Annotated in this window: 50 protein-coding genes and 1 tRNA gene (1 of these 51 cut by a window edge); 30 read left to right on the top strand and 21 right to left on the bottom strand. The window is 60.5% G+C overall.

What is annotated here, in order from left to right; translation table 11 throughout:
• Positions 1–294, bottom strand: the beginning of a protein-coding gene (locus ACPYOJ_RS09795) for a hypothetical protein (RefSeq protein ID WP_481416068.1). The gene continues 414 nt to the left of window position 1, outside the view; the window shows 294 of its 708 coding nt (coding positions 1–294); it begins with the start codon at positions 292–294; the stop codon falls past the left edge of the window.
• 157 nt (positions 295–451) lie between these two features.
• Between ACPYOJ_RS09795 and ACPYOJ_RS09790 the strand changes: the two genes are divergently transcribed.
• Together ACPYOJ_RS09790 and ACPYOJ_RS09785 are read left to right on the top strand one after the other, a co-directional pair.
• On the top strand, positions 452–1,516 hold the full coding sequence (locus ACPYOJ_RS09790) for a helix-turn-helix domain-containing protein (protein ID WP_481416067.1): 1,065 nt from the start codon (positions 452–454) through the stop codon (positions 1,514–1,516).
• A 70-nt stretch (positions 1,517–1,586) separates the two neighbouring features.
• On the top strand, positions 1,587–2,561 hold the full coding sequence (locus ACPYOJ_RS09785) for a threonine ammonia-lyase (protein ID WP_481416066.1): 975 nt from the start codon (positions 1,587–1,589) through the stop codon (positions 2,559–2,561).
• A gap of 9 nt (positions 2,562–2,570) precedes the next feature.
• On the opposite strand, the gene ACPYOJ_RS09780 is transcribed toward ACPYOJ_RS09785, so the two are convergent.
• Positions 2,571–3,488, bottom strand: coding sequence for a LysR substrate-binding domain-containing protein (locus tag ACPYOJ_RS09780; protein WP_481416093.1), 918 nt, complete (start codon positions 3,486–3,488; stop codon positions 2,571–2,573).
• A 108-nt stretch (positions 3,489–3,596) separates the two neighbouring features.
• Here ACPYOJ_RS09780 and ACPYOJ_RS09775 point away from each other — a divergent pair, with 108 nt between their 5' ends.
• Complete coding sequence (locus ACPYOJ_RS09775; RefSeq protein ID WP_481416065.1) at positions 3,597–4,025, top strand: tautomerase family protein; 429 nt, start codon at positions 3,597–3,599, stop codon at positions 4,023–4,025.
• On the top strand, positions 4,022–4,573 hold the full coding sequence (locus tag ACPYOJ_RS09770; RefSeq protein WP_481416064.1) for a DUF4865 family protein: 552 nt from the start codon (positions 4,022–4,024) through the stop codon (positions 4,571–4,573). The genes ACPYOJ_RS09775 and ACPYOJ_RS09770 overlap by 4 nt, the downstream gene beginning before the upstream one ends.
• Positions 4,574–4,624: 51 nt before the next feature.
• Here ACPYOJ_RS09770 and ACPYOJ_RS09765 read toward each other — a convergent pair whose 3' ends face one another.
• Entirely contained in the window at positions 4,625–5,422 is a 798-nt protein-coding gene (locus ACPYOJ_RS09765; protein ID WP_481416063.1) for an SDR family NAD(P)-dependent oxidoreductase, read from the bottom strand.
• A 120-nt stretch (positions 5,423–5,542) separates the two neighbouring features.
• Between ACPYOJ_RS09765 and ACPYOJ_RS09760 the strand changes: the two genes are divergently transcribed.
• The gene (locus ACPYOJ_RS09760; protein WP_481416062.1) at positions 5,543–6,487 is read left to right on the top strand and encodes a GlxA family transcriptional regulator; all 945 of its coding nucleotides are present in this window, start codon (positions 5,543–5,545) and stop codon (positions 6,485–6,487) included.
• A gap of 44 nt (positions 6,488–6,531) precedes the next feature.
• On the opposite strand, the gene ACPYOJ_RS09755 is transcribed toward ACPYOJ_RS09760, so the two are convergent.
• The 3 genes from ACPYOJ_RS09755 to ACPYOJ_RS09745 form a co-directional block, all read right to left on the bottom strand.
• Positions 6,532–7,167, bottom strand: coding sequence for a LysE family translocator (locus ACPYOJ_RS09755; RefSeq protein ID WP_481416061.1), 636 nt, complete (start codon positions 7,165–7,167; stop codon positions 6,532–6,534).
• 119 nt (positions 7,168–7,286) lie between these two features.
• A complete protein-coding gene (gene pyk, locus ACPYOJ_RS09750; protein ID WP_481416060.1) occupies positions 7,287–8,726 on the bottom strand; it encodes a pyruvate kinase in 1,440 nt (479 codons plus the stop codon).
• A complete protein-coding gene (locus tag ACPYOJ_RS09745; protein WP_481416059.1) occupies positions 8,726–9,196 on the bottom strand; it encodes a DUF1036 domain-containing protein in 471 nt (156 codons plus the stop codon). The genes pyk and ACPYOJ_RS09745 overlap by 1 nt, the downstream gene beginning before the upstream one ends.
• 214 nt (positions 9,197–9,410) lie before the next feature.
• On the opposite strand from ACPYOJ_RS09745, the gene ACPYOJ_RS09740 reads away from it, so the two are divergent.
• From ACPYOJ_RS09740 to ACPYOJ_RS09730, 3 genes are all read left to right on the top strand, one after another.
• On the top strand, positions 9,411–10,202 hold the full coding sequence (locus ACPYOJ_RS09740; RefSeq protein ID WP_481416058.1) for an N-formylglutamate amidohydrolase: 792 nt from the start codon (positions 9,411–9,413) through the stop codon (positions 10,200–10,202).
• An 11-nt stretch (positions 10,203–10,213) separates the two neighbouring features.
• Positions 10,214–10,519: a DUF1244 domain-containing protein gene (locus ACPYOJ_RS09735; protein ID WP_168831498.1), complete on the top strand. Its 306-nt coding sequence runs from the start codon at positions 10,214–10,216 to the stop codon at positions 10,517–10,519.
• 90 nt (positions 10,520–10,609) lie between these two features.
• Positions 10,610–10,873, top strand: a complete 264-nt coding sequence (locus tag ACPYOJ_RS09730; RefSeq protein WP_168831497.1) for a DUF2312 domain-containing protein — start codon at positions 10,610–10,612, stop codon at positions 10,871–10,873.
• 99 nt (positions 10,874–10,972) lie between these two features.
• Here ACPYOJ_RS09730 and ACPYOJ_RS09725 read toward each other — a convergent pair whose 3' ends face one another.
• Positions 10,973–11,404: a MarR family winged helix-turn-helix transcriptional regulator gene (locus ACPYOJ_RS09725; protein ID WP_481416057.1), complete on the bottom strand. Its 432-nt coding sequence runs from the start codon at positions 11,402–11,404 to the stop codon at positions 10,973–10,975.
• 220 nt (positions 11,405–11,624) lie between these two features.
• Here ACPYOJ_RS09725 and ACPYOJ_RS09720 point away from each other — a divergent pair, with 220 nt between their 5' ends.
• Positions 11,625–13,442 (top strand): chloride channel protein, encoded by a 1,818-nt coding sequence (locus tag ACPYOJ_RS09720; RefSeq protein WP_481416056.1) that lies wholly within the window; start codon positions 11,625–11,627, stop codon positions 13,440–13,442.
• Between the two features lie 96 nt (positions 13,443–13,538).
• Here ACPYOJ_RS09720 and ACPYOJ_RS09715 read toward each other — a convergent pair whose 3' ends face one another.
• Positions 13,539–15,326 (bottom strand): peptidoglycan L,D-endopeptidase MepK, encoded by a 1,788-nt coding sequence (locus ACPYOJ_RS09715; RefSeq protein ID WP_481416055.1) that lies wholly within the window; start codon positions 15,324–15,326, stop codon positions 13,539–13,541.
• A 180-nt stretch (positions 15,327–15,506) separates the two neighbouring features.
• On the bottom strand, positions 15,507–17,060 hold the full coding sequence (locus ACPYOJ_RS09710; RefSeq protein ID WP_481416054.1) for a sigma-54-dependent transcriptional regulator: 1,554 nt from the start codon (positions 17,058–17,060) through the stop codon (positions 15,507–15,509).
• Between the two features lie 209 nt (positions 17,061–17,269).
• Between ACPYOJ_RS09710 and ACPYOJ_RS09705 the strand changes: the two genes are divergently transcribed.
• From ACPYOJ_RS09705 to ACPYOJ_RS09695, 3 genes are read left to right on the top strand one after another with little or no spacing between them, the layout of a single operon-like run.
• Positions 17,270–19,123: a M3 family oligoendopeptidase gene (locus ACPYOJ_RS09705; RefSeq protein ID WP_481416053.1), complete on the top strand. Its 1,854-nt coding sequence runs from the start codon at positions 17,270–17,272 to the stop codon at positions 19,121–19,123.
• Positions 19,124–19,144: 21 nt separating this feature from the next.
• Complete coding sequence (locus tag ACPYOJ_RS09700; protein WP_481416052.1) at positions 19,145–20,305, top strand: aminodeoxychorismate synthase component I; 1,161 nt, start codon at positions 19,145–19,147, stop codon at positions 20,303–20,305.
• Entirely contained in the window at positions 20,302–20,928 is a 627-nt protein-coding gene (locus tag ACPYOJ_RS09695) for an aminotransferase class IV family protein (RefSeq protein ID WP_481416051.1), read from the top strand. The genes ACPYOJ_RS09700 and ACPYOJ_RS09695 overlap by 4 nt, the downstream gene beginning before the upstream one ends.
• Here the strand turns inward: ACPYOJ_RS09695 and ACPYOJ_RS09690 are convergent.
• The gene (locus tag ACPYOJ_RS09690; RefSeq protein ID WP_481416050.1) at positions 20,925–21,830 is read right to left on the bottom strand and encodes a GGDEF domain-containing protein; all 906 of its coding nucleotides are present in this window, start codon (positions 21,828–21,830) and stop codon (positions 20,925–20,927) included. The genes ACPYOJ_RS09695 and ACPYOJ_RS09690 overlap by 4 nt on opposite strands.
• 128 nt (positions 21,831–21,958) lie before the next feature.
• On the opposite strand from ACPYOJ_RS09690, the gene ACPYOJ_RS09685 reads away from it, so the two are divergent.
• From ACPYOJ_RS09685 to ACPYOJ_RS09650, 8 genes are all read left to right on the top strand, one after another.
• A complete protein-coding gene (locus ACPYOJ_RS09685; protein WP_481416049.1) occupies positions 21,959–22,261 on the top strand; it encodes a YciI family protein in 303 nt (100 codons plus the stop codon).
• 17 nt (positions 22,262–22,278) lie between these two features.
• A complete protein-coding gene (locus ACPYOJ_RS09680; RefSeq protein WP_481416048.1) occupies positions 22,279–23,184 on the top strand; it encodes a heme-dependent oxidative N-demethylase family protein in 906 nt (301 codons plus the stop codon).
• Positions 23,185–23,314: 130 nt separating this feature from the next.
• A complete protein-coding gene (locus ACPYOJ_RS09675; protein WP_168831486.1) occupies positions 23,315–24,769 on the top strand; it encodes a homospermidine synthase in 1,455 nt (484 codons plus the stop codon).
• A 167-nt stretch (positions 24,770–24,936) separates the two neighbouring features.
• Positions 24,937–25,302 carry an outer membrane lipoprotein Omp10 gene (omp10, locus tag ACPYOJ_RS09670; RefSeq protein WP_481416047.1) on the top strand — a complete coding sequence of 122 codons (366 nt, stop codon included), beginning with the start codon at positions 24,937–24,939 and terminating at the stop codon, positions 25,300–25,302.
• A 204-nt stretch (positions 25,303–25,506) separates the two neighbouring features.
• Positions 25,507–27,399: a 5'-nucleotidase C-terminal domain-containing protein gene (locus ACPYOJ_RS09665; RefSeq protein WP_481416046.1), complete on the top strand. Its 1,893-nt coding sequence runs from the start codon at positions 25,507–25,509 to the stop codon at positions 27,397–27,399.
• 129 nt (positions 27,400–27,528) lie between these two features.
• On the top strand, positions 27,529–28,563 hold the full coding sequence (gene hemH / locus ACPYOJ_RS09660; RefSeq protein ID WP_481416045.1) for a ferrochelatase: 1,035 nt from the start codon (positions 27,529–27,531) through the stop codon (positions 28,561–28,563).
• Positions 28,564–28,647: 84 nt separating this feature from the next.
• Positions 28,648–29,655 (top strand): SPFH domain-containing protein, encoded by a 1,008-nt coding sequence (locus tag ACPYOJ_RS09655; RefSeq protein WP_481416044.1) that lies wholly within the window; start codon positions 28,648–28,650, stop codon positions 29,653–29,655.
• A gap of 3 nt (positions 29,656–29,658) precedes the next feature.
• Positions 29,659–30,114 (top strand): NfeD family protein, encoded by a 456-nt coding sequence (locus ACPYOJ_RS09650; RefSeq protein ID WP_481416043.1) that lies wholly within the window; start codon positions 29,659–29,661, stop codon positions 30,112–30,114.
• On the opposite strand, the gene ACPYOJ_RS09645 is transcribed toward ACPYOJ_RS09650, so the two are convergent.
• Positions 30,115–31,110: a KpsF/GutQ family sugar-phosphate isomerase gene (locus tag ACPYOJ_RS09645; protein ID WP_481416042.1), complete on the bottom strand. Its 996-nt coding sequence runs from the start codon at positions 31,108–31,110 to the stop codon at positions 30,115–30,117.
• A 140-nt stretch (positions 31,111–31,250) separates the two neighbouring features.
• Between ACPYOJ_RS09645 and ACPYOJ_RS09640 the strand changes: the two genes are divergently transcribed.
• On the top strand, positions 31,251–32,822 hold the full coding sequence (locus ACPYOJ_RS09640; RefSeq protein ID WP_481416041.1) for an outer membrane beta-barrel protein: 1,572 nt from the start codon (positions 31,251–31,253) through the stop codon (positions 32,820–32,822).
• 2 nt (positions 32,823–32,824) lie between these two features.
• Here ACPYOJ_RS09640 and galU read toward each other — a convergent pair whose 3' ends face one another.
• On the bottom strand, positions 32,825–33,712 hold the full coding sequence (gene galU, locus ACPYOJ_RS09635; protein WP_481416040.1) for a UTP--glucose-1-phosphate uridylyltransferase GalU: 888 nt from the start codon (positions 33,710–33,712) through the stop codon (positions 32,825–32,827).
• 201 nt (positions 33,713–33,913) lie between these two features.
• Between galU and ACPYOJ_RS09630 the strand changes: the two genes are divergently transcribed.
• Together ACPYOJ_RS09630 and ACPYOJ_RS09625 are read left to right on the top strand one after the other, a co-directional pair.
• Positions 33,914–35,137 (top strand): lytic murein transglycosylase, encoded by a 1,224-nt coding sequence (locus ACPYOJ_RS09630; RefSeq protein WP_481416039.1) that lies wholly within the window; start codon positions 33,914–33,916, stop codon positions 35,135–35,137.
• Between the two features lie 80 nt (positions 35,138–35,217).
• The gene (locus ACPYOJ_RS09625) at positions 35,218–36,429 is read left to right on the top strand and encodes an SGNH/GDSL hydrolase family protein (protein ID WP_481416038.1); all 1,212 of its coding nucleotides are present in this window, start codon (positions 35,218–35,220) and stop codon (positions 36,427–36,429) included.
• Between the two features lie 3 nt (positions 36,430–36,432).
• Here the strand turns inward: ACPYOJ_RS09625 and ACPYOJ_RS09620 are convergent, their stop codons facing one another.
• From ACPYOJ_RS09620 to gltB, 3 genes are all read right to left on the bottom strand, one after another.
• A complete protein-coding gene (locus tag ACPYOJ_RS09620; protein ID WP_481416037.1) occupies positions 36,433–36,960 on the bottom strand; it encodes an N-acetyltransferase family protein in 528 nt (175 codons plus the stop codon).
• Positions 36,961–37,024: 64 nt separating this feature from the next.
• Positions 37,025–38,479, bottom strand: coding sequence for a glutamate synthase subunit beta (locus ACPYOJ_RS09615; protein WP_481416092.1), 1,455 nt, complete (start codon positions 38,477–38,479; stop codon positions 37,025–37,027).
• A gap of 223 nt (positions 38,480–38,702) precedes the next feature.
• On the bottom strand, positions 38,703–43,424 hold the full coding sequence (gene gltB, locus ACPYOJ_RS09610; RefSeq protein ID WP_481416036.1) for a glutamate synthase large subunit: 4,722 nt from the start codon (positions 43,422–43,424) through the stop codon (positions 38,703–38,705).
• Between the two features lie 518 nt (positions 43,425–43,942).
• Here gltB and ACPYOJ_RS09605 point away from each other — a divergent pair.
• Complete coding sequence (locus tag ACPYOJ_RS09605) at positions 43,943–44,995, top strand: threonine aldolase family protein (protein WP_481416035.1); 1,053 nt, start codon at positions 43,943–43,945, stop codon at positions 44,993–44,995.
• Positions 44,996–45,270: 275 nt separating this feature from the next.
• Here ACPYOJ_RS09605 and ACPYOJ_RS09600 read toward each other — a convergent pair whose 3' ends face one another.
• A complete protein-coding gene (locus ACPYOJ_RS09600) occupies positions 45,271–47,754 on the bottom strand; it encodes an arylsulfatase (protein ID WP_481416091.1) in 2,484 nt (827 codons plus the stop codon).
• A gap of 422 nt (positions 47,755–48,176) precedes the next feature.
• Between ACPYOJ_RS09600 and ACPYOJ_RS09595 the strand changes: the two genes are divergently transcribed.
• Positions 48,177–48,683 carry a BA14K family protein gene (locus tag ACPYOJ_RS09595; protein ID WP_481416034.1) on the top strand — a complete coding sequence of 169 codons (507 nt, stop codon included), beginning with the start codon at positions 48,177–48,179 and terminating at the stop codon, positions 48,681–48,683.
• A 33-nt stretch (positions 48,684–48,716) separates the two neighbouring features.
• Here ACPYOJ_RS09595 and ACPYOJ_RS09590 read toward each other — a convergent pair whose 3' ends face one another.
• Positions 48,717–49,580 carry a LysR family transcriptional regulator gene (locus tag ACPYOJ_RS09590; protein WP_168831471.1) on the bottom strand — a complete coding sequence of 288 codons (864 nt, stop codon included), beginning with the start codon at positions 49,578–49,580 and terminating at the stop codon, positions 48,717–48,719.
• Positions 49,581–49,672: 92 nt separating this feature from the next.
• On the opposite strand from ACPYOJ_RS09590, the gene ACPYOJ_RS09585 reads away from it, so the two are divergent.
• Positions 49,673–50,677, top strand: a complete 1,005-nt coding sequence (locus tag ACPYOJ_RS09585; protein WP_481416033.1) for a bile acid:sodium symporter family protein — start codon at positions 49,673–49,675, stop codon at positions 50,675–50,677.
• Positions 50,678–50,708: 31 nt separating this feature from the next.
• Here the strand turns inward: ACPYOJ_RS09585 and ACPYOJ_RS09580 are convergent, their stop codons facing one another.
• On the bottom strand, positions 50,709–51,920 hold the full coding sequence (locus ACPYOJ_RS09580; RefSeq protein WP_481416032.1) for an MFS transporter: 1,212 nt from the start codon (positions 51,918–51,920) through the stop codon (positions 50,709–50,711).
• Between the two features lie 106 nt (positions 51,921–52,026).
• Here ACPYOJ_RS09580 and ACPYOJ_RS09575 point away from each other — a divergent pair, with 106 nt between their 5' ends.
• Entirely contained in the window at positions 52,027–52,398 is a 372-nt protein-coding gene (locus ACPYOJ_RS09575; RefSeq protein WP_481416031.1) for an ArsR/SmtB family transcription factor, read from the top strand.
• Between the two features lie 121 nt (positions 52,399–52,519).
• On the opposite strand, the gene ACPYOJ_RS09570 is transcribed toward ACPYOJ_RS09575, so the two are convergent.
• On the bottom strand, positions 52,520–52,987 hold the full coding sequence (locus ACPYOJ_RS09570; protein ID WP_168831468.1) for an Hsp20 family protein: 468 nt from the start codon (positions 52,985–52,987) through the stop codon (positions 52,520–52,522).
• Between the two features lie 398 nt (positions 52,988–53,385).
• Between ACPYOJ_RS09570 and ACPYOJ_RS09565 the strand changes: the two genes are divergently transcribed.
• The gene (locus tag ACPYOJ_RS09565) at positions 53,386–54,360 is read left to right on the top strand and encodes an alpha/beta fold hydrolase (RefSeq protein WP_481416030.1); all 975 of its coding nucleotides are present in this window, start codon (positions 53,386–53,388) and stop codon (positions 54,358–54,360) included.
• A gap of 12 nt (positions 54,361–54,372) precedes the next feature.
• Here ACPYOJ_RS09565 and hisN read toward each other — a convergent pair whose 3' ends face one another.
• Complete coding sequence (gene hisN / locus ACPYOJ_RS09560; RefSeq protein ID WP_481416029.1) at positions 54,373–55,143, bottom strand: histidinol-phosphatase; 771 nt, start codon at positions 55,141–55,143, stop codon at positions 54,373–54,375.
• A gap of 246 nt (positions 55,144–55,389) precedes the next feature.
• Positions 55,390–56,271, bottom strand: coding sequence for an N-formylglutamate amidohydrolase (locus ACPYOJ_RS09555; RefSeq protein ID WP_481416028.1), 882 nt, complete (start codon positions 56,269–56,271; stop codon positions 55,390–55,392).
• A 187-nt stretch (positions 56,272–56,458) separates the two neighbouring features.
• On the opposite strand from ACPYOJ_RS09555, the gene cpdR1 reads away from it, so the two are divergent.
• Together cpdR1 and ACPYOJ_RS09545 are read left to right on the top strand one after the other, a co-directional pair.
• Positions 56,459–56,821 carry a response regulator CpdR1 gene (cpdR1, locus tag ACPYOJ_RS09550; protein ID WP_007527565.1) on the top strand — a complete coding sequence of 121 codons (363 nt, stop codon included), beginning with the start codon at positions 56,459–56,461 and terminating at the stop codon, positions 56,819–56,821.
• 84 nt (positions 56,822–56,905) lie between these two features.
• A tRNA-Val gene (locus ACPYOJ_RS09545) sits at positions 56,906–56,980 on the top strand.
• The last annotated feature ends 165 nt before the right edge of the window (positions 56,981–57,145 follow it).

The following is a 57,145-nucleotide window of genomic DNA, read 5'->3' as shown; positions in this document are numbered from 1 at the left end:
CATCGCCATATCGATCGTCAGCGTCGCTCCGTCGATCTGCACGCTGCTCTCGTCCTTGCAGACGTTGAAGAACCAGCTCGAATACCAGGATGAGAACCAGCCGCGGCGGCGGCCGCTGGTTGTTGCACGATAGGGCTCGTCCGGCCTTGTGGTGATCTTGATTGAGCTTGCATCGCCCCTGATGACGATCGTACGGATGCTGGAAATATCGAACGCCTCGCCGATCGGCTTGACGTCGGCGAAACTGGATATCAACGTCATGAAAAACAGAGGAATGGACAGGAATATTGGCATCGGCTTTCTCCTTGATGGCGCCGTCGAAGCGACCGGCCTGACCAAGGTGATGCCCCGCCTCCTTTATTGAGACCTCAATCGTGATCCGGGTCGCCCGCAATTGCGATCGAGGCCATTCTCTTGCTGATATCGAACCGTCGCATCCGGATGCCGCCTCATGATCTTCGTCCCGCTTCCCTTCGTGGTCGCCCTGCTGCTCTTCATCGTGCTCGCCCGCATGCTGCGGCAGGAGCGCTGGAGCGCCCCCGAGAAGCGCCCTTTCCTCCTTCTCATCGGCATCTATGCGCTGCAATCCGTGCTGATCGGAGTTCGCTGGGGCTACGACGTTCCCGCGATCATCCCGGCACAAGCCATTCTGGCGGCGATAATCGCAGCGCTTGCCTGGGTCAGCTTCCGGAGCTTGACTTTGGAAGGACCGCCGTCACTTGCGCGGATGTGGCCGCATGCGCTTCCGGCGATGCTGGTCGCCAGCCTGCTGGTGCTCTGGCGTGAGCCGATGGGACTTGTTCTGATCCTCATCTTTCTTGGTTATGGAGCCGCCCTGCTCTGGCTCGCGCGCCATGGCCCTGATGAACTGATCGCCTCGCGGCTGGATGGCGCGCTGCTTTCCTACCGTTCGCTTCTCATCACCGCCGCAGCGCTGATTGTGTCTGGGTTCAGCGACATTGTGATCAGCCTGGATTTCGACCGCAGCGGCGGCACTCATGCCGGCGCCATCGTCGCTCTCGGCAATGTCATCGCGCTTCTCATTCTTGGAGGCGCTGCGTCCATTGCGAGCGGTGGCCAACCGGTTGACGAGCAGAGCCTTGAGACGCCCGCCGTTCCGCTGATGCCGACGGAAGAAGATGGCGCGGTCGCAGCCTCCCTCGATGCGCTGATGCAATCCCGCGAGATCTATCGCGATGCCGAACTCAATCTCAGCCGCATCGCGCGAAAGATGAGCCTGCCCGCCCGTCGCGTTTCTATCGCCGTCAACCGCATCCATGGCATGAGCGTGTCGCAATATGTCAACGAGTTCCGCATCCGCTCGGCATGCGATCTACTTATCAAGACGGATGAACCGGTCACGCGTGTGATGTTCGATTCCGGCTTTATCAGCAAGTCGAACTTCAATCGCGAGTTCCTGCGCGTGACTGGCACAAGCCCGACCGAGTTCCGGCGGCGTGGCCTCGGTTCGGAAGTCCCTGCTCCCGCAAAGGCGCCGGCATTTGTGTCACCGTGACAAAATCTGCGTTCACAAGTTGTCGCAGGCATCCTATGCATGTGCGAAGCATCAGCCGAAAGAGCTCATAATGGCCAGCATTGAAATGATCGTCGCCGCTCGCGCCCGTCTCCGGGGTCACGCACGGCGCACCCCGCTTCTCTCCTCTCCATTCCTTGACGAGATTGCCGGACGGCGTGTCTTCGTGAAGGCGGAATGTCTGCAGCATACAGGGTCGTTCAAGTTCCGCGGCGGCTGGTCAGCCGTCTCCGGTCTCGATCCTGCGGTTCGCGAGAAAGGCGTCATTGCCTTTTCATCCGGCAACCACGCACAGGGCGTCGCACTTGCCGCGAAGCTGCATGGCGTGCCCTCGGTCATCATCATGCCATCCGATGCGCCGGTTCTTAAGATCGACAACACCCGTGCACTGGGTGCCGAGGTGGTGCTCTACGACCGTGCAAAAGAGGATCGCGATGCGATCGGCGCCAGGCTTTCGGCCGAGCGCGGACTGACCCTGATCAGGCCTTTCGATGAACCGCTGGTGATCGCCGGTCAGGGCACGACCGGGCTTGAGATTGCCGAACAGGCGGAGGAAGAAGGCGTGAAGTCGGCCGAGGTCCTCGTTCCCTGCGGCGGCGGCGGGCTGAGTTCCGGCATCGCGCTGGCGCTCGAAGCAAGTGCCCCGGGCTTCACCGTGCGGCCCTGCGAACCGAAAGACTTTGACGATACCACGCGTTCGCTGGCCGTCGGCAAGATCGTGCGCAACGCGGCAATGACAGGTTCGATCTGCGATGCGATCGTAACACCGGAGCCCGGCAAGATCACGTTCCCGATCCTGCAGCGGCTTGCGGGCGCGGGCATCGTCGTCACCGACGAGGAGGCGCTGAGGGCAATGGCGCTCGCATTCAAGCGGCTGAAGATCGTCGTCGAACCCGGCGGCGCGGTCGCTCTCGCTGCCGCGCTCTTCCATGGCGACGCGCTCGAAAGCGACAGCGTCATCGCCGTGACATCCGGCGGCAACGTCGACTCGCACATCTTTACCGGTGTTCTCGAGAAATACGGCTGAGGACGCGGCCTAGGCATTTTCCGGTATCTGCCGCGGCATCAGATCGGAGATCGCCTCGCGCACCGCCTGCAGCATGATGGAGGCAAGCCGCGACGTCGCCGGGCCGGGCTCCGCTTCGGCGCGATGAAGCACGAGGCCGAGCATCGGCAGTTCCGGCAACGCCGCCATCGAAGCCATCAACGGACTGACCTTCGAGGGCAGACCGATCGGCGTGCGGATTGTCGCGCCGAGCCCCGCCGCCGTTGCAGCCCACAACCCGCCAAGGCTGGGACTGACAAAGGCAAGCCGCCAGGGAATATGGGCCTTGTCCAATGCGTTCGTGGCAGCGGTTCGCAGGAGGCAGGGTGCCTCGAGTGCGGCAAGTGGCAGGGGTTCTTCGCTTGCGGCATGCCAGTCCAGCTTCCCTGAAGCAGGCCCGATCCAGCGCATGGGAAGATCGCCAATGCGCTCGCAATGCGCCGTCACAGTCCCATCGCTCCAGGCCAGCGCCAGGTCGAGCTTCCCGCTCGTCACCCGCTCGAGCAGCTCCGTGTTGCGAGCAACGCGTGCCTCGATCCGCACCTTCGGATGCGCGCGAGCGAATCGGCCGAGAACATCCGGAAGCAGGTTTTCACCAAAATCCTCCTGCAGACCAAGCCGTACCCAGCCTTCCAGCTCGACGCCGTGGACCGCCGCGGCCGCTTCGTCATTGAGTTCGAGCAGCCTCCGTGCATAGGCGAGCATCGTCTCGCCGGCTTCCGTCAGCGCCAGGCCGCGACCAGCCTTGCGGAAAATCGGCGTGCCCGCCTGTTCTTCCAGCTTCTTGAGCTGCGCGCTGACTGCCGATGTAGAGCGCCCAAGCCGATCTGCCGCCTTGGCGAAATTGCCAAGTTCCATTCCGGTCGAGAAGGTTCGCAGCACGTCGAGATCGAAGATCGTTTTGGGCACCGCCATAATCCCGTTTTTCTGGATGGTCAGTTCATAAAATTCTGATTTTATGCATAATCGTGTCGTGCGATGCTCCTCCTGTCAAGAACTTGCGACTAGGAGGCAGCCATGCCCTTCGTTCGAATCTCACTCCTGAAAGGCAAATCGCCGGATTATCTCCGTGCGCTTTCCGACAGCATCCATCGCGCCATGGTCGAAACGTTCAATGTTCCGCCCAATGACCGTTTTCAGATCATTCATCAGCATGAGCCAGGTGAGTTGATCTTCGACCGACATTATCTCACCGGCCCTCGCTCGGATGATTTCACGCTCATCGCCATCACTGCGGGAAAGCCGCGTTCGACGAAAACCCGGAAGGCCTTCTTCAAATGCGCGGTGGATCTGCTTGAACAGTCGCCGGGACTCAGGCCGAAAGACGTCATGATCGTCGTGACGACCACGTCACCGGACGAATGGTCGTTCGGCGACGGCGAGGCGCAGATGACCGTACCGGGCTGGGAACGTCGCGCCTTCCAGCCTTTGGAGACGTCCCGATGATCGCGATGCAATACAGTTTCACGCTGCCCTCAGACTACGACATGGCGATCATCGATCGCCGGATTCGTGACAAGGGGCCAATGCTCGACGCGTTCCCGAACTTGCGGTTCAAGGCTTATCTCAGCGCCCGCAAGGGCGAGTTCGGCAGCCGGGAAAACCTCTATGCACCATTCTATGTTTGGGAGCAGCCGGAGGGTGCCAGCGATTTCCTGACTGGCCCCGGCTTCGAGGCTCTGGCGCAGACGTTCGGCTGGCCCCAGGTAAGACACTGGATCGTGTGGAGTGCCGTAGTGACAGACCTAAAGGCCGCGAGGTTTGCGAGCCGCAACGTCCTACCGATCCCGCCCTATGCACCGCTTGCCGAGATCCGCAAGGAGGAAGACGCGCGATCAAATGCAGAAACAGCAGCCCGAGGCGGCGCGCTGGCGTCGATATCCGCCTTCGAGCCGTTCGGCTGGAGCCTTGTACGCTTCACACTCTATCGCGACATGCCGCTGATCGCCAACGACGACCAGATCTATCGCGTCGGCCACGTGTCCCTGCCATAGATCGGGAGGAGGCGCGCTCGCGCACCTCGCCTATTCGCGCCGTGGTCAGACCTACGCTGCCTTGTAACGTGCCGCAGGCGCGGACCGTGACAGGTTCGGCATCAGCGCCTGGCGCGCATCCTCGTAGGCCTTCAGCAACCCGGCGTCTTCGAGTGCCGGGATCGTTGCAAACTCGCCCTGGTCGAAACCGGCAAGAGCCGCGTCCACCATGTCTTCCGCCGGCATGACGATTTCTGTCGGCAGATGCTCGACCGGCGTGCCGGCAATACTCCAGAATTCGGTCGCGGTCGCTCCCGGCAGCACCGCCTGGACGCGGATGTTCTTGTCCGCCAACTCGTGCTTCAGCGACTGGCTGAAGGCGAGAACGAATGCCTTGCTGGCCCCATAGACACCGTTCAGGATCTCCGGCGCGATCGCGACGATCGATGCGATGTTGATGATCGCGCCGCCGCCGCGGGCCACAAACCCGGGCACGGCGGCATAGGTCAACCGCATCAGCGCCGTGACATTGAGATCGACCATCGCCTGCATCTTGTTCGCATCGGAGGCAAGCAGCGGTGCGGTGCCGCCGAAGCCTGCATTGTTGACGAGCATTGTAATACTTTGGTCCGACTTCAGCACGTGCTCGACGCGTGCGAGATCGGCCTTGCTGCCGAGATCGGCGGGGAGCGTTTCGACCGTCCTGCCCGTTTCCCTGGTCAGCTTCGTCGCGAGTTCCGAAAGGCGCTCGGCGTTGCGGGCGACAAGAATGAGGTCGTAGCCACGCTTTGCGAGCCGGTGGGCATAGATCGCACCGATACCTGACGATGCGCCTGTAACGAGGGCCGTGCCCTTGTGCTGATCGGTCATTGTCTTTTCTCCATGTTGCGCAACAGCACCTGCTGTTCGCTTGAAGGGAGTCATACGCTCGATTGCCGATGTCTTGAATGTCATATAGACCACCTTTTAGGACAAACGGAGTTTCGAGCCATGCAGCGTATTGCCGTCCTGCTTTTCCCGGGCTTCCAGATGATGAGCCTAGCCGCAATCTCCGCCTTCGAGTTCACCAACCTCGAACTCGACGAACAGGTTTACGACATCGCCTACCTCTCGGAGACCGGCGGACCGGTGCAGGGCTCGTTTGGCGTCACGATCGAGACCAGCCGCTTCGATGATCCGGCCTTCGATACGCTGCTGGTGTCGGGAGCCGTCGGCATCCAACTGCCGAGCCCAAAGGAGAGTGACTTCATCCGCAACGCCCTTGCCGCCTCCCGGCGCGTCGCATCGATCTGCACCGGCGCTTTCCTGCTGGCCGAGGCAGGAGTTCTGGATGGTCGCAGCGCCACGACGCATTGGCTTCTCGCCCGTGAACTGCAATCGCGCTACCCGAAGATCAAGATCGAGGAAGACCGCATCTTCATCATCGACGGCTCCGTGTGGAGTTCCGCAGGCATGACGGCCGGCGTCGATCTGGCGCTTGCCATGGTCGAGAAGGATCACGGCGCAGATGTCGCCCGCGCCGTTGCCCGCAAACTCGTCGTTTATCATCGCCGCGCCGGCGGCCAATCGCAGTTCTCAGCGCTGTTGGAACTGGAGCCTAAATCGGACCGCATCCAGAAGGCGCTTGCGCATGCGCGCAGCAACCTGAAGAATACGCTTTCCGTCGAGGAGCTGGCCGACGCGGCACATCTGAGCCCGCGCCAGTTCAGCCGGACGTTTCGGGCCGAGACTGGACAGTCGCCAGCAAAGGCGGTGGAGAACCTGCGTCTTGAGGCTGCACGGCTGATGATGGAACAGGGGCGGCATCCGATCGATGTCGTCGCCGCCGAAACAGGCTTCGCCGACCGCGAGCGCATGCGCCGAGCCTTCCTGCGCGCCTTCGGCCAGCCGCCGCAGGCAATCCGCCGCAATGCACTACGAGAGTTCACTGCCTAACGCACGCTCTATTGCCCGCTGCTGCGTAAAATCCGCACCCTGGATCAGGTGGCCGCCCGCCGGTAGAGCGCCAGCGATCCGGCAAGGGCGAGCATTGCACCACCGCTTATCCGGTCGAGCCACATGGCGCCGGAACTCTTGAGCAGGCGGACGGCCTGAGACCCGAAAGCTGCATATCCGAACATGATCACGAAATCGAGCGAGGCGAAGACGGCTGCGAGCACCGCATATTGAGCCGGCTGCGGTAGCGTTGGATCGATGAACTGCGGCAGGAAGGCCGAGAAGAAGAGATAACCCTTGGGGTTCGTCACCGCGACCATGAAACTTCTCGTCGCAATCGCGAGGGCAGAGGCAGTGCCGACGGCGCTCTCCGCTTGTTCCGCCGTATCGATGCTTCCCTTCGAGCGCAGCATCATGATACCCAGAAAGGCAAGATAGGCCGCGCCCGCATATTTCAGCACGGAAAACCAGAATTCGGAGGCTGCCAGCAACGCGCCGAGACCGATCGCCACAGCGCCGATTAGCACGAAGTCCGAAAGCACGGCGCCCGCCATGCCGGCGATAGCCCGGCGCGTACCATAGCGGGAGCCATTGGTCAGCGCGAGAAGCACGGTCGGACCCGGCGTCGCGATACCAACGAAGGAAACGGCAGCGAAAGCCAGAAGGGTAATGATATCCATGAGTGCCTCCCAACGCTCGGATATCGGAAGCTTGCATTTGCCGAGACTGCGAGCAAGCCGAAAAACAAAACGCCCGCCGCCTCGGAAGCAGCGGGCTCTTATTCATTCACTCAACCGGATCAGATGCCGCTCTGGCCGTCCGAACCAATATAGGCGATGCGGAGCATATTGGTCGCGCCCGGCGTTCCAAGCGGCACGCCGGCAGAAATGATGATGCGGTCGCCTGGCTTGCCGAAGCCCTCGCCAGCGACGATGCGGCAGGCCCGGTTGACCATGTCGTCGAGATCCGTCGCGTCATGCGTGACGACGCAGTGCAGGCCCCAGACGATCGCCAGACGGCGAGCCGTCTTGATGATCGGCGAAAGGGCAAGGACGGGCACCTGCGGACGCTCGCGCGAGGCGCGCAGGCCGGTGGTACCGGACGAGGTGTAGCAGACGATCGCAGAAAGCTTCAGCGTCTCGGCGATCTGGCGGGCGGCGAGCGAAATCGCATCGGCGCCAGTTGCCTCCGGCTGGGCGCGCTGGGCGTAGATGATGCCGGGATAATGCGGCTCGCGCTCAATGGCGCTGGCGATCGACGCCATCGTCGAAACGGCTTCGACCGGATAGGCGCCCGAGGCGGACTCAGCCGAAAGCATGACCGCGTCCGCACCTTCGAAGACGGCGGTCGCAACGTCCGATACCTCGGCGCGTGTCGGCACCGGAGAAGAGATCATCGATTCCAGCATCTGGGTTGCGACGACGACCGGCTTGCCGGAACGGCGGCAGGCGCGGATCAGCTGCTTCTGGATACCCGGAACGGACTCGAGCGGCATTTCGACGCCGAGATCGCCACGGGCGACCATCAATGCGTCCGAGAGTTCGATGATCTCTTCGATGCGCTCGATGGCCTGCGGCTTCTCGATCTTCGACATCAGGCCGACCCGGCCTCTGGCGATCTTGCGGACTTCCGCGAGGTCTTCCGGGCGCTGGACGAAGGAGAGCGCGACCCAGTCGACGTCGTCGGTCGCCAGAACGGCATCGAGATCGACGCGATCCTTATCGGTCAGAACACCGACGCCAAGCAGCGTGTCGGGCAGGCTGATGCCCTTGCGGTCCGAAATCTTGGTGCCGGAAATAACCGTCGTGACGATGCTCTTGCCGTCACACTTTTCGGCGCGCAAGGCGAGCTTGCCGTCGTCGATCAGCAGGCGATCGCCGGGCTTGACCGCTTCCAGGATTTCCGGATGCGGCAGAAAGACGCGGGTTGCGTCGCCGGGGGCGTCACTGTTGTCGAGGGTGAAGGTCTGGCCGGGCTTCAGATCGACCTTGGTATCGGCGAACTTGCCGACGCGAAGCTTCGGGCCCTGCAGGTCAGCCAGGATGCCGATCGGGCGGCCGGAGCGGGCCTCGACGGCGCGGATACGGCTGATCAGCATTCGCATCACATCATGGCTGGCGTGGCTCATGTTGATACGGAATACGTCAGCACCGGCCTGGTGGAGCTTTTCTATCACCGCTTCTTCACTGGACGCCGGGCCGAGCGTCGCCAGGATTTTTACTTTTCGATTACGCTTCATTAATTTGCGCTTTCCTGCGTACCGGGAGTGTCGGAGAGTTGGACCATCCAGCTGCCTTGGCGGCCGGTGTCATACTCCTTGAATCCCATCTTCTGATAACCGCGGGCATAGCAGTCCTGCACGCCCGTGATCTTAAACTCGTTCTCCGCTACGCACATCTGCACATCACCCGTCCATCGGCCTCCCCGGGCGGCGTCCTCAGCGTAGAGATAGTAATAGCGTGACTGCAATTCTCCTTCGATCAGCGTCGCGCAAGTCGTTGCCGGGACCTGCCACCAGCCTTCCGTGACCCACCCGTCCTTGCCACGGTATCCGATCGCGACGCCCACCAGGTTCTGCGTGCCGTTGCATACGCGGAAGTCTGCGTGCGCACTATCGGCAAGAAAGAATGGCGAGAAGGCAGCGAGTGAAAACAAGGCGAAACGGGCAAGCGGCCCGGACCGGGTGAGGAAACTTGGTGCGGCTTGCATCAACACGGCTTCCGAATGGCTCCCAGGTTATTCGTTGTCCGTGCCTTCTTGCGCCGCCATGGAACGAATGTCAACGCGATGCTAATCGATTATATTCCTTCATAACCTGCTCGTGAACGGTGACTTGCCCAGGCTGCAGCGCATCCCGCTTGAACCTGCCGCGGGCGCGTGCGATCAGTGGCGCGAGCGCCACATGACGATCGGCAATTCACGAATGAATCACTTCAATGCTTTTGAAATACTACCCGGGAATCATGACAGCGGCATGGTGATCCTCGGCGATCACGCCATGAATCGCCTGCCTGAACGTTACGGCAGCCTCGGGCTTCCCGAAGCCGCCTTTTCCCGCCATATCGCCTATGACATCGGCATAGAAGGCCTGGTGCGAAAGCTTTCCGCCAAACTCGGCGTTCCGGCCGTTCTCAGCGGCTTTTCGCGGCTTCTGATCGACCCAAATCGCGGTGAAGATGATCCTACGCTGATCATGAAGATTTCCGACGGCGCGATTATTCCAGGCAATCATCCCATCACCAGCGAGGAATGGAACTACCGCGTCGAGACGTTCCACCGGCCCTATCATGACGCGGTGTCCAAAACGATCGACAAGGTGGCCAATGCCACCAGCCGGGCGCCGCTCGTGCTGTCGCTGCATTCCTATACGAATGCCTGGAAAGGCATTCCGCGGCCTTGGCACGCTGCCGTCCTCTGGGACACCGATCACCGCGCCGTCGCCCCGCTGCTTGACATGCTGAGGCGCGATCCCGATCTGATTGTTGGCGATAACGAACCTTATGACGGCGCACTGAAGGGCGACACGATGTACCGGCATTGCATGCTGACCGGCATACCGCATGCCCTGCTTGAGGTTCGTCAGGATCTGATTGGAAGCGAGGCCGGCATTTCCAAGTGGGCCGAACGCCTGGCTCCGATCTTCGAGGCCATGAATGCCGATCCGGCGCTGCACGACTATAATGTGCATGTGTCGCGCACCGGCCCTTACGAATGAAGGAGAGCGAAATGACCGCACTCAGCAAGGAACAGCAGACAGAATTCGAGGCAGCCGCCTTCCGCCGGCTTGTGCAGCATCTGCGCGAACGCACCGACGTTCAGAACATCGACCTGATGAATCTCGGCGGCTTCTGCCGCAACTGCCTTTCGAACTGGTATCGTGAAGCCGCCGAAGCCGAGGGCGTGCCGCTGACCAAGGACGAATCGCGCGAGATCGTCTACGGCATGCCGTACGAAGATTGGAAGAACCTCCACCAGAACGAGGCTTCGCCTGTGCAAAAGGCCGCTTTTGAGCTGAACAATCCGCACAAATAGGCCTGCGAACAGCAAAGCGGCTTGACCATGACGCTGCTTCGCGGCAGTCACGTGCATCCCAATCGATCATCCGGAAATCAGGAGAACACGATGTCTGATGCACATGGCGTCGCCCGCGACCAGCTTCGCGCGTTTGTCGAGCGTATTGAACGCCTGGAAGAAGAAAAGAAGACCATCGCCGACGACATCAAGGACGTCTATGGCGAAGCCAAGGGCATGGGCTTCGATACGAAAATCCTGAAGAAGGTTGTTGCTCTTCGCAAGAAGGACGAGCAGGAGCGAATGGAAGAGGATGCGATCCTCGATACCTACCTGCACGCACTCGGCATGATCGAGTCCCCGCCAGAAGCCTGAGCACCGGCCATATTCCAGCTTTTCGAAAGCCGCCGATTTTCGGCGGCTTTTCTTTTGGAAGGGCGCCCTTTCACCAGCCCACGCAGGTTCGCGGGACAACTACCGTCCGTCATCTCGCAGGCGCGACAGGATTTCGATCAGTCGCGGCGCCATTTCCCGCACCTCGTGCAGATGGATTGCGCTGAGCCGCAGCAGGATGTCCTCGGCCTTTCGCGTAAGCTTCAGCGTCTGTCGCCGCCTGTCTTCGGAATCCGTCTCGCGCTGCACGTAGGCAGAGGCAATGAGGCGACCGACGAGTTCGGTCGCGGTATGCGGGGCGATAAGTAGCCGCTCTGCCAGCATGCCGACGGTCATGACCTCGCCTTCAGGCAGGCCCTTGATCGCCAGCAGCGCCTGATGCTGCTGCGGTGGCAGTCCCTCTTCCTGCGCGGCCGAGGTACTGAAATCCATGAACTTGCGGAGTGCGTATCGCAAGGCCGCAAGGGCTTCGTAGTCGGCTTGAGTGAGTTGGACTTTCGGTCGCTTCGTCATTCCCCGGCTTTCGTCTTTGATCGGTGCATGCATCTATCTGCGCCAACTCGCATTGATCCTGCAAGATGCGACGGAATCGAGCGCGGCCGAAGCCGCACCGATCGACGCCTGCCTCCTCTCTGCGGCGGTCTCCGATATTCTTCGCCGTCGTTGTTGATTTATATCGTGATACGATATATCGACTGCCGCCGCTGACACTTTTTTTTGCAGGTGGACCACCATGATCGAACTTAACCGACCGTCAAAAGCCCGCGACTTCACCGGGGGCCTGTCCCGCCGGGAGGCCGGCGATTTCACCACGGACCGCCGCGTCCTGCTTCTGGTGGGCATGGCAGTAATCGTTGGAACGGGCGGCGCTTTCGCAGCATGGGTATTGGTCAGCCTCATTGCCCTCGTGACGAATGTCGTCTGGTTCGGCCATATGAGCATTGTGGCGCCGAGTTTCGTCGACCTGCCGCGCTCGGCCTGGATGGTCGCCGCACCCGTCCTCGGCGGTCTTGTCATCGGCTTGATGGCGCGCTTCGGTTCGGAAAAGATCAGGGGACACGGTATTCCGGAGGCGATCGAAGCGATTCTGATCGGCGGAAGCCGTATGTCGCCCAAGGTTGCGGTCCTGAAGCCGCTGTCGTCGGCGATCTCCATCGGCACCGGCGGCCCCTTCGGTGCGGAAGGTCCCATTATCATGACGGGCGGCGCGATCGGATCGCTCTTCGCGCAGTTCTTCCACATGAGTTCCGCCGAACGCAAGACGCTGCTCGTTGCCGGCGCCGCCGCGGGCATGACGGCGATCTTCGGCTCTCCCATTGCCGCCGTCATGCTGGCCGTCGAGCTGCTGCTGTTCGAATGGAAGCCGCGCAGCTTCATTCCCGTTGCCGTCGCCGCCTGCGTCTCCATTTCCTGGCGCCCGTTCCTTTTTGGCGCCGGCCCTCTGTTCCCGACGCATTTCCAGGTGGCGTTGCCCTGGTGGGGAATCTTTCTATGTGCGGCAATGGGGATCGTCTCCGGCCTGCAATCCGGATTGCTGACGACCCTGCTCTACAAGATCGAGGACGCCTTCGAGAAACTGCCCATCCATTGGATGTGGTGGCCCGCCCTCGGTGGTCTCGTCGTCGGGTTGGGCGGCCTGATCGAGCCCCGCGCGCTCGGCGTCGGCTACGACATCATCTCGGATCTTCTGGCAAGCCACATCGTGGCAAAGGCCGTCATCGCGATCCTCCTGGTAAAGGCGGGCATCTGGCTGGTGGCCCTGTCTTCCGGAACATCCGGCGGCGTGCTCGCGCCGCTCCTCATTCTGGGCGGCGCGCTCGGCTGGCTGGTGGGTCTTGCCTTTCCGGGCGAACCGGGCTTCTGGGCATTGCTCGGCATGGCCGCGATGATGGGTGGAACAATGCGCGCCCCGCTGACCGGAACATTCTTTGCCGTGGAGATCACCGGTGATGTCAGCACCCTCATTCCCCTGCTCGCGGCGACCGTCGTTGCCTATGCCGTCACGGTCCTGCTCCTTCGTCGCTCTATCCTGACCGAGAAGATCGCAAGACGCGGCCAGCACATCACCCGTGAATACGGGATCGATCCGTTCGAGCTCACCCGCGCCGGCGACATCATGATCCAGGAGGTCGATAGCCTTCCGGCATCCCTGACCGTCGGCGAGGCCTGCGATTTCTTTTCATCCGGCGCCAAGACCCATCGCATCTACCCGGTCGTCGAAGCGGACGGAACCTTGGTCGGCATGGTCTCGCGTGCGGACGCCCTGACCTGGGAGCGCGACGGAACACTCGGCAAGGAGACCTTGTCCGAGCGGATTTCTGACGCTTCGCTTCCCGTCGGGCATATCGACGACACTGTCGGTTTCATCGCGGATCTGATGCTGGCGAGCGATGCCGGCCGGATTCCGATCGTCGAGAGGGAAACGGGCAAGCTCATCGGTTTGATTGCGCGCAAGGATCTGCTGCGGCTGAGAAGCGCGCTGCGCTCCGACGAATCCGAGAGGCGCCCTTACTTGGGGCCTAGGCCGATGAAGGCCGGTCAAACCCGGTAACAGGAGATGACGAGAAACCGCTGAAGGTCACAGCCTGTGTAAACGAAAACCGCCGGATCACTCCGGCGGTTTTGTAGTTCGTTCTGAGTGATCCGCTCAGTTCGTCTCGAACTTGCGCACTTCCATGAAGTTGACGGCGGAGCCGCTGAAGCGGGCCGGATCGACGGAAGCAGTATTGACGGTGAAGCCCTCGGCATAGACCGCCGTCGGCTGGGCCCGGAGCGTCTGGCTGACGAAGCGAGGTGCCTTGACCGGCTTCGTGACCATCTCCATGCGTGAATTGGTCAGCGCCCACTGCGAGATGATCTTCTGAGTGAGCTTCGGCTCGGTGCGGACTGTCGCCCGGCTTGCCTCGGCAGCGGCCGCGGCAGCCTTCGTCGGGCGTCCGCCCTTGGTCGCAATGCCGGCGGCATCGCCATTCTGGGAGACATGCGGGGGATCGAAGATGTCGCCGAAGCTTGCGGATTTGACAGGAGCAAGAGCCGCAAGCTGAACCGGCGCCTTCTCGGCCGGCTTGGTCGCCGGCATTGCTGCCTTGATCGCCTGCTCGATGGTTGCTGGCGCAAGGGCAGCAACCTGCTTGGCTGCAGCATTCTCCTGATCAAGCGCCTGCGCGACGGCCGGAGAGAGCTGACCGGCTACGGCTGCATTCGCATCCGATTCGGCAAGGGCAGGACGGTCGCTCGGGATAGCAACCGCGGGATCGTTGGAGGCCACCTCCGCATCACCCGGGGCGTTGCGAGGACCAAGCAGTGATGGAACCGGAATGTGATAGCTGCTGAGATCGGCAAATTGCTGCGGCTCGCCTTGCTGCTCCGTCGCCGCCGCTAGGGCCTGCTCGGCGCTATTGCCGGAATTCGGCGGAACAAGAGCATTCGCAACTTCGCCGCCGGCAAGCTGACCGGCAAAGGCAGGACGAACCTGCGGCACCGGCGCATTCACAGCGGCAACCTCGGTGGGCTGGGCTTCAACCTCGGCAGCAGGCGCCTCCGCCTTCGGCGGCGTTGCCCTGGCCACAGCGACCGGAGCCGAATCCTCCGCGCTATCCTCTTCATCGTCTGCGCCACCGCCAAAGAGTGCGGCGAACAATGTCTTCGGCTTCCGCGTCTCCGTATCGCCGCCGACGGCTGCAACGAGCTGATCGGTGCTCACGCGGCGCTTGTAGTCGGCCATCGCCTGCTGGTAGCCCGGCAAGGGCTTACCGTCAGCCGGGATGTGGATGGTGTTGCCATTGGGAAAAAGCTGAACCAGCTCTTGCCGGGTCATGCGCGGCCAGGCGCGAACGCCGCCGACATCCATATGCACGAAGGGCGAACCGGACTTCGGATAGAAGCCAACGCCGCCGACCTGCATTTTCATGCCGATCGCGCGCAACTTGGCAAGCTTGACGTCCGGAATGAAGAAGTCCATCGCCTTGCCGAGCATATGCTGGCTCTTCTCGGCGACACCGGAATTGCGCGAACGCGCCTTGAGCATCGCATTTGTCCCGGGTGAACGGAAACCGCAGACGACGTTGATATAGTCCCTGGAACCGCTCTGGCGGTAGACTTCCCAGATGAGATCAAAAAGGCGGGGGTCCATCTTCGTCGGCTGATTCTTTCGCCAGTCGCGGAGAAACCGGTTCAACTGCTCGAGACCCTTCGGGTCGAACCTGCCGTTGCGCTTGTAGGTGATGACAGCCTTTTCGCCGGTGTGGATGAAATAGAGTTTCAGGCTGCGCGTTTCGCCCGCTGCCTCAGATGGTGTGCCAACGAATACCGGTGAGGAAACCGCAAGTGCGAGAAGGGCAGCCATTGCCGTCCTAACCGCCTTTCCGCCAATGTCGGCGTACAGCGTACGCCAGCTCAAGCGCCAAGGCTTGGAATTCTCATTCAAATCCGGCAAACCAAATCCTCGTCAGACTGCCCCAGTGCCCCGGCTGTCCCAATGTCTTTCAAATGCGGTCACACCATGGCAAAAATGCCACACGCGTTCAACCTTTTCTTTACATAGTCAACAATGGACTAACAAGAGGTTTATGACAGGTAACAAGACATGCTTGCCGGATTATTAATCAAGCGCCTGCTATGCCGCATCTTTTTGCGGATTGTCGGGGTCGATCCCGTAATCCTTGAGTTTTCTGTAAAGCGTTGACCGCCCGATACCGAGTTTTCTGGCCACTTGACTCATCTGGCCCCGGTAGAATTTAAGGGCGAATCGAATCAATTCCTCCTCGACATCGGCAAGCTTGCGTACGTCGCCGGCGGCACTGACGCTTGCAATCGCGTTTTCCGGCACCTCGTTGTGACGCGCGGACGACTCACCGCCATACATCGGCGGAACGTGATATTCGCCTGCCGCAAATTCCGCTTCGTGCTCACGATGCGTATTGTCCGCGACCAGCGCCAGATGATCCACCACGTCATATTGCGGCAGCTGCGCGGCAATTTGCGGAAAGTCCGCTTCGGTGAGTTCATGCCCCTCGGCAAGCACGACGGCGCGAAAGATCGCATTTTCGAGCTGGCGGATGTTGCCCGGCCAGTCATAAGCCGTCAGCAGTGCCAAGGCACCGGGACTGACCGTCATCCGCTGCCCGTTCTTCTGCTCGGACGAGAAGCGGTCGGCAAAGACGCGCACCAGATGCGGGATGTCCTCCTTGCGCTTGCGCAGCGCCGGAATGGTGATCGGGAAGACGTTCAGGCGGTAATAGAGGTCTTCGCGGAAGTGGCCGTTTTTCACTTCCTCGATCAGATCCTTGTTCGTCGCCGAAATGAGGCGGACGTTGACCTTGTGCGCCGTACGCGCGCCGACCGTTTCGATTTCGCCCTGCTGCACGGCACGCAACAGCTTGACCTGCACCTCGAGCGGCAGATCTCCGATCTCGTCAAGGAAGATCGTTCCGCCATCGGCTTCCATGAACTTGCCGATGTGGCGCTCGGTCGCGCCGGTGAAGGCACCCTTTTCGTGGCCGAAGAGAATGCTCTCGACGAGATTGTGCGGAATGGCACCGCAATTCACCGTCACAAAAGGCTTGTTTGAACGGTCACCGCCGGACTGGACGGCGCGGGCCACGAGCTCCTTGCCGACGCCCGACTCACCTTCAAGCACGACCGGAATGTTCGATTGCGCGGCACGCTGCGCCAGATCGATGACCCGGATCATCGCCGGGCTCGCCGAAACGATGTCGTCGAAGCCGACGGCGCCAGAGCGTGAACGGCGGCCCGAACGGGCTTTCACTTCGCGCTGGTCGAGCTTCATCGCGTTAGCAATGCAATTCGCGATCCGCTCGGGCGAAACCGGTTTAACCACGAAATCGAAGGCGCCGGCACGCATGGCCTGCACCACCGTCTCGATGCCGCCCTGCCCGGTCTGCACGACCACGGGAATATGTGTGCCGAGTTCATTGAGGGCTTCGAGGAATTCCAGCCCGGTCATTTCCGGCATCATGAGGTCGAGAATGATGACGTTGAAGAGGCCGCCGTCCCGCTTCACCATCTCAAGACCGATCCGGCCGTTTTCAGCCTGATGGACGACATGCCCGTGGCGCTCGACTGCATTTTTTAGCAGGCGGCGTTGCACCGGGTCGTCTTCGACCAACAGAATCTGCCCTGCACCCTTGAGCTCATTATGACCGGTCATTGTCGCCTCACTTCATGCGAAACCTGTGAGGCACTCTGGCAGAAAGGCTTGAACATCCAGTTTTGAGAAATAATTGCATTTTAACGATTGTGGCGACCCCGAATCCGTATCGAAGCGGGGCCTTCTGCCCCCCGAAAGCCCCTTGAAGCGGAGCCTTCCGGAGCTTAGACAGTCAGACCTGTTCGAAATGAGGAAGAGGAACCAAGCCCATGAATCTCATGCTCCCCGGTGCCGGTCTTAATTTTTCGGCAACAGCTGGCTCGGCCGCGGCAGATCCAGCGCTTGGCGACCTTCCCGTCTGGAAACTGCAGGATCTCTACCCCTCCGCCACCTCTACCGCTTTCACCAGCGACATGGAAAAGGCAGGCAAACACGCCATCGCCTTCGAGGAAAAATGGAAGGGCAAGCTAGCGGATGCAGCGAGTAAAAAAGGCGCTGAAGGTATTGGCCAGGCGCTGAAGGAATATGAGCAGCTGGATGACCTTATCGGCCGCCTCGGCTCGTTCGCGGGCCTCACCTATTTCTCCGATACGAGCAATCCCGTGAACGGCAAGCTTTACGGCGATGTCCAGGCAAAAATCACCGAATTCTCCGGCCATCTTCTTTTCTTCGCGCTGGAGCTGAACCGGATCGACGACGCGGTGATGGACGCCTGCATGGCGAATGACCCCGATGCCGGCCACTACCGTCCCTGGCTGATCGACCTGCGCAAGGACAAGCCCTACCAACTGGAAGACAAGCTGGAACAGCTCTTCCTCGAAAAGTCGATGACGAGTGCGGCTGCGTTCAATCGCCTCTTTGACGAAACGATGGCGGAGCTTCGCTACGACATCGACGGCGAAAAAGTGCCGCTCGAAGTGGCCCTCAATTTGCTGCAGGACAAGGATCCGGAAGCCCGCCGCAAGGCAGCGGTGGCGCTCGCCGAAACTTTCAAGGCGAATATCCGCACGTTTACGCTGATCACCAATACGCTCGCCAAGGACAAGGATATCTCCGATCGCTGGCGTGGCTTCGAGGACATCGCCGACAGCCGTCATCTGGCGAACCGCGTCGAACGCGAGGTGGTGGATGCGCTGGCGGCTGCCGTCAAGCAGGCCTATCCCCGCCTTTCGCACCGCTATTACAAGATGAAGGCAAAGTGGCTCGGAATGGACCAGATGAATTTCTGGGACCGCAATGCGCCGTTGCCGGAAACCTCCAACGCGGTAATTTCCTGGACCGAGGCGAAAGAGACCGTGCTCTCGGCCTACGGCAATTTCGCGCCGGAGATGGCTGCGATCGCCAGCCGCTTCTTCGACGAACAGTGGATCGACGCGCCGGTCCGTCCTGGCAAGGCGCCCGGCGCCTTCGCGCACCCGACGGTTCCGTCGGCGCATCCCTACGTGCTCGTCAACTATCTCGGCAAGCCGCGCGACGTGATGACGCTCGCCCACGAACTTGGTCATGGCGTACATCAGGTGCTTGCCGGCGAACAGGGCGCGCTCATGTGCCAGACGCCACTGACGCTCGCCGAAACCGCCTCCGTCTTCGGCGAGATGCTGACTTTCCGCGCACTGCTCGACAAGACCACCGACAAGCGTGAGCGCAAGGCGATGCTCGCCCAGAAGGTCGAAGACATGATCAACACGGTCGTGCGCCAGATCGCCTTCTACGAATTCGAGCGCGAGGTCCATACGGCACGCAAGGCCGGCGAACTGACCGCAGAAGACATCGGCGAACTGTGGCTCTCCGTCCAGTCGGAAAGTCTCGGGCCCGCGATCAGGATCTCGGAAGGGTATGAGACCTACTGGGCGTATATCCCCCACTTCATCCACTCGCCCTTCTATGTCTACGCCTATGCTTTCGGCGACTGCCTGGTGAACTCGCTCTATGCCGTTTATCAAAAGGCCGATAAGGGCTTCCAGGAGAAGTATTTCGAGATGCTGAGGGCCGGCGGGACGAAGCACCACTCCGAACTCCTGAAGCCTTTCGGCCTGGACGCCACCGATCCGTCGTTCTGGAGCAAGGGGCTGTCGATGATCGAAGGGCTGATCGACGAATTGGAAGCGCTTGATAGAGCCTGAGCTTCCAATCAAAAGGCACCGATGGCCGAAACTGAACGCTTTGTCCTTTTCCGGGATGATACGACCGGACAAGTGATGCTTTTCGCCGATCCGGCGGAGATCATCATCGCACGCAGCCGCGCCGAGTTCTTCCCGGCTCTGGCGCGGATGGAAGCGGCGAGAGCGCAGGGAAAGTGGCTGGCAGGCTACATGTCCTACGAGGCCGGCTATCTCTTCGAGGAAAAGCTGGCCGGCTTTGCGGAAGACGGCCGCCAGACGCCGCTGCTCTGCTTCGGCATCTTCGACGCGCCGCAGGCGGATGGCCATCCGCTTGCGCAGCCCAAACAGCGCCTCGAAAACGAGGAATTCCTGGCTGCGCCGAAAGCCGGGTGGGCGTTCCCTGTATATAAAGAGCGCTTCGACCGCCTGCATTGGCATCTGCGCCAGGGCGACTGCTATCAGGCAAACCTGACAATGCCGGTCGAAGCCAGTTGGAACGGCGATCCGTGCGCGGCTTTCTGGTCGCTGATCGAACGCCAGCCCGTAAAATACGGAGCGTTCGTCGATCTCGGCGGTCCTATCATCCTGTCCCGCTCTCCCGAGCTCTTCTTCCGGACGGACGAGCAAGGCTGGATCGAGACGCATCCGATGAAGGGCACCGCCAAACGCGGCGCCGACGCGGCCGAAGATGCAGCTATCATCGCGGCGATGCGGGCGGATATGAAGACCCAGGCAGAAAACCGGATGATCGTCGACCTGCTTCGGAACGACATCTCGCGCATCACCGAAGTCGGTACGCTCGATGTTCCGAAGCTCTTCGAGATCGAGACCTATCCGACCGTGCATCAGATGGTGAGTCATGTGCAGGCGAAGCTTCTGCCTGGCCTTTCCATCCGCGACATCTTCGCCGCCCTCTTTCCCTGCGGCTCGATCACCGGCGCGCCGAAGATGAGCGCAATGCATATCCTGCAGGAACTCGAGGACGCGCCGCGCGACGCTTATTGCGGGGCGATCGGCATGATTTCCCCGACCGGGGCCATGCGCTTTTCCGTTGCGATCCGCACCATCAGCCTCTTTGAAGGCGGCAAGGCGATCTTCAATGTCGGGGGCGGCATCGTCTTCGATTCCACCGCCGAAGCAGAATATGAGGAGTGCCTGCTCAAGGCGCGCTTCGCGATCGGCGATCAGGAGATCGCCCGATGAGCGACTTCTCGTTGATCGAGACACTGCGATGGGAACCTGACACCGGCTTTGTCCGCCTCCGGTTGCACCTTGCCCGATTGAACCGCTCCGCCCGCCGCATCGGCTTTCCTGCGCCGCGACATGCGCTCGACGAGCTCAATGAAGCAATCGAGGGCGCGACCGGCGCTTTGCGCGTCCGGCTAACCTTCGATGCTCGTGGCCGGATCGAAGTCACGGCTGCCCCCTTCGCGCGGCTCGCGCCGGGTACGGTTTGGACCGTCCGTATTGCTGCAACCCGCCTCGACAGCGCCGACAAACTGCTGCGGATCAAGACGACCCGCCGCGCCGTTTACGATGACGCGCGCGCCGAATACACGCCGCTGCAGGCCGACGAAATGCTGATGCTGAACGAACGCGGCGAGGTTTGCGAAGGCACGATCACCTCGGTCTTCCTTGACGACGGTTCCGGGGTGCTTCGCACACCACCGATCTCCTGCGGCCTGCTCGCCGGCGTGCTGCGTACCGAGCTGATCTGCGAGCGCAAAGCCCGCGTCGGCCGCATCGCGGTGAGCGATCTGGTGAACGGCCGGATCTATGTCGGAAACTCGCTCCGAGGCCTCATCCCGGCAAGGCTTGTTCTCTAAGCCGCGATCTTCAGCCGGTCCCGGCCGCTGACCTTCGCGAGGTAAAGCGCTTCGTCGGCGCGGGCGTAGAGTTCCTCCGCTGTATCGCCCGGCCGCAACTCGGCAAGCCCGGCAGAGCAGGTGTAGCAGAAATCCGGGGTTGCCTGGATAGGGCGAGCAACGCGCACCATCTCGAGGATGCGGTCGATGATCTCCTTGCCCTGCTCCAATGTCGTATCCGGTAGAACCAGCATGAACTCCTCGCCGCCGATGCGGCCGAAACTATCCCTCCGGCGCACAAGCGGATGGACCCGACGCGCAAAATCGATCAGCACCTGGTCGCCCACCTGATGGCCGTAACTGTCGTTGATCCGCTTGAAAAAATCGAGATCGATGATGCAGACGCAGCCGCTGACGGAAGCGATCGACCCGAGGCGACAAACCATGTTCTCAAGCGCCGCCATCATGAAGCGGCGGTTGGAGATACCGGTCAATTCGTCGGTCTGCGAGGCGCGCAGCGCAAAATCGCGATCCTGCCTGAGGTCGCGCTCGCTTGACTTCATGTCCGTGATGTCGCTTGCGATGCAGAGCATCCAGCCGTCCCGCTGCACTGTTTCCGTCATCCAGAACCAGCGGCCGTCGACGACGTCGGTCTCGAAAGCGCGAAACGGCAGTTTCCCTCGCCGCGACTGCGCGGAAACAAGCCACATCTCGAAGTCGGCGGCACGTATGATCGTGCCGCGTCCTGCCTTCGTGTTGCGGCGCATAAGGTCGGCCCACAAAGGGGTCTCATTCGGCTCAAGCGCGAAGGTCGAACGAAAGGCCGCGTTCGCATACCGCAAACGGTCATCCTGATCGTACAGCGCGATCAGGACGGCACTTTCTTCCTGCAACTCCGCGAGCCGCTCCGTTATCTGGGTCATCCGATGGCTCCGGGCGTGCTGGGTAACTACGTGTGGGACTCTGCTGCAAAATTATAAAAAGAAGATGGATGGCAGCGTTCCGATTGAATATCTCAACGGGCTCGAAACGATACATCGGAGGTTTTGCAATGTTCATCCTCTCGCTAATCTACGTGAAGCCTAATGAAGAGGCCGACAAGCACATGGAACAGCATATGGCCTGGGTCAAGGCGGGCTATGCAAAAGGCTGGTTCCTTGTCTCGGGACGCAAGGTGCCGCGAACCGGCGGCGTGATCCTCGCGATCGGCAATCGTGCCGAGATCGAGGCCTATGTCGCCGCCGATCCGTTCACGGTGCACGGCGTTGCGAATTACGAGATCACGGAAGTCGCGGTGACAACGGTGGCTGATGGGCTGGATATCCTGAAGAGTTCTTCCATCAAGGCACAGTGATGCGTTAGACCTTTGCTATGACGCTTCCGACCTACACACCCTACGACGGCTCCTCTCAGCCCTTCACCATCGGCCTCTTGCCGCTCGACATCGGCCGCTGGATCGAGCCGAACGGTGATCTGCCGCGCTATCTCGGCGAAAAACAGCTCCTAGCTGAAACCCGCCGGCATGAAATTTTCGTCGCTGAAGAAGGCACCGACGCCGCTCAGCAGGAATGTCTCGACCTGCTTCTGAGTTACCTCTGCGAAGCGCATCCCGATCTCTACGAGCGGAACGGCAGTCTCATCGAGGTCGTCGGCAAAGCCGTCGATCTTTCGGACCAGTCCCTGCCCCCGCTTTTGAAGGCCGGCTTGCTCATCGCCGACGATCTCGCCATCATGCGCCGGAAGGACGACGGCTGGCATCTTGTCGCCGCCCATGTGTCCTTCCCTTCCTCCTGGTCTCTGCATGAGAAATTTGGAAAACCGATGCACGCAATCCATGCGGACGTGCCGGGCTTCGGTGAGGGAACCCGCAATGCAGCGCTGATCACCCGCATCTTCGACAATCTGCAGGTCGCTCAACCCGTCGAGCGCATGAACTGGTCCGTGAACGTCACGAGCGATCTCTTCCTGCTCTGGTCCAAGCATCGCCGCCCGCCGCAGGCCGAGGCCTTTACGCTCGCCGAGCGCTTCGCCCGCGTCGAGCGCCAGACTTTACGGAAGCTGCCGGTTTCCGGCGATATCGTCTTCACCATCCACGTCTATGTCGATTCGATCGCCGCGATCGTACATCACCCCAAGGCCGGCGAACTCGCCGCAAGCTTTGCGGCACAGCTGGAGGCGCTTGACGAACAGCAGACCGCCTATAAAGGCCTGACGCTGCAGAAGGCCGAACTCGTTGCAAAGCTGCGCATGCTCGCGCGGGAGCTTTCGCCTGCCTGATAAGTTGACCTTTCCGGCTCTGGCGCTCTTTATTGTGACGGCATTTTATGATTAGAGCCGGTTACTTTTAAGTTTTTGCGCGCCTCCAAAATAATTCTTGAGGCTTGCCGCTTCCACACAGGAGAAAAGAATGACGGAACAGAACCATCCGGTATATGCCGAAATTACCGGCCCGATCGTCATGATCGGCTTTGGCTCCATCGGCCGCGGTACGCTGCCGCTGATCGAGCGCCACTTCAAATTCGACAAGAGCCGGATGGTAGTCATCGACCCGCGTGACGACGCAGATCACACCGAAATAATGGCAAAGCACGGCGTGAGGCACATCAAGTCGCATGTCACCAAGGAAAACTACAAGGATCTGCTGAAGCCGCTTCTGACCGAAGGCGGTGGCCAGGGTTTCTGCGTCAATCTTTCCGTCGATACCGGATCGGTCGACCTGATGAAGCTCTGCCGCAAGCTCGGTGCTCTCTACATCGACACCGTCGTCGAACCGTGGCTCGGCTTCTATTTCGACAAGGACCTGAAGAACGCCGACCGCACGAATTATGCGCTGCGCGAAACCCTTCTTAAGGAGAAGGCCAAGAATCCCGGCGGCCCGACCGCCGTCTCCACCTGCGGCGCGAACCCCGGCATGGTTTCCTGGTTCGTCAAGCAGGCACTCGTCACCCTCGCTAACGATATCGGCCTCAAGTTCGAACAGCCGGATCAGCACGATCGCGAAGGCTGGGCGAAGCTGATGAAGAAGGTCGGCGTCAAGGGCATTCACATCGCCGAGCGCGACACCCAGCGCACCAAGCATCCGAAGCCGCTCAACGTCTTCTGGAACACTTGGTCGGTCGAAGGCTTCATCTCCGAAGGCCTGCAGCCGGCCGAACTCGGCTGGGGCACCCATGAGAACTGGATGCCAAAGAACGCCAAGAAGCACAAGAAGGGCTGCCAAGCCGCAATCTACCTGGAACAGCCGGGCGCCAACACCCGCGTTCGCACCTGGTGCCCAACGCCAGGCCCGCAGTACGGCTTCCTCGTCACGCATAACGAGTCGATCTCGATCGCCGACTTTTTCACGGTTCGCGACAAGGACGGCGAAGTCACCTTCCGCCCGACCTGCCACTACGCCTACCATCCGGCAAATGATGCCGTTCTCTCCCTGCACGAGATGTTCGGCAACGGCGGCACGCCGCAGCCGGTTCACCACGTTCTCGACGAGGACGAGCTGGAGGACGGGATCGATGAACTCGGCGTACTCCTCTACGGTCACGAAAAGAATGCCTTCTGGTACGGCTCCCGTCTGTCCGTCGAAGAGACCCGCCGCATCGCTCCTTACCAGAACGCGACTGGCATGCAGGTGACCTCCGCCGTTCTGGCCGGCATGGTCTGGGCTCTCGAACACCCGACGGCCGGCATCGTCGAAGCCGACGAGATGGACTACAAGCGCTGCCTTGAAGTGCAGCTTCCCTATCTCGGCCCGGTTGAAGGCCACTACACCGACTGGACTCCGCTCGATGGCCGCCCGGGCCTTTTCCCGGAAGACATCGACACCAAGGATCCGTGGCAGTTCAGGAACATCCTGGTTCGCTCGTAACCGGATTCAGATCAGCATCGATGCCCGCCGAAAGGCGGGCATTTTTGTAACGCCTGCAGTGTAATTTCGCTTTCCCGTTGCAGCAGGCTTGCCATGGCGGCGGGCTCGCGCCATGTTTTTCGGGACTTTCGCGGCCATCGTCCGCTTCGAATCGCCTGGAGAAACCTATGACGGTCAGAAACATTCTCGTTCTTGCGGGTGCAGCAGCAGCGCTTGCCGCCTGTGTCTCGAACCCGCGCCCCATGCCGGTCGCGGCACGCGCTGCGCCGACCGGCGTCGAGGGTTCCTGGACTGATCCGAACGGTATTGTTTCCACCTTCCAGGCTGGCACCTTCACCACCCGTACGACCGACACCAACCAGATGCTCGCATCCGGCACCTACGTCAACAGCTCGCCGTCGCTGGTGGAAATCAGCATGACCTCGCTGGTTCGCAAGACGCAGTCCAAGGTCAATTGCGCGCTGGTTAGTCAAAATCAGCTGAACTGCACGTCGGACGCAGGTTCGCAATTCACGCTAACGCGCCAGATGTAATTTCCCGATCAGCGTTCAGCACAAAAAGCTCCCCTCGCGGGAGCTTTTTTGTTCTTGCCTCATGGAAAGCGTTCCGGCGGTCATCGCTTTTCGCTTGCGATTACGCAGGCTTGGTGAAAACATCCGCTCGCCGGGCAACCGACGAGATGAGGGACGGGCGAAGTCGGGGGTAAGGACTTTCGCCATTAAAATCAGGAGAGAGGAATGACCAAGTCTTTTAGCTTCGGTCTGCTGACCGCATCGATGCTGGCGCTCAGCACCAGCGCCGCGTTCGCGGACTACCAGCTCAATATTCTTCATATCAACGATTTCCATTCACGCGTCGAACCGATCAACAAGTTCGATTCCACCTGTTCGGCAGAAGAAGAAGGCAAGAAGGAATGCTTCGGCGGCGCCGCCCGTTTGAAGACCGCGATCGACCAGCGACGTCAGGCACTTTCCGGCCAGAATGTCCTGCTGCTGAACGCCGGCGACAATTTTCAGGGCTCGCTCTTCTACACGACCTATAAAGGTGCCGTGGAAGCCGAGATGCTGAACGCCATGAAGTTCGATGTCATGACTGTCGGCAACCATGAGTTCGACGACAGCGAGGATGGCTTGGCGACCTTCCTCGACAAAGTCCAGTTCCCGGTTATTTCCGCCAACGTGCTTGCCGGCGACAGCTCGAAGCTCCGCGATCGGATCAAGCCGTCGGTGGTGCTCGACGTCGGTGGCCAGAAGATCGGCATCGTCGGTGCCGTAACCAATGATACCGAAGAGCTTTCCTCTCCCGGCCCGAACGTGATCATTGCCGATGACGTCCAGACCATCACCGCAGCCGTTCAGGAATTGAAGGCGCAGGGCGTCGACAAGATCATCGCGCTGACCCATGTCGGCTACCCGCGCGATCTCTCGGCTATCGCCAAGATTCCGGATGTCGATGTCGTTGTCGGCGGCCATTCGCACAGCCTTCTCTCCAACACCGATCCTAAGGCCGAAGGCCCCTACCCGACGATGGTCGACAATCCAGGCGGCTACAAGGTGCCGGTCGTTCAGGCTGCCTCCTACAGCAAGTATCTCGGCGATCTCGTTGTCGACTTCGATGACAACGGCGTGGTCAAGAGCGCCAAGGGCGACCCGATCCTGATCGACTCCTCGTTCACGCCGGACGCGGCGCTGACAACCCGCATAGCGGAGCTGGCCAGGCCGATCGAGGAACTGCGCAAGAAGGTCATAGGCTCGTCCGAAGGTCCGATCGAGGGGGATCGCACGGTTTGCCGCGTCAAGGAATGCTCCATGGGCAACCTCGTCGCTGACGCCATGCTCGACCGCACGAGGAACCAGGGCATGCAGATCGCCATCCAGAACGGCGGCGGCCTGCGTGCCTCGATCGACGGCGGCGAGATCACCCAGGGCGAAGTCATCAGCGTGCTGCCTTTCCAGAACACGGTCGCCACCTTCCAGCTGACGGGAGAAGATGTGGTCAAGGCGCTTGAAAACGGTGTCAGCCAGATCGACCAGGGCGCCGGCCGCTTTGCGCAGGTCGCCGGTCTCAAATACAGCTTCGACAAGTCCAAGCCTGCCGGCAGCCGCATCAGCGACGTTCGGGTTGAAGAGAGCAACACCTTCGTGCCGATCGATCCCGCCAAAACCTACGGCGTCGTCACCAACAACTTCATGCGCGGCGGCGGCGACGGCTATTCGGTCTTCGAGACGGCCGGCAAGAATGCCTATGACTTCGGCCCCGATCTTGCCGACGTGACAGTCGACTATCTGGCGGCGCACAACCCCTACAAGCCCTACACCGACGGGCGCGTAACGGAGGTCTCCGGCGCCATGGCCCAGGCTCCGGCCGCGCCGGCACCCACGCAGGAACCCGCGCCTGCCCCGGCTGCATCCCAGCCTGCACCAGCACCGGCTGCACCCGCCCCTGCAGAGCCGGCACCCGCTGCCGCAACGCCTTCGACCCACGTCATCGCCAGCGGCGATACACTCTGGGATCTTGCGAAGCAGTTCTACGGCGACGGCATGCTCTGGAAGAAGATCTCCGAAGCCAACGGCAATCCCAATCCTCACCGCCTGTTTGTCGGCAAGGAGCTTCAGGTTCCGGCGAAGTAAGACGATTTGTCTCGATCATGAAAGCCGGTCCGGGGTTTCCTGGGCCGGCTTTCCTACATATAGGGATGAAATCAGGCTGGCACGGCTGCGGATGAGCCGGCAAAGACTATCTAGTGTTGGGGGACTAAGATGACCGTTGAAACTTCACACCGTCCGGCGGAGCATCCACCCGTTAAATCCGACAAGATCGGGGTCCTCCTCGTCAATCTCGGCACCCCTGACGGCACGGACTACGCTTCGATGCGCCGCTATCTGCAGGAATTCCTCTCAGACCGCCGCGTCATCGAGGAGCCGCGCTGGAAATGGTATCCCATCCTCTTCGGCATCATCCTCAATACCCGCCCGCAAAAGGTTGGCAAGGCCTACGAGACGATCTGGAACAAGGAGAAGAACGAGAGCTATCTGCGCACCTATACGCGCAACCAGTCCGATCTCATGGCCGAGCGCTTGGAGGACCTGCCGAACGTCAAGGTTGATTGGGCGATGCGCTACGGCACCCCCTCGATCGCCTCGCGTATCGACGCCCTGAAGGACGCAGGTTGCGACCGTATCGTTCTTTTCCCGCTCTATCCGCAATATGCGGCAGCAACGACCGCGACCGTCAACGACAAGGCGTTCCAGCATCTGCTGACGATGCGGTGGCAGCCGGCGCTGCGCACCGTACCGGACTATCACGACGACGAAACCTATATCGAGGCGCTCGCCAACTCGGTGACGCAGCATCTTTCGACGCTCGACTGGGAACCGGAGATGATCCTCGCCTCCTTCCACGGCATCCCTCTGTCCTACTTCGAACGGGGCGATCCGTACTACTACCAGTGTCAGAAGACCGGCCGGCTGCTGCGCGAAAGGCTTGGCTTGCCGGAGGAAAAATTCATGGTGACCTTCCAGTCTCGTTTCGGGCCGGAAGAATGGCTCCAGCCCTATACCGACAAGACCGTCGAAAAGCTGGCGCAGGACGGCGTCAAGCGTCTCGCCATCATCAACCCCGGCTTTGTCTCCGACTGTCTTGAGACACTGGAGGAAATCGCCGAGCAGGCGGCTCATTCCTTCCATCAGAACGGCGGCGAACGATTTGCCCACATCCCCTGTCTCAACGACAGCGAGGACGGCATGCGCGTGTTGGAAAAAGTTGTACGCCGCGAGCTGCTTGGCTGGGTCTGAGGCTGTCATTTCCGAATTGCAAAGAACATGTTAACTCACCACATCTGATGATGCGGCGCGTCCTGGCGCCGAGGGAGGGTTTTCATGCTCTTGGGCGGTTTCGATATCGTCGTTATTGCACTCGTGGTCTTCGTGATCCTGGTGCTGTTTGCAGGCATCAAGACCGTGCCGCAGGGGTTCCGCTATACGATCGAACGCTTCGGCCGCTACACGCGGACGCTGGAGCCCGGGCTTAACCTCATCGTGCCGTTCATCGAGCGCATCGGCGCGCGGATGAACGTAATGGAGCAGGTGCTCGATGTGCCGACGCAGGAAGTCATCACCAAGGACAACGCTTCGGTCTCCGCCGATGCGGTTGCCTTCTATCAGGTGTTGAACGCCGCGCAGGCCGCCTATCAGGTCTCCAATCTCGAAAACGCCATCCTCAACCTCACCATGACCAATATCCGTTCGGTCATGGGCTCGATGGATCTCGACGAGCTTCTTTCCAATCGCGATGCCATCAACGACCGGCTGCTCCGCGTGGTCGACGACGCCGTGCAGCCGTGGGGCATCAAGGTGACCCGAATCGAGATCAAGGACATCCGTCCGCCGAGCGATCTTGTCGATGCCATGGCGCGGCAGATGAAGGCTGAACGCGAGAAGCGGGCGCAAATCTTGGAAGCCGAAGGTTCGCGCAATGCCCAGATTCTTCGCGCCGAGGGTGCCAAGCAATCGGCCATTCTCGAGGCCGAGGGCCAACGCGAAGCAGCGTTCCGGGAGGCGGAAGCCCGCGAGCGTCTGGCCGAAGCCGAAGCCAAGGCGACGAGAATGGTCTCCGACGCCATCGCCGCGGGTGATGTGCAGGCGATCAACTACTTCGTCGCTCAGAAGTATACCGAAGCCCTTGCGTCGATCGGCTCCGCCTCCAATGCCAAAGTCGTGCTGATGCCGATGGAGGCCTCTTCCATCCTCGGCTCTCTGAGCGGCATTGGAGCGATTGCCAAGGAAGTCTTCGGCGACGACTCCAATCCGCCTTCACCGCGTCCGCGCCAGGTGCCGCCACGGACCACGCCGCCGGTCAATCCCTTCAATCAAACCCCGGAGCGCTGACGAATGCTGGCCCGCATCGTTGCAGAACTCGGACCGTGGAGCTGGTGGATTGCGGGCTTCGTGCTGCTTGCGGCCGAAATGATAGTGCCGGGCGTCTTCCTCGTCTGGATCGGGCTTGCCGCTCTCGCCGTCGGCATTCTTTCGCTACTTCTGTGGGACGCAGCCTTCTGGGTCTGGCAAACTCAGCTCATTTTCTTCGCGCTCCTTGCCGTTGCGGCCACATTCCTCGGCCGCCGGCTGACGCTGAGCCACGATGCGACCGACGAGCCCTTCCTCAACCAGCGGGGCGCAAGCCTCGTCGGCCGGACGGCGACGCTCGCCGAGCCGATTGCGGAAGGCCGCGGCCGCATCCGCCTCGACGATACGATCTGGCGGGTGATAGGCCCGAACCTTCCGGCGGGAACACAGGTGAAAGTCGTGGCGAGCAATGGGCGCGACCTGGTGGTCGAGCCGCTCTGATCAGGCAACGCCGATCCGCAGCAGGTCGTGGAAGTGCACGAGCCCAATCGGGCGATTGTCATCGTCGACGACGATCAGGGCACCGATGTGATGCTGGTTCAGGAGCGCAAGCGCTGCTGTTGCGAGCATGGTGGGCTTCGCGATCTTCGGCGTGTGCGTCATGATGTCATCGACCATCAGTTCCGCCAGATTGCGCGTCAGATTGCGCGCCATATCACCTTCCGTGACGATGCCGCAGAGCCGTCCGTCTTCATCCAGAATGCCAACGCAGCCGAAATGCTTTCGTGACAGAACCTGGATCGCCTCCGGCATCGGCGTACCCTTGCCGACGAGCGGCACGCGGTCGCCTGTATGCATGACATCGCCGACATGCATGAGGCTCGCACCCAGCTTGCCGCCCGGATGGAAGACGTGGAAATCCCGTGCTGTAAAGCCCCGCCCTTCAAGCAACGCGATTGCCAGCGCATCGCCAATCGCAAGCTGCATCAAGGTCGACGTCGTTGGAGCAAGGCCGTTCGGGCAGGCTTCCTGCTCATTCGGAACGAGCAGCACGACATCCGAGGCCGCCGCCAGCGACGAGCTCTCGCTGCAGGTGATCGAGATCAGCGGGATGGAAAATCGGCGCGTGTAGGAAATGATGCTGCGCAGTTCCGCGCTTTCGCCGCCTTTGGATATGGCAAGGACGAGGTCGTCCTTCGCAATCATTCCCAGATCGCCGTGATTGGCCTCCGCGGCATGAACGAAAAACGCAGGCGTGCCGGTCGAAGCAAAGGTGGCCGCCAGCTTTGCACCAATGTGCCCGCTCTTGCCGACGCCGGTTACGATGACGCGGCCGCTAATGCCGCCGATCGTTTCCACGGCTTGTGAAAAGGGCCCGGCAAGACCGTTGTCCAAGGCGCGTTCCAGCGCCTCCAGCCCCCGTCTCTCCGTCTCGATCGTACGCCTTGCGGACTGGAGGACACCGTCTTCAACGAGATTGAGTGCTTTCCTCATCATGATCCTGCGTTAGCGCGTTTCGTTCGGGGTGTCCACCCGCGTCGCTTCACAACCTGTGAACGACGTACACGCAACGAATGATTAACCACAAGGCTTTACGTTCGGGTAACGAATTGAAGCATGCCGCACGCGGAATTCTGATGACCAAGGAAAGAGACACGAGCAGTTTGACGCCGCTCCGGGCGACGCGTTTTGCCGTGTCCTCTGTGGCTCTTGTCGCGGTGTTTTTCGTGCCGAGCCTCGGGCTTGCGCAATCGGCACAGAGCAGGAGCGGCAACGGCACGCTTTCGTCTGCACCGACTTCGCAATCTTCCGCTCGTGGCTCCCTAAGCGCGCAACAATCTTTGCCGGCAGGCGATAACGCGCTCAGCGACGGCGGCCTAGCGAGCCCTTCCCCGGCTGCGGCAACCAGCGGGACCCAGCCCGATGCCGACCAGCAGGCGACCACGGCCACGACGACGAATGCAGATCCATCGGACGAAACGACCGGCTCCATCCTCGACGAGGACATACGGCGCCTGAACATCCGCGAACCCGCGATCGATGATAGAAGGACGCCACGTAAGCCGGACGAAACCCTCTTGGATCAGCAGACGGAAGGCATCCGCATAGGCACCTTCGTGCTGCGCCCCTCCGTAACGCAGACGATCAACTCGGAAACGACGAAAGACAGCGGCACGAAAGACACGCGTGCCTTCCTGCAAACCGATGCCAATGCAACGCTGACTTCCGATTGGGCGCTGCATCAGCTCACGATCACGAGCCTGGGCACATGGCAGCAGAATGTTAGCGGAAGTGGCGAGGAACAGCCCGCCTTCAACATCGACGGTGACCTTCGGCTCGACCTGCCCGACGATACGGTTGCGCATATTAGAGGCGGCTACCGGTTCTATCGCGAGGATGTCGACGATCCGAATGCCATCGCCAATGCCGATCAGCAATCGGATGTGCAGGAATTTTCGGCCGGCGCATCCGTTCAGCGCGATTTCGGTATCCTGCGCGGCACTGCCGGGCTCGACCTGACCCGACCGATTTACTCCGACGCCGTGCTTTCGAACGGCACCAGGATCTCGCAGGCAGACCGCGACCAGACGGCCGGCACGTTGCGAACGCGCGTCGGCTATGAACTCTCGCCGGCGCTCATCCCCTTCATCGAAGTTTCCGTCGGCAAGACGGTCTATGACGAACGCGAGGATTCGGCAGGGTTCGCGCGCTCCGGCAACACCTACGGCGGCAAGGCCGGCGTCGAGGTCGATCTCGGAGAGAAGCTGAGGGGCGAGGCTGGCCTTGGCTATGAAACCGCGACCTATGACGATAGCCGGCTGGACTCGATCGGCACCGCAACCGTCGACGCAAGCCTGCTCTGGTCGCCTCTTCGCGGAACAGACGTGAGTTTCGATCTGGCGACTAGCATCGAGCCTTCGACGACGGCTGGTCAGAGCGGTTATGTGCAGCACGCGCTGACGACGGCGGTCACACACCAGCTGCGGGACAATCTTCAGGCAACGGCACTGGGCGGGGTGATCTTGCGGGACTACCCCTCAGGCGGCAGCAGCGATGAAACGGTCTATACGACCAGTGCCGGACTGAGCTGGGCCATCAACCGCTATCTCGATTTCACCAGCACGCTGGGATACGAGCTGACGCAGCGGGACGAGGGCGCCGACTCGCAGCAATGGCGAGCCGGCGTCGGTCTCAGGCTGAAGCGCTAGCCTCAGAGACGCTTCAGCAGCGCCTTGAAACCCTCTTCGACGGCGGGACGGATATCGGCGCGTTCGAGCGCGAATGCGACGTTGGCCAAGATGAAGCCATCCTTTGCTCCGCAATCATATGTCGTGCCACGGAAGTGGTAACCCGCAAAATCCTGCGTCTGGAGCAGTTTCAGCATGCCATCGGTCAGCTGGATTTCGTTTCCGGCACCGCGTTCCTGCGTCTCGAGGATCTTGAAGACCTCGGGCTGCAGGATGTAGCGGCCGTTGATGAAAAAGTTGGAAGGCGCCGTACCCTTGGCAGGCTTTTCGACCATGCCGGTGATGCGGAAGCCATCCCCTCGCGCTTCGCCTACGCCGACGATACCGTATTTGTGTGCCTGATCGGGGGCACATTCCTCGACAGCAATGATGTTGCCGCCGGTCTGGGCATAGAGGTCGATCATACCCTTCATGCAGCCCTTGCCTTCGGCCTTCATGATCATGTCCGGCAGGAGGAGGGCAAACGGTTCATCGCCAACGATCTCTCGGGCGCACCACACGGCATGCCCTAGGCCAAGCGGCTCCTGCTGACGAGTGAAGCTGACCGAGCCTGCCTTTGGCAGCTGATCGGCAAGCAGCGTGATTTCCGCCTCCTTGCTCCGCTCGCGCAGCGTCTGCTCGAGTTCGAAATGGATATCGAAATAGTCTTCGATGATGTGTTTGTTGCGACCGGTGACGAACACGAAGTGTTCAATGCCGGCCTCGAGCGCTTCGTCGACCACATATTGGATGATCGGCTTATCGACGACGGTCAGCATTTCCTTCGGCACGGCTTTCGTGGCTGGGAGGAAACGAGTCCCCAAACCTGCAACTGGAAACACCGCCTTACGAACTTTCTTCTGCTGTCCCACGTAGACCTCCTAGGGGGCTATATCACTATAAACTCAGGCTATTTAGGGTGAACTAGATAGAAAAGGCTACCGTTTTACGAAGGATGACGGCGCAAACAGGTCATGGTAAAGAATTTGTTGACTCCGTTCCGGTAGTGTCGCGTTTGGACGGAAACTGTAGCTCCGCCGTACTTGCAACGAAGATGACGGATACGACTGCCAATGACCCTGATTCACAAATACTCCTTTCGTGGTCTTGCTCTCGCATTCTTGGTGACCGCTTCCGCAGGTTTGGCTCCGCACAACGCGGCTGCCGACCAGCGGTTCCAGAAGTGGATCGCGGACTTCTACCAAACAGCCGCGCAAAATGGCATCAGCAAGGCAACCTACCGGAAAGCTTTCGCCGGAGTGACCGAGCCGGACCCAACCGTCCTCGAAAAAGCGACCTTTCAGCCTGAGTTCACAACCAAGATTTGGGACTATGTGGACTCCCGTGTAAACCCCTACACGGTCGAGATCGGCCGTAAAATGGCTGCAAAGCATGCCGCGACGCTGAAGGCGATCGAACGCCAGTTCGGCGTCGACAAGAACATCATACTCGCGATCTGGTCGATGGAATCGAACTACGGCGAAGTCCTCACGAAGGACGACCGGCTGCACTATGTGCCGCGTGCGCTTGCGACCCTTGCCTACGCAGATGACCGCCGAGCGAAATATGCCAAGAAGCAGCTCGTTGCCGCGCTGAAAATCCTGCAGAACGGCGACATTTCCGCCGAGGGAATGACCGGATCGTGGGCCGGTGCGATGGGCCATACGCAGTTTATCCCGACAAGCTATCTGCTCTATGCCGTCGACGCCGACCGAAATGGTCACCGCGACATCTGGAACTCCATTCCGGATGCACTTGCAACCACCGCCAATCTTCTCGCCAAGAACGGCTGGGATACAGGCAGAACGTGGGGCTACGAAGTCTCGGTTCCGGCGAATGCCGCAAAGCAGGCCGGCAAAACGCACACGATTGCCCAATGGGCGGCGATGGGTGTCACCCGTGCAAACGGCAAAGCCTTCCGCGACGGTTCGACGCGAGCCGTGTTGAAAATGCCGGCGGGTGCCGGCGGTCCGGGCTTCCTGATGACCGCCAACTTCTTTACCATCAAGAGGTACAATGCATCCGACAGCTATGCGCTTGCCGTCGGTTTGCTTGCCGACGAAATCGCCGGCTACGGCGGTATGAAGCAAGCTTGGCCGCGCCCGGACGGCACGCTGGACATCAAGGAAAAATTCGAGCTGCAAACGCGCTTGAAGACACTTGGCTATTACGATGGCAAGGTCGATGGCAACTTTGGTTCGGGTTCTAAAGCCGCCATCTCGGCCGTCCAGGAACGTCTCGGCATGCAGGCCGATGGCCAACCTTCCAAGCCCCTCCTGAACGCTCTTCGGCGCTAGAAGGAAGAAATCCGCGACATCGTTCCATGGGGAGTGGACGCGTGTGCCACCGCCGTGCGAAAATGTCGCGAGAGGCGGGCATGACCATGCGTATATCGGGCAACAAGCGGAAATTTGGCTGGCGGGCGCTGCTTTCCGCAACTTTAGTGCTTTCTTTCAGCGCGCCAGCGGATTTTGCCGGTGCCCAGGAGCGCTATTACTACCGTCGCTCGTTTTGGGATGTTTTGCTAGGCCGCCGTTACATCGACCAGCGCTATTCGCAGCCGCCCGAGGTTCGCCGCGCACCGCCACAGCGTCAGTTGCGCAGGCGGCCGGCACCGCCTTCGCCTACCAGAGCGGCCGCTCCCGTGCGGCCCGCGGCGCCGATCCAGCAGGAACCGCCGGTCCAGAAACTGCAGAACGCGCAGAAGATTCTGATTGTCGGCGACTTCCTCGCAAGCGGTCTCGGCGACGGTATGACGGAAGCCTTCAAGACATCGCCGGGCGTCGTCGTCGAAGCCCGTGGCAATGTCTCCTCTGGCCTCGTGCGTGACGACTATTATGACTGGCCCTCGCAGCTCCTGAAGATGATGGACGAGGTCAAGCCGGCGATGGTCGTCGTCATGCTCGGCGCCAACGACCGGCAACAGATGGTAACCGACGCCGGCAAGGAAAAATTCAAGACCGACGGATGGTATGGCGAATATCAGCGCCGCGTCGTCGCATTCGGCAAGGAAGTAACCGCCCGCAAGATACCGCTGCTTTGGGTCGGGCTGCCCGCCTTCGAATCGCCCTCCGCGACAGCCGATGCCGTTCAGATGAACCAGCTTTATCGCAAACAGGTCGAAGGCGTCGGCGGCGAGTTCGTCGACATCTGGGATGGTTTCGTAGACGAGAACGGCCAATTCATCGTTACCGGTTCCGACATCAACGGCCAGCAGGTGCGCCTGCGCACTTCGGACGGCATCAACCTGACGCAAGCCGGGCGGCGCAAAATCGCCTTCTATGTTGAAAAGCCGGCCCGCCGCCTTCTCGGCATGCAGGCAAGTCCCGACCTTGTGCGTCTCGATACGAGTAACGCACCTCATCTCGGACAGCCGTCGAGCCCGCTTGAGCTGCCGATCAGCCTTTCGGACCCCAATCTTGACGGTGGAAAGGAGCTTCTTGGCGGCATGCAGCTTCCTGCCAGCCAGACGAAGTCGCCTCGCGATATGCTGGTGGAGGAAGGCAAGATGGAACCGGCGCCGACAGGACGCATAGACGACTACCGGCTACCGGCAGCGAAGGAGCCGAAGCAGGTCTCAACGAAATAGCCGCTAAGCCTGCGATACGCCGCTGGAGCGTACGTAAATGAAGTTCTCATGGCGCTCGCCTTCGAACTCGAAATAGGTCGAACCGCATCTCCGAAGGCCGTGCTTTTCATAGAACCGGATTGCTGGCGCATTTTGATGGTTCACGCTGAGCCAAGCATCACTCCTGCCACGCGCCGCCAAAACACGGTCTGCCTCCGACAGCAGCGCGGCACCAAGCCCCCTTCCGAGAAAATGCTCCTGGACATAAAGCGTCACGATTTCCGTATCGATCGCGAGAGGTTCGGAGCACGGCGCTTCGAAATCGAGACGCAGATAGCCAGCCAAGTGCCCGTCGATCTCGCAAAGAATAAAGTATTGGGGATCGGAGGCGATATGGCGCCTGAAATTTTCCTCGGTGAACTGCGTGAGGACATAATCCGCCATGGACCGGCGGATTCCGGTCTTCGCGTAGGTGTGCAGCCACACCTGAATTGTGAGGGCCGCGACGTTCGCGGCGTCGCCAGGCCGGGCTTTTCGGAAAGAGACGGTCATTACCGCATCGATATACCGCCTGCGGTTTCTCGCAAGCGGATTTCTCAAACCCGGATGCGGGCGATCAGCGCGGCAGGACCGTCGAACCCATCAGCGCTTCATCGATCGCGCGGGCCGCCTGGCGGCCTTCGCGAATCGCCCAGACGACCAGCGACTGGCCGCGGCGAACGTCGCCTGCCGTCCAGAACTTGTCGATTGAGGTTTTGTAGTCCGTGTCGTTCGCAACGACATTCGTCGAGCCGCGGCGGTCGGTATTGAGCGCCAGCTTGCCGTCGAGTTCCTTGAGCACGCTACCGGTGAACGGTCCGCGGAAGCCGATGGCGATGAAGGCGAGATCCGCCTTGATGACGAACTCCGTGCCCGCAATCGGCTTGCGGCGCTCGTCGACTTCACAGCACTTGACGCCGGTGAGTTGACCGTCTTCGCCAATGAATTCGAGCGTGGCAACCTGGAATTCGCGGACCGCGCCTTCGGCTTGCGAGGAGGAGGTGCGCATCTTCGTTGCCCAGAACGGCCAAACGGCGAGCTTGTCTTCCTTTTCCGGCGGCTGCGGGCGGATGTCGAGCTGGGTGACCTTCACCGCGCCCTGACGGAACGCCGTGCCGACGCAGTCCGATGCGGTATCGCCACCGCCGACGACGACGACATGCTTGGCGCCCGCCAGAATCGGGTCCGACGCCCAGCCGACGCTGTCGATGTTTTCGCGGCCGAGGCGCTTGTTCTGCTGCACGAGGTACGGCATCGCATCATGGACGCCGGCCAGATCGGTGCCCGGGATTCCCGCCTCGCGTGGCGTTTCGGAGCCGCCGCAATAGAGCACCGCGTCGTAGTCGGCGAGGAGTTGCTCAACCTTGATCTCGACGCCGACGTTGGCGCCGCAATGGAAGGTAACACCTTCGCCTTTCATCTGCTCGACACGACGATCGATGAAGTTCTTCTCCATCTTGAAGTCGGGAATGCCGTAACGAAGGAGGCCGCCTGGGCGACTTTCGCGTTCGTAAACATGCACGTCATGACCGGAACGGCCGAGCTGCTGTGCCGCGGCCATACCAGCAGGACCGGAACCGATGATTGCGACTTTCTTGCCGGTATGAACAGTTGCCGGCTGCGGGCGGATGAAGCCGAGCTCGTAAGCCTTGTCGGCGATTGCCTGCTCGATCGTCTTGATCGCGACCGGCGTATCTTCGAGGTTCAGCGTGCAAGCCTCCTCACACGGTGCCGGGCAGACGCGTCCAGTGAACTCTGGGAAGTTGTTGGTCGAATGCAGGTTCTGGATCGCCGCTTCCCAGTTGTTGTTATAGACGAGGTCGTTCCAGTCCGGAATCTGGTTATGAACCGGGCAGCCGGTCGGCCCATGGCAATAGGGAATGCCACAGTCCATGCAGCGTGCTGCCTGTTTCTGAACTTCCTGGTCCGACATCGGGATCGTGAATTCGCGGAAATGCCGGATGCGATCCGAGGCAGGCTGATACTTCGCTACCTGCCGGTCGATTTCCAGAAACCCTGTGACCTTACCCATATTTTCGTCCCTTACACTCATGACCGCCTCGCCTGCGGCCAGTTGTCCATCGTCAGCCTCGACAGCGGAGGCAGGTTGCTTCTTTCGACCGTCATCAAAGATATCCCTTGAGTGCTTTCCACGCGTCTGCGCTGCCTGAGGCTGCTGCCGATCTGTGGGCCATTGAGATATTTTGGTCATCCGCCGCGCCGGTCTGTGCCGGCGCCGCGGATCATCAGCGCAATTATTCGGCCGCAATTCCCATGCGGCTCCGCTCCATTTCCTCGAGTGCACGGCGGTACTCGACCGGCATGACCTTGCGGAATTTCGGGCGGTAGTCGGCCCAGTTGTCCAGTATCTGCTTGGCGCGGGTGGAACCAGTGTAATGCAGATGGTTGGAGATCAACTGATAGAGGCGCTCCTCGTCATGACGCGTCATGTCACCGGAGACGTCGACGCGCCCCTTGTGCATCAGGTCGCCGCCGTGATGATGCAGCTTCTCCAGCATGTCGTCCTCTTCCGGAACCGGCTCGAGCTCGACCATGGCCATGTTGCAGCGTTTCGCGAAGTCACCCTGCTCGTCGAGAACATAGGCCACGCCGCCGGACATACCTGCCGCGAAGTTGCGGCCCGTTCCGCCGAGCACGACGACGACGCCACCCGTCATGTATTCGCAGCCGTGATCTCCCACGCCTTCGACGACAGCGATCGCGCCGGAGTTACGCACCGCGAAGCGTTCGCCCGCAACACCGCGGAAGTAGCATTCGCCCTCGGTCGCACCGTAGAGCACGGTGTTGCCGACGATGATCGACTCTTCCGCAACGATCTTCGAGTTCTCGGGAGGACGGACGATGATCTTGCCACCCGAAAGCCCCTTGCCGACATAGTCGTTTCCGTCGCCGATGAGGTTGAAGGTGATGCCACGCGCTAGGAACGCGCCGAACGACTGACCGGCGGTACCCTTGAGCGTCACCTTGATCGTATCGTCTTTCAGCCCGCGGTGGTTATAGCGCTTGGCAACTTCACCGGACAGCATCGCGCCCGCCGAACGATCGACGTTCTTGATATCGACCTCGAAGGCAACCGGCGTCTTTGAGGAGAGAGCGGGCTCGGCCTTCTCGATCAGCTTGCGGTCGAGAATGTCGTCGATCGGGTGCTTCTGGCGGGTCGTCCAGAAAGTCTCTTCCTTGGCGGCATCGACCTTGTGGAAGATGCGGCTGAAGTCGAGGCCCTTGGCTTTCCAATGCGCCAGCATCTCGTCCTTTTCGAGCAGTTCCGAGGCACCGATGATGTCATCGAGCTTGGTGAAGCCGAGCGAGGCTAGGATCTCGCGCACTTCGTTGGCGACGAAGAAGAAGTAGTTGATGACGTGCTCGGGCGTTCCCCTGAAGCGCTTGCGCAGAACCGGATCCTGCGTCGCAACCCCTACCGGACAGGTGTTGAGGTGGCACTTGCGCATCATGATGCAGCCGGCGGCGATCAGCGGCGCGGTCGCAAAGCCGAACTCGTCGGCGCCGAGCAGCGCACCGATAATGACGTCGCGGCCGGTCTTCAGGCCACCGTCGACCTGCAGGGCAATGCGCGAGCGGAGGCCGTTCAGCACCAGCGTCTGCTGGGTTTCGGCAAGGCCGATTTCCCAGGGCGAACCCGCATGCTTCAGAGAGGTGAGCGGCGAGGCACCCGTGCCGCCGTCGAAGCCTGCGACGGTTATGTGGTCCGCGCGCGCCTTGGCGACGCCGGCGGCAACCGTGCCGACGCCGACTTCCGAGACGAGCTTGACCGAGACATCCGACGTCGGGTTGACGTTCTTCAAGTCGTAGATCAGCTGCGCGAGATCCTCGATCGAATAGATGTCGTGATGCGGCGGCGGCGAAATCAGGCCGACACCCGGTGTCGAGTGGCGGGTCTTGGCGACCGTGGCATCGACCTTGTGGCCGGGCAGCTGGCCGCCCTCGCCGGGCTTGGCACCCTGCGCCACCTTGATCTGCAATACGTCCGCGTTGACCAGATATTCGGTCGTGACACCGAAGCGCCCCGACGCGATCTGCTTGATTGCCGAGCGTTCCGGGTTCATCGAGCCGTCGGAGAGCGGCATATAGCGGTCGGATTCTTCGCCGCCCTCGCCGGTGTTCGACTTGCCGCCGATCTTGTTCATGGCGATCGCGAGCGTCGTATGCGCCTCACGGCTGATCGAGCCGAAGGACATCGCACCCGTCGAGAAGCGCTTGACGATGTCGGCGGCCGGCTCGACCTCATCGACCGAGACGGGCTTGCGTCCGAGCTGTTCAGCGCTCTTGACCTTGAACAGGCCGCGAATGGTGTTCATGCGCAGCGCCGAGGTGTTCACCATTTCAGAGAATTCGCGGTAGCGATCCTCGGCATTGCCGCGGACAGCATGCTGGAGGGCGGCGACCGCATCCGGCGTCCATGCGTGGCTCTCGCCGCGCATGCGGTAGGCATATTCGCCGCCGATATCGAGCGTGCTCGCCAGGAGCGGATCACGACCGAAGGCCGCGTTGTGGCGAGCAACGGTTTCGGCAGCGATTTCTTCGAGACCGACACCTTCGATCATCGTTGCCGTGCCGAAGAAATACTTGCTGACGAATTCCGACTGCAGGCCGATTGCATCGAAGATCTGCGCGCCGCAATAGGACTGGTAGGTCGAAATGCCCATTTTGGACATGACCTTGAGGATGCCTTTGCCGACCGCCTTGATGTATCGGTAGACGATTTCGCTGGCGTCCACCTCCTTGGGGAATTCGCCCTTCGCATGCATGTCGAGCAGCGTGTCGAAGGCGAGATACGGGTTGATCGCTTCCGCACCATAGCCTGCGAGCAGGCAGAAATGGTGCACTTCGCGCGGCTCGCCGGTTTCGACAACAAGGCCGACCGAGGTACGAAGCCCCTTGCGGATCAGGTGATGGTGCACGGCAGCCGTTGCGAGCAGGGCCGGGATCGCGATCCGATCCGGGCCGACCTGACGGTCGGAGAGCACGATGATGTTGTAGCCGCCCTTGACGGCCGCTTCGGCGCGCTCGCACAGACGGTCGAGCATCTCAGGCATGCCTTCGGCGCCGCGTTCGACATCATAGGTAAAGTCGAGCGTCTTGGTGTCGAAGCGGTCTTCCGTGTGCCCGATGGAGCGGATCTTTTCCAGATCGCCGTTCGTCAGGATCGGCTGGCGCACTTCGAGGCGCTTGGCGTTTGCCATGCCCGTATGGTCGAGAATGTTCGGCCGCGGCCCGATGAACGAGACGAGGCTCATGACAAGCTCCTCGCGGATCGGATCGATCGGCGGGTTCGTCACCTGCGCGAAGTTCTGCTTGAAATAGGTGTAGAGCAGCTTCGACTTGTCGGACATGGCCGAGATCGGCGTATCCGTACCCATCGAGCCGATCGCCTCCTGACCCGTCGTCGCCATCGGCGACATCAGGATCTTGGTGTCTTCCGTCGTGTAGCCGAAGGCCTGCTGGCGGTTGAGCAGCGAAACGTCACGGCGCAACGCCCGCGGCTCGACGGGCTTCAGGTCCTCAAGAATGAGCTGCGTGCGGTCGAGCCAGCTGCGGTACGGATGCTTGGTCGCGAGCTGCGACTTCACCTCGTCATCCGAGATGATGCGGCCTTCCTCAATGTCGATCAGCAGCATCTTGCCGGGCTGCAGGCGCCACTTCTGGATGATGTTTTCCTCCGCGACCGGCAGCGTACCGGCTTCCGAGGCGAGGATGACGCGATCGTCGTTGGTGACGAGATAACGGGCGGGTCGCAGGCCGTTACGGTCAAGCGTAGCGCCGATCTGTTTTCCGTCGGTGAACGCAACGGCGGCCGGACCATCCCACGGCTCCATGAGCGCGGCGTGGTATTCGTAGAATGCCTTGCGCTCGGCCGCCATCGACTGGTTGCCAGCCCAGGCTTCCGGGATCAACATCATCACCGCATGGGCGAGCGAATAACCGCCGCGCTGCAGGAATTCGAGCGCGTTGTCGAAGCAGGCGGTGTCCGACTGCCCCTCATAGGAGATCGGCCACAGCTTGGAGATATCGTCGCCGAAGAGCGGCGAGGACACGGATGCCTGGCGCGCCGCCATCCAGTTGACGTTGCCGCGCAGCGTGTTGATTTCGCCATTATGGGCGACCATGCGGTACGGGTGAGCCAACTTCCACGACGGGAAAGTGTTGGTGGAGAAGCGCTGGTGCACGAGCGCCACCGCGCTTTCGAAGCGCGGGTCCGACAGGTCCTTGTAGTAGGCGCCGACCTGGTAAGCCAGGAACATGCCCTTATAGACGACCGTCGCCGACGACAGCGACACCGGGTAGAAGTTGCTCTCCTCGCCGTCGAATTCGTCGTAGATGCGGTTGGAGATTACCTTGCGCAACGTGAAGAGACGGCGCTCGAACTCGTCGTTCGTTGCAGCATCCTTGCCGGCGCCGATGAAGACCTGCACATGATGCGGCTCGGTTGCGGCGATCTCAGGCGCCTTGGAGAGCGACGAGTTGTCGACCGGAACGTCGCGGAATCCGAGGAAAACCTGGCCTTCCTCGGCGATGACGTCCTTGATCACCTTCTTGAAGTGTTCGATCTGCTGCTCGTCTCGCGGCATGAAGATATGGCCCATGCCATATTCGCCCACCTTCGGCAGGATGACACCCTGCTTCGCCATTTCCTCGCGGAAGAAGCGGTCGGGGATCTGCACGAGAATGCCCGCGCCGTCACCCATCAACGGATCAGCGCCGACGGCACCGCGATGGGTCAGGTTTTCGAGAATGAAGAGACCGTCCTTGACGATCTGGTGCGACTTCTGACCCTTCATATGCGCGACGAAGCCGACACCGCAGGCATCGTGCTCGTTGCGCGGGTCGTAGAGCCCTTGTTTTCGCGGCAGGCCGGAGGCGGGTTTACGCATATTGGCCGTTGCGCGCACGTCTGCCGCTGCGAACCGGTCAAAACCCGTGGATGGCGTCTTCGTCATCTTTCCCTCCTGTCAGAGCCCGCGATCGGGCGGCTTTTCGTCGTGCACCGTCCCTGTCTGGTTCGGCACGCGACAGCGCTGTTGCATTGTGAAGATCCGGTCGCGTAAGTCCGCTCAAAAGCGATCTGTCGCTCCGCGCCTGCCAGTCGCCTTGCGCTGCCAAGGCTGCGCTCGGGTGGACTATAGCGTGAAACCCCACGAAGGTCAGGGGTTTCGGCGCCTCTTCGGCCGTAAAGGCAAAATAGGACAGCAACCCTGTCCTATTTCATCAGTTCTATGCCAGAAACCTGTCCACTTCGCAAGAGCGTTCGATTAAAAAATCGTCAATTTGCGACGGAAGATTGCCGGGCACCGCAGAATCGCGAAATAAAATTACCGCGCATCGCCGCATTTTGTTTATTGATTGCGGAATTCAATTTTTGTGATGCATTGCGAGGCAGATGCTTGATCGCGTGAAGCTTTGGCGTAATGTCCTTTGCCGAACGTGCCCTTATCCCATCTTTTCCCCACGGTTTTCCATGTTTTTTGCTTCTGATAACTGGGCTGGCGCCCATGAATCCATTTCCAAACGTCTACTCACCGCTTCCGCCGGTTTCGCTTCGGCATACGGAACCAGCGATCTCGATAAAAAGGTCGAGAGTCGCTTTTCCGAAGTCTTCGAGCGTGACGTCGCGGTCTTTTTTGTCGCAACCGGCACGGCTGCAAATTCTCTTTCCCTGGCGAGCGTCCAGCGCCCCGGTGGAATCACGTTCTGCCACTCGGAAGCCCACGTCATCGAGGACGAATGCGGAGCACCGGAATTTTTCTCCGACTCGGCCCGCCTGGTTGCGGTGCCGGGAGAGTTCGGCAAAATCGATCCGGCAAAACTCTCGGCAAGAATCGCAAGTTTCCCTGAAAATGCCGTGCACCATGGCCGCGCCAGCGCGGTAACCATCACCCAGGCGACCGAAATCGGTACGGTCTACTCTCTACCTGAAATCGGAGAGATTTCCGCCATCGCAAAGAAGCGCAGTCTGCCGCTCCATATGGACGGCGCGCGCTTCGCCAATGCGCTCGTTGCACTTGGCGCAACGCCCGCCGAGATGACATGGAAACGCGGCGTAGACATGCTTTCCTTCGGCGGCACAAAGAACGGCTGCTGGTGCGCGGAGGCGATCGTCTTCTTTAACCCGGAGCAGGCGAAGGAAATGCCCTTCATCCGCAAACGCGCCGCACAGCTCTTCTCCAAGTCACGCTTCATCGCCGCCCAGTTCGACGCCTATTTCGAGAACAATCTCTGGCTCGATCTAGCCCGCCACTCGAACGGCATGGCCGACAGGCTTCGTTCCGGCATCGGCGCCAGCAATTCTGCCCGGCTTGCCTGGCCGACCGCTTCCAACGAGGTCTTTGCTGTTATTAGCAGGAGTGCGGCCAAAACCGCCGAGGAAAAGGGCGCGAAGTTCTACGAATGGCCAGTCCCGGCTGCAACTCCGGAACTCGTCGGCAATAATGAGACGCTGGTCCGCCTCGTCACCAGCTTCGCCACGACAGAAGCCGACGTCGACGGCTTCCTGAAATGCCTGGCGGCATAAAGCCGGCAAGGCTAGTTTTGATGACCATACATGGCGGATTGCGGCGCACCGTGATCCGCCTTTTCCGCTTCGTGCCCGATCAAAACGATCACCATTACACAGGCCACCAGGCCTGAAATGAATAGTGCTCCATACATCATCGGTCCGTCCTCCCTCGCCCCGAGCGACGACCATTGCAAGCTTCTAATGTACGAGCCGGAATCTAACCAAACAGCTAAGTGACAGGGTTGAGAGGGGCTTAAAACCGCAAGCGGCCGGTTAACCTCTAACAGCGACTACTGCGGTCCAGCCTGCATGTGATGGATCGGTTTGCCGTCCACAGCGATAGCTTCTGAAGCCTGCAGTTTCTTGATGTCCTCCTCGGAAAGTGTCGGTCGGTCTACCTTGAGCGTGAGCTTGTTGAGCTTGGCCGTCAATGCAAACGGCGGTTGGTAATCGGCGTCGTTGACGCCGGTCAGCGTGTCGGAGCCGATGTCGAAACTCTCATCCCACTGCAGAATCATGGGCAGTGTGCGCTGCATTTCCTGGGTGGCCACGACTTTGCCATCCACCTTGAGGGTGCCGGTTCCAGGTCGGCCGAGGCCGCTCATATTGTTGTACGCAAGCGTCCCGGTTCCAAGGCCGTCATACTTGAAATCGAATTCTATGGTATGCCGGCCGGGCGTCAGCGCGTCCGGGCCTTCCCACTTGACGCGCTTGAGGTCGACCAGGTTCCAAAGGAAGACCGGCTTGCCCTTCAACAGGTAGAAGCCGTAACCGGCGAAGCGCCCGCCCGAGGTCAGGATCATGCCCTCCGCGCCGCCTTGGGGCACATCGATGTCCGCGGTGATGGCGTACGAGCTATTGAGGATGGAGGGAGAGTCGCCTTGCGGCAGGCCGACCATCGGGACGGTGTAGGTGAACTCCATCCGCCCGGCGGTGATGTTCGGGCGCGGCGCGACGATGCGGGCTGCCACCGAGGCATCCATGGGGAAGACCTGATGCTTCCTCGCCTCCGCGATGAACAGTTCCTTAAGTTCCTTGACCTTGTCGGGATTCTGGTCGGCAAGGTTCTGCGACTGGCTGAAGTCCTTGCTCAGATCGTAAAGTTCCAGCACCTGGTTGTTCAGCGGGTCGGGATTGGCGGCGCCGAAGGCTTCCCACGGCGCGCGGTTCACCTTCGTGCTGAGCAACCAGCCATCATTGTAGAGCGCCCACTGGCCCATCATTTCGAAATACTGGGTCTTGTGCCGTGACGGCGCCTTGGCGTTTTTCTCATCGAATGTATAGGCGAAGCTGGTGCCCTCGATCGGCGCTTGCTTGATCCCGTCGACCATTTCTGGGGCGGGTATCCCCGTTACTTCGAGGATCGTCGGCACCACGTCGATGACGTGCGTGAACTGCTGACGCAGCCCGCCCTTGTTGCTGATGCGCGCCGGCCAGGAGACCGCCATGTTCTGCCCGATGCCGCCGAGCCTGGAGGCGTTCTGTTTGAACCATGTGAAGGGCGTATCGAAAGCCCAGGACCAACCCGCGGACATGTGGTTGTAGGTCTGTTCGGTGCCCCAGACATCGTACCACTTCATCTGGACGTCTGTTGGCATCTCGTTGATGCCGTTGAAGAACGCGACCTCGTTGGGTGTGCCGAGGGGACCACCCTCCGCACTCGTGCCGTTGTCGCCGTTGATATAGATGACGAGCGTATTGTCGAGCTTGCCCATGTCGTCGATGGTCTGGATGACACGCCCGATTTCGTGATCGCTGTAGGCGACATAGGCTGCGAAAACGTCGGCCTGTCTGATGAAGAGCTTCTGGTCCTGCGGCGTCAGGTCATCCCAGTTCTTGATGATCTGCGTTGGCCAAGCCTCCAGCTTCGTATCCTGGGGGATTACCCCCAGCCTCTTCTGGTTCTCGAAGATCTGCTCGCGCAGCTTGTTCCAGCCCTGGTCGAAGAGATGCATGCTGCTGATCTTGTCCACCCACTCCTTTGTCGGGTGATGCGGTGCGTGCGTCGCGCCCGGCGCGTACTTCACGAAGAAAGGTTTGTCGGGCGACGTCTGGTTTAAGCGGCTTAGGTAGTCAATCGCGTCATCCGCCATTCCCGTAACCAGGTTCCATCCCGGCTTGCCCTCGAAGGGGTAGATCTGGGTGGTGTTGCGGAACAGGTTTGGCTGCCACTGGTTGGCGTCGCCACCGACGAAGCCGTAGAAATATTCGAAGCCCATGCCGGTCGGCCACTTATCGAAGGGGCCGATCGAGCTGGCGGCGAAGGCCGGAGTATTGTGGTCCTTGCCGAACCAGGAAGTGGCGTAGCCGTTGTCGCGGAGGATCCGGCCGATGGTCGCTTTGTCCTCGGGGATGATGCTGTTATAGCCCGGGAAACCCGTGGATTGCTCGGAGATTACGCCGAAGCCGACCGAATGGTGGTTGCGCCCGGTAATCAGGGCGGCCCGCGTCGGCGAGCACAGTGCGGTGGAGTGAATGTTGTTATAGCGCAGCCCGTCGTTGGCGATGCGATCCATGGTAGGTGTCGGAATCACGCCACCAAAGGTGCTCGGCACACCAAATCCCGCATCATCCGTGATGATCAGCAAGATGTTGGGCGCCCCCTTCGGAGGCACGATACGCGGCGCCCACCATGGCTTTGACTGCAAGGCATCATCCGTGATCACGCCGCCGAATTTCGGATCTGGCGCTGGCAGTTGTTTTCCGTCGATCGCGGTCGTGGCGCCCGGTGAGCCGAGCGTGCCGGAAATTTGCGCCTCTGCGGCATTCGCCATGCCGCCCAATGCGGTTACTGTCGTTAGGCCAAGCGCACACGCGAGACGCCTATACAGCTTCGGGCACATTGTTGATCTCCCCTCTTGAGAGGTATCCGCGACGCCGGTTCAGGAGTTTTGCTCAATGACTGCATATATCGAGGCGATATCTGGACGCGCTTGCGCGCACAGATTCCCGAACGGTCTACGGGGCTCCCCTAGTTCGCAAATTGGCGGCGCAAGTCTACATCACCGTCCGAATGGTTAAATTAGGTAATTCTAATAAAAAGCGCCGCTGACTGTTTGTGGAGTGCTTGTAAGCGGCTCCCTCGGACCAAATGGGTCAGTAGTGGCACCTATTGCTGCCTCAGTTCCTTTAAAATTCTTCACTAGCGGGAACTTTTCGGGAACAATTTCATTGATAACTAGAAAGGCGAAAAGCGATGAAAAAGTTAGCTGTCGTGTTCATCTCAGCTGTGACTGCCTTGACCAGCGTACTGCCTGCGGAGGCATTTCCTGCGATCAACCTCACCAAGCCGAAAGTCGTATCGAACATAGAGCAGGTTCGGGATGGCGATTGGAGCGGATGGAGCAACTTCGCTAGGCGCCGCTATCTTAAGAGCTGGCGCGGCAATCGCGGCTCATATTATGGCAGTAACCGTGGGTATCGTGGCTACCGCTATAACAACTATTATGGGCACCGGTACCATCATCATAATGACGATAACGACGCGGCGGCGATCATCGGCGGACTGGCGCTGGGTGCGATCGTCGGTGGGGCGTTAGCTCAGCCCTACTATTCTGCCCCCTACTATGGCCCACCGTCCTCTGCGTATGGCGGGAATTCTCATACAAGCTGGTGCTACAGCCGATATCGCTCCTATAGGGCCTGGGACAACACGTTCCAGCCGTACTATGGCCCGCGCCGGCAGTGTATTTCGCCTTTCTAATCAGCAGAAACAAACCCGCCACCCGGCGGGTTTTTATTCCTGTGGAGTCGATCGCAACCGCCGCACCTTGCCGAGGATGTCGTCCGACAGCGCCGCGACAAGCGCCTGATCGGCGCCCTTGCGCGGCACCAGCACGAATTCCACATCTTCCAGTGCCGGCAGCCTCGCCGTGCTGATTTCTTTCAATCCCGATGGGGCCATGCTGCGTGGCTGCACCAGTAGGCCCATTCCGGCCCGTGCGGCCGCCGTCAGGCCGCTCAGGCTGCCACAGGTACAGACGATCCGCCAAGGCACCTGCTTCTGGCTGAGGGCTTCCAGGGCAATGCTCCGTGTGACGCTGGGCGCCGGAAAGGCGATGAGCGGCAGAGGCGTCTGTGCCAACACATATTCGGGATCGCGCGCCAGCCAGACCAACGGCTCGCGATAGATAAGCCGACCGCGCGCATCGCCGAGGCGGCGTTTCGCGAGCACCAGATCGATCTCGCCGTTGTCCTGCATCTCATAAAGCGCGCCCGACAATGCCACCGTAAGCTCGAGGTCCACCGACGGATGCGACCGCACGAAGTCCTCCAGGACCGCCGACAGCTGGCTCGTTACAAAATCTTCCGAGACGCCGAGGCGAAGCCGGCCGCGCAGACGAGTGCTCTTGAACAGCGCCTGCACCTCGCCTTCGATGGAAAGCATCGTTCGGGCGTGTGAGAGCAAGGCTTCGCCATCTGCCGTGAGAACGACCCTATGAGTGTCGCGCGCCAGGAGCTTGCGACCGAGCGCGGTCTCAAGCCGCTGGATATGCTGGCTGACTGTCGATTGCCCGAGGCCGAGGCGCTCGGCCGCGAGCGTGAAGCTGCCCATCTGTTCGACGGCAACAAAGCTGCGCAGCTGCGTAAGATCAAGCATGACAATCTCGATTCACGATAACTGTTATTCCTTGCATCCTGAATCATAATTTGAGACAAGGCAATGAACTTCTGGAGTCCCGAGATAACTTCATGCGCCGCTTTTTGCCCGATACATTTACAATCCTGCTCGTTTGCACCGTCATCCTTGCCTCGCTCCTTCCGGCAAGCGGCACCTTTGCCAACTACTTCGGCGACGCCACGACGCTGGCCATCGCGCTGCTCTTCTTTCTGCATGGCGCGCGCCTTTCCCGCGAGGTCGTCATCGCAGGCCTCCTGCACTGGCGGCTGCACATCGTCATTCTTCTGACGACATTCGCCGTGTTCCCGCTGCTCGGCATGGCGCTCGGCTTCATTCCGGAGTCAATCCTGCCGAAGCCGCTTTACCTCGGCATTCTGTTTCTTTGCGTGCTGCCGTCCACGGTTCAGTCTTCGATCGCCTTTACCTCGATGGCAGGCGGCAACGTGCCCGCGGCGATCTGCTCCGCATCGGCTTCGAACATCTTCGGCATGTTCCTCACGCCGCTGCTCGTCGGCCTGCTCTTTTCGGTCGGCGGCCATGGCGGCTTTTCCTGGGACGCCCTGGAACAGATCCTATTGCAGCTCCTCGCCCCATTCATCGTCGGCCAGGTTCTGGAGCCTTGGATCGGCGGCTGGATCCGTTCGAAGAAGAAAATCCTGATGCCCGTCGATCGCGGCTCGATCCTGATGGTCGTTTACCTGGCCTTCAGCACGGCAGTCGTCGAGGGTCTGTGGCACACCTTTTCGCCGCGAGACATCGCCGTCGTCATTGTTCTCGACACGCTGCTGCTCGCTTTCGTGCTCGCCTTCACCATGCACGGCAGCCGCCTTCTCGGCTTCAACAAGGCCGACGAGATCACCATCACTTTCTGCGGCTCGAAAAAGAGCCTGGCAAGCGGTGTACCGATGGCAAGCGTCATTTTCGCCGGCCAGTCGATCGGCGCCATCGTTCTGCCGCTGATGCTCTTCCACCAGATCCAGTTGATGGTCGGCGCCGTGATCGCCCAGAAGTACGCGGCCGCGGCAGCACGAAGGATAACCGAAGAGAAGGTCGCCGCGGCAACCAAAGCCGCGTAGGCAACCTCCAGCGAACAGTGCGCCAAGCTCCCTACTCCTTCGTCAAGCGGGCGGCGACAAACGCCGCGCCGCCGATCGCAACTGTAGCAAGAAGGATGGCGAACGCCGTGGCGCCCGCAGCAAAGCCTGTCAGATCGATGAGATAGCCTGTCGCGACGGGCAGCAATCCGGCCGGGATGTACCCGCCGAAATTGAGAACCGCATTGGCCTCGGCGCGACGATGAGCCGGTACATGCAGGCCGATCAGCGTCAGCCCGCCCAATTGTCCGAGGCCCTGCCCGGCACCCGCCAGTAGCGCGGCGGCGACCAATACAGTCGCGATCGAGCCGTTCACTGCAACCACAATGCCCAACATGGACACGACGCTCGCCGCCGACCCGATCATGAAGATCGTCCTGACCGGGAGACGGCGGACGGCGAACTGAACGCCTGTCGCCGTCAGGAACATGGCGCAGGCCATGCCTCCGGCAACAAGCGGGCTGGTGACATCGAGAAGCCGCGAAAGGAGCGACGGACCGAGCGACAACACAAAGGATGTTGCCGTAATACCGGGACCGAACACTGCTATTCCGAAGGCAAGGTGCTTGCGGTTTGGCTGTGGCACGCCAGGCAGACGCAGCCGCCAGCCGTCACTCGGCGCTGAACGCTTCAGCGGCAGGATTGCGATCGCGATGAACGCGCTGACGAGTATCAGGAACTCCGCCGCAAAAATCGGCAATACGGGCTGCGAAAGCACCTGTGCCGAGGCACCGGCGAGCAGCGGGCCTAGGCCCGCCCCCAGAACCATTGCCACGGACGCCGCAAGAGATGCGGTTTTTCGGCGCTCCGGACCACCCAAATCGACGACCGACGCCATCCCGGCCGACACAATCACGCCAACGGCAATGCCTGACAACAGACGTGCGATCACCAGCATTGCCACGGATTCGGCCGCGGCAAACAGGAGACAGGCCGCCATCGCGGCGAGGAGACCCGGGATCAGAACCGGTTTGCGCCCATACCGGTCGGAAAGCTGTCCGGCGACGAGCAACGCAAGCAGTAGGCCGAAGATATAAGCCGCGAAGATAACAGTGAGGGTTGCTGACGAAAAACCAATCTCACCCTGCCAATGGACATAGAGGGGCGTCGCAGAGTTCGAGAGGATGAAAACCGCCGTTACGATCCAGGCCGCCGCCCACATCCGCCATGGCGGCGCCTCTGCTGCATAGCGCGGATCAGCATCTGATTGGGATTGGACTGTCATGATGAAGACGACTCCGGCTGTACGATCTTTTTCGTACTATAGTAGTTCGGGATAATTCGTACAATACGGTTCGACAAAAGTCGTACATGGTGCTATAGATGCCTGCATGTCCAAACAGCACATCGCCATCGAAGATCCCGCGCACCACCGGCCCCCGGCCTTGCCGGAACCCGCAATTGATGAATTGCGATTGGAAACGGTCATGGGGGCGCTCGCCGATCCTCTGCGCCTCACCATCATTCGTAGGCTGCTGTTGGAGTCGGAAGACTATGACCATACCTGCGGGTGGTTCGGTTTCGACCGGCCGAAATCCTCTTTGACACACCATTTCAAGGCGCTGCGCGAGGCTGGTCTCATCCGCCAGCGGCAATATGGCCTTGAGCGTCGCAGCCGCGTCCGCGCCGAAGACCTGAACGAACGCTTTCCGGGCCTGCTCGATCTCGTGGCGGAATGGACGCCCGCCGCGCCAGTCAAATAGCCGCATCCGAGATGGCGGCGGGTAAGGGATAGGGAATCGGTCCATCCGGCCTGACCGCCCGGCAATAAAAAAGCGGCGCTCAAACGAGCGCCGCTGCTTATCCTGTCCTCAGAGGGATCGGTTAGTTCGCGACCTGAGCCTCGATAGCCTTCGGCGCGCTTACCGGCTCTGCAGCAATCGCGATCTTGCGAGGCTTCATGGTTTCCGGAATGCTGCGAAGAAGGTCGATGTGAAGCAGGCCATTCTTCAGCGAAGCGGCCGTCACCTCGACATGGTCGGCAAGCTGGAAGCGGCGCTCGAAGGCGCGCTTGGCGATGCCGCGATAGAGGAATTCGCTGCCTTCCGCATTTTCTTCGCTCTTTTCACCCTTGACGGTCAGAGCGTGAGCCTGAGCTTCGATCGAGATCTCGCTTTCATCGAAACCAGCAACGGCCATGGTAATGCGGTAGGTGTTTTCGCCGGTGCGCTCGATGTTGTAGGGCGGATAGGTCTGCCCCTGATCCGGCTGAGCAAGGCTGTCGAGCATCGTGAAAAGACGATCGAAACCGACGGTGGAACGATAAAGGGGAGAGAAGTCTACGTGACGCATTGTGTCCTCCTGGGAAGCGACGTGTTGCGATAAATATGCCCTGAAACCCCATATTCGGCAGCTTCGGGACGGTTCCGCGGACCCGTTTGGCGCCCGCAAAATTGAGATGGTGATGGTCTTTCCGAAGTTCAAGTCCTCTTCAAAGCACGGTGAACGGGGCATGAACGCAAGGTTCGGCGTCTGTTCAGCAGTGCATCTGTAAATTCCATATTGTCGGGTATTAAAACTGGCCCGATGGCTGAAGTGCATCGTCCCTTCTTCTTCAGTCCGCCTTATGGCCGGCGCCGGGTACTCCTCAATTGCCCCGCCGGTCTCTTTTTATCCGTACTGTCCCTTAGCAGTTGATTTTCAGTGGCCGTTGATTATGCCTACGATCAGGCGGCATCGAAAGCAGGCTCATGGACAGCGTCCTCATCTCGACACCTGATAACCCGGTCCCGGAAAACTGCACCGAGGGCTACTTCGAGACGCACGATGGATGGAAGCTGCGCTACGCCGTGTTTCGGTCCGACGCTTCGGTCGCGAAGGGTACCGTCGTCATTCTTCAGGGGCGCAACGAGTACATAGAGAAGTATTTTGAGACGATCCGCGATCTGACGGCAAGAGGCCTCTGGGTTGCGACCTTCGATCTTCGCGGCCAGGGCGGCTCGCCGCGGCTCATCAAGAAGCGCCAGCATGGCCACGTGCGACGCTTTTCCGATTATGAGCGGGACCTCGACACCTTTCTGGAAAAGGTGGTACTGCCCGACACCCGCCTACCGTTCTATTTGCTCGGCCATTCGACCGGGGGCCTGATTGCGCTTTCGGCTGCGCCTTATCTTGGAACACGCATCGAGCGCATGGTGCTGTCCGCGCCGTTCCTAGGCCTGATCGGCCAGGTCGCGTCCACCGCAACCATTCGCCGTCTCGCCGCCACGGCCTGCTCGCTCGGCCTTGGATCGCTGCCGTTGGCCCGCAAAATGCCGGAGCTGCCGTTCCGCGACAATCCGCTTACCTCCGACGAGGTGCGTTTCGAGCGGAACATCACGATGATGAAGGAGCATCCGGAACTGATGCTCGGTCCGCCGACTGCGCGCTGGCTGCGTGAATGCTTCACGACGATCGACAAGGTCCTGACGCCGAACCACCTTTTCTCGATCAACATACCGACAGTCGTCATTGCCCCGACCCGCGACGGCGTCGTGCCCTACATCGCGCAGGAGCGGCTCTCCCGTTATTTCCGCGCGGGACAGCTCGTGCCGGTCAACGGCGCCCGGCATGAGATTTTTCAGGAGCGCGACGTCTATCGCGCAGCCGCCCTGGCAGCGCTCAACGCCTTTATTCCGGGCAGCGACGCCGAGGCCGTTGAAAAAGTTGAGGGAATCGGTGTTTGAGCGGGTAGAGGCCTAGCGCAGAAGCGCAAGCGCCTGCTCGTAAACGGCCCGACTTCCGGCGGCAATGATCGAGCCGCCGTTCTCCGGCCGTCCGCCGTCCCAAGTCGTGACGATGCCGCCGGCATTCTCGATCACCGGAATGATCCCGCCGACATCGTAGGGCTTCAGACCATTTTCGATCACGAGATCGACATGGCCGGCCGCAAGCAGTGCATAGGCATAGCAATCAATACCGTAGCGGAAGAGCCGGACTTGGCTTTCGACCTTGCGATACCTGTCCATTTCTTCGCCGGTAAAGAGATGCGGCGAGGTGGTGAAAAGGATCGCGTTGGAAAGCGTGCCGCAATCGCGCGTCCTCAACCGCCGTTCGCCCTCCGGCCCCGAGTAGATAGAGCCGTTTTGATCGGCAAAATAGCGTTCACCGGTGAACGGCTGTTCGATCATGCCCATGATCGCCCGGCCGTTCTTCTGCAGCCCGATCAACGTTCCCCATACCGGCAGGCCGGAAATGAAGGCGCGCGTTCCATCGATGGGGTCGATCACCCAGACATATTCGCGATCGAGGCCCATATTGCCGTGTTCCTCGCCAAGAATGCCATGGTCGGGAAAATGCTCTTCGATTAGTTTTCGGATTGCGGCTTCCGCCGCCTGATCGCCCTCGGTAACGGGGTCGAAGCCGCTTGAAAGCTTGTTCGTGACATCAAGGCCGGAGCGGAACCGTGGCAGGGTTTCCGCCTTAGCGGCTTCCGCCAAGCGATTGAAGAACGAGCGGTCGGGAAGCATGAAACATCCGTTTTCTGGCGATAGTGCCGCTTTTCATAGCGGAACTGCCTTCGAATGCAACTGCACTAAGCAAGGCGCCAATAGCTGCCCGATTTTTTTGCAGTGCAAAATAATGATTGACAATTGTGCATCGCAGCAATACTCTCCTCATGCAGTCTCTCGACTGTAAATGCCCTCCTTGGGTGTTTCCTCCCTAGACTCGCCGCGCTGCACAGCGCGGCTCTTTTTTGACCGCTGTTTGGCAGCTCACTCGGCCGCAAGCGCCGTGTCGGACGCGAACTGCTGCACATAGCTCGCCATCTGCTGCATGAAACTGGTAACAGCCTTAACGATCAGCGGAAAGTCGGCGCGCTTTTCCAATGTGACTTCATCGACGTAGATGGCCCGGTTCACTTCGATCTGCAGCGCATGTAAACCCCGCGAGGGACGGCCGTAGTGCTCGGTAATGAAGCCCCCGGCGTAGGGTTTGTTGCGGATCGCCGTAAAGCCCATTTCCTCGAGGATGCTGATCGCCGTTCGCGACAGCTCCGCCGAAGCACTGGTGCCATACCGGTCACCGATGATGAAGTCCGGCCGCGCATTGCTGCCTGCGACCCGCACGTTGCCCGGCATCGAATGGCAATCTATCAACACGCCAAAGCCGAACTGCACGTGGGTACGCGCGATCAAGCGGCGCAGCGCGGCATGATAAGGCTTGTAGACGCTCTCGACGCGGTCGAGCCCCTCCTCCACCCTAAGCCGCCGTGCATAGATTTCCATGTTCTCGGCAACGATCCGCGGAATCGTCCCCAGCCCGCCTGCGACACGCAGCGAATTGATGTTCGCATAGGGGGGCAGGAGCCCCTCGAACATGCGCGGATCGAGCTCGTAAGGCTCGCGGTTTACATCGAGATAGGCGCGAGGGAAGTTGGCGAGAAGCAGAGGCGCGCCGAGCAGACTGGCTGCTGCAAACAGCTCGTCGACATAGTGATCCTCCGATCGGCGGATGGAAATGCCTTCGAGCCGCGACTGGGCGATAAATTCCGGTGGATAAATACGGCCACTATGGGGAGAGTTATAAACGAATGGAATGGTCTGCGACACGGGCTCACGGATCTCAAAAAGCTCGTATTCGCGGATTTCCGGCACCTTTTTCCCTCTTAACCATGTGATAGGACGGCTGCTTCGCCCATGTTGCCAGTTGCGTTACCTCAAGTCCATACTATGGATAGGGGATGACAGCCACGGCTAGCCAATTCACCGGTTGTTTACCGGGCAAAGTCTAGTGTAAATGGCTGGAACCTCCCACCAAAACCTATCACCATCGGTCTGGATAATGACTCAGAAGATACTGCTTGCCGAAGACGACAACGACATGCGCCGCTTCCTCGTAAAGGCGCTTGAAAAGGCTGGTTACAAGGTTCTTTCCTACGATAACGGCGCAAGCGCTTACGACAGGCTTCGCGAAGAGCCCTTTTCGCTGCTGCTGACCGATATCGTCATGCCGGAAATGGACGGCATCGAGCTCGCCCGCCGTGCGACGGAACTCGATCCGGACCTCAAAGTGATGTTCATCACTGGGTTTGCCGCCGTCGCCTTGAACCCTGATTCGAAGGCGCCGAAGGATGCAAAGGTGCTTTCCAAGCCCTTCCACCTTCGCGATCTCGTCGAAGAAGTGAACAAAATGCTTGCCGCATAAGGCATTCCGTTGGCGCGTCACAAAACTTCAAAAAAGCCTATTGACGGTTCCCAAGGTTTTGTGATCTATGCGCCGCCATCGGATGGGCGTGTAGCTCAGCGGGAGAGCACTACGTTGACATCGTAGGGGTCACAGGTTCAATCCCTGTCACGCCCACCATCCAATTACTTGAAATTCAAGATGTTTCAGGCTCCTTCGGGAGCCTTTTACATATTTCCCCTTAGGTTCAGCGAACCTGAGGCAAAACGATGATGGAGCGCGGGCAGTGCGAGCAAGCTGTAGTCACGCTCTCGATATGATCGGCGGCCATTGACCACGGATGGG

This window comes from Rhizobium sp. SVR5-9E (assembly GCF_056755095.1).
This window is presented reverse-complemented; position numbering and strand designations above follow the sequence as displayed.

Coding starts and splice junctions, on each gene's coding strand:
- ACPYOJ_RS09735 (WP_168831498.1), top strand. CDS start 10,214: ATGACCGCACTCAGCAAGGAACAGCAGACAGAATTCGAGGCAGCCGCC.
- ACPYOJ_RS09645 (WP_481416042.1), bottom strand. CDS start 31,110: ATGATGAGGAAAGCACTCAATCTCGTTGAAGACGGTGTCCTCCAGTCC.
- ACPYOJ_RS09590 (WP_168831471.1), bottom strand. CDS start 49,580: ATGCTTGATCTTACGCAGCTGCGCAGCTTTGTTGCCGTCGAACAGATG.
- ACPYOJ_RS09765 (WP_481416063.1), bottom strand. CDS start 5,422: ATGACCGATCAGCACAAGGGCACGGCCCTCGTTACAGGCGCATCGTCA.
- ACPYOJ_RS09595 (WP_481416034.1), top strand. CDS start 48,177: ATGAAAAAGTTAGCTGTCGTGTTCATCTCAGCTGTGACTGCCTTGACC.
- gltB (WP_481416036.1), bottom strand. CDS start 43,424: ATGACGAAGACGCCATCCACGGGTTTTGACCGGTTCGCAGCGGCAGAC.
- ACPYOJ_RS09695 (WP_481416051.1), top strand. CDS start 20,302: ATGAGCGACTTCTCGTTGATCGAGACACTGCGATGGGAACCTGACACC.
- ACPYOJ_RS09705 (WP_481416053.1), top strand. CDS start 17,270: ATGAATCTCATGCTCCCCGGTGCCGGTCTTAATTTTTCGGCAACAGCT.
- ACPYOJ_RS09655 (WP_481416044.1), top strand. CDS start 28,648: ATGCTCTTGGGCGGTTTCGATATCGTCGTTATTGCACTCGTGGTCTTC.
- omp10 (WP_481416047.1), top strand. CDS start 24,937: ATGACGGTCAGAAACATTCTCGTTCTTGCGGGTGCAGCAGCAGCGCTT.
- cpdR1 (WP_007527565.1), top strand. CDS start 56,459: ATGACTCAGAAGATACTGCTTGCCGAAGACGACAACGACATGCGCCGC.
- ACPYOJ_RS09740 (WP_481416058.1), top strand. CDS start 9,411: ATGAATCACTTCAATGCTTTTGAAATACTACCCGGGAATCATGACAGC.
- ACPYOJ_RS09630 (WP_481416039.1), top strand. CDS start 33,914: ATGACCCTGATTCACAAATACTCCTTTCGTGGTCTTGCTCTCGCATTC.
- ACPYOJ_RS09700 (WP_481416052.1), top strand. CDS start 19,145: ATGGCCGAAACTGAACGCTTTGTCCTTTTCCGGGATGATACGACCGGA.
- ACPYOJ_RS09605 (WP_481416035.1), top strand. CDS start 43,943: ATGTTTTTTGCTTCTGATAACTGGGCTGGCGCCCATGAATCCATTTCC.
- ACPYOJ_RS09570 (WP_168831468.1), bottom strand. CDS start 52,987: ATGCGTCACGTAGACTTCTCTCCCCTTTATCGTTCCACCGTCGGTTTC.
- ACPYOJ_RS09640 (WP_481416041.1), top strand. CDS start 31,251: ATGACCAAGGAAAGAGACACGAGCAGTTTGACGCCGCTCCGGGCGACG.
- ACPYOJ_RS09755 (WP_481416061.1), bottom strand. CDS start 7,167: ATGGATATCATTACCCTTCTGGCTTTCGCTGCCGTTTCCTTCGTTGGT.
- ACPYOJ_RS09665 (WP_481416046.1), top strand. CDS start 25,507: ATGACCAAGTCTTTTAGCTTCGGTCTGCTGACCGCATCGATGCTGGCG.
- ACPYOJ_RS09675 (WP_168831486.1), top strand. CDS start 23,315: ATGACGGAACAGAACCATCCGGTATATGCCGAAATTACCGGCCCGATC.
- ACPYOJ_RS09770 (WP_481416064.1), top strand. CDS start 4,022: ATGATCGCGATGCAATACAGTTTCACGCTGCCCTCAGACTACGACATG.
- ACPYOJ_RS09625 (WP_481416038.1), top strand. CDS start 35,218: ATGACCATGCGTATATCGGGCAACAAGCGGAAATTTGGCTGGCGGGCG.
- ACPYOJ_RS09790 (WP_481416067.1), top strand. CDS start 452: ATGATCTTCGTCCCGCTTCCCTTCGTGGTCGCCCTGCTGCTCTTCATC.
- ACPYOJ_RS09745 (WP_481416059.1), bottom strand. CDS start 9,196: ATGCAAGCCGCACCAAGTTTCCTCACCCGGTCCGGGCCGCTTGCCCGT.
- ACPYOJ_RS09720 (WP_481416056.1), top strand. CDS start 11,625: ATGATCGAACTTAACCGACCGTCAAAAGCCCGCGACTTCACCGGGGGC.
- ACPYOJ_RS09575 (WP_481416031.1), top strand. CDS start 52,027: ATGTCCAAACAGCACATCGCCATCGAAGATCCCGCGCACCACCGGCCC.
- ACPYOJ_RS09690 (WP_481416050.1), bottom strand. CDS start 21,830: ATGACCCAGATAACGGAGCGGCTCGCGGAGTTGCAGGAAGAAAGTGCC.
- ACPYOJ_RS09785 (WP_481416066.1), top strand. CDS start 1,587: ATGGCCAGCATTGAAATGATCGTCGCCGCTCGCGCCCGTCTCCGGGGT.
- ACPYOJ_RS09685 (WP_481416049.1), top strand. CDS start 21,959: ATGTTCATCCTCTCGCTAATCTACGTGAAGCCTAATGAAGAGGCCGAC.
- ACPYOJ_RS09585 (WP_481416033.1), top strand. CDS start 49,673: ATGCGCCGCTTTTTGCCCGATACATTTACAATCCTGCTCGTTTGCACC.
- ACPYOJ_RS09565 (WP_481416030.1), top strand. CDS start 53,386: ATGGACAGCGTCCTCATCTCGACACCTGATAACCCGGTCCCGGAAAAC.
- ACPYOJ_RS09680 (WP_481416048.1), top strand. CDS start 22,279: ATGACGCTTCCGACCTACACACCCTACGACGGCTCCTCTCAGCCCTTC.
- hisN (WP_481416029.1), bottom strand. CDS start 55,143: ATGCTTCCCGACCGCTCGTTCTTCAATCGCTTGGCGGAAGCCGCTAAG.
- hemH (WP_481416045.1), top strand. CDS start 27,529: ATGACCGTTGAAACTTCACACCGTCCGGCGGAGCATCCACCCGTTAAA.
- ACPYOJ_RS09620 (WP_481416037.1), bottom strand. CDS start 36,960: ATGACCGTCTCTTTCCGAAAAGCCCGGCCTGGCGACGCCGCGAACGTC.
- ACPYOJ_RS09580 (WP_481416032.1), bottom strand. CDS start 51,920: ATGACAGTCCAATCCCAATCAGATGCTGATCCGCGCTATGCAGCAGAG.
- ACPYOJ_RS09775 (WP_481416065.1), top strand. CDS start 3,597: ATGCCCTTCGTTCGAATCTCACTCCTGAAAGGCAAATCGCCGGATTAT.
- ACPYOJ_RS09730 (WP_168831497.1), top strand. CDS start 10,610: ATGTCTGATGCACATGGCGTCGCCCGCGACCAGCTTCGCGCGTTTGTC.
- ACPYOJ_RS09615 (WP_481416092.1), bottom strand. CDS start 38,479: ATGGGTAAGGTCACAGGGTTTCTGGAAATCGACCGGCAGGTAGCGAAG.
- ACPYOJ_RS09760 (WP_481416062.1), top strand. CDS start 5,543: ATGCAGCGTATTGCCGTCCTGCTTTTCCCGGGCTTCCAGATGATGAGC.
- pyk (WP_481416060.1), bottom strand. CDS start 8,726: ATGAAGCGTAATCGAAAAGTAAAAATCCTGGCGACGCTCGGCCCGGCG.
- ACPYOJ_RS09710 (WP_481416054.1), bottom strand. CDS start 17,060: ATGACCGGTCATAATGAGCTCAAGGGTGCAGGGCAGATTCTGTTGGTC.
- ACPYOJ_RS09650 (WP_481416043.1), top strand. CDS start 29,659: ATGCTGGCCCGCATCGTTGCAGAACTCGGACCGTGGAGCTGGTGGATT.
- ACPYOJ_RS09600 (WP_481416091.1), bottom strand. CDS start 47,754: ATGGCGAATGCCGCAGAGGCGCAAATTTCCGGCACGCTCGGCTCACCG.
- ACPYOJ_RS09725 (WP_481416057.1), bottom strand. CDS start 11,404: ATGACGAAGCGACCGAAAGTCCAACTCACTCAAGCCGACTACGAAGCC.